Source organism: Microcoleus sp. D3_18_C4 (genome assembly GCF_036702355.1).
Taxonomy (GTDB): Bacteria; Cyanobacteriota; Cyanobacteriia; order Cyanobacteriales; family Microcoleaceae; genus Microcoleus.
Map to the genome: position 1 here is coordinate 1 of NZ_JAUBTF010000003.1, position 57,671 is coordinate 57,671.

Consider the following 57,671-nt stretch of genomic DNA (forward strand, 5'->3'; position numbering starts at 1 on the left):
CAAACCTTTTAAGTGGACATACAAGGGTAAAGTCTTGGCTGTTTAATAGTCTGTGTATTTACGCCGAGCTGTACTAGCCGGTGCAGGTATTTGGTGGCTGACAAGCCGAGGCGGCATCAATGTCGGGGGTTCATCACCCCAAAATCCGACATTTCCCAACTCTCCGACGGGGAATTCGCCGCAATCGGAGCTGGCAATTGAGCAGCGTCTGAGTGCTGGCCAAAAACTGTTACTTCCAGAGCAAGCCACAACAACCAAACAAGCAGCAGTACAGGCGATCGCATCTGGCAACTATAACGCAGCTATTTCCGATTTACAAGCTTCGCTGAAAACCAATCGCAACGATCCAGAAGCCTTAATTTACCTCAACAATGCCCGCATCGGAGCTCAAAAATCCTACACAATTGCCGCTGCGGTTCCCATTGGCGGCGATATCAATGCTGCTCTAGAAATTCTGCGGGGCGTAGCTCAAGCTCAAAATGAAATCAACCAAAGCGGCGGCATTAGCGGTACTCCATTAAAAGTGGTAATTGCTAACGATGACAACAAGCCAGAAATTGCCGCACAAATTGCCAGTGCTTTGGCAAATAACTCAGAAATTTTAGGAGTAATCGGGCATTTTGGTTCGGACACAACGCTAGCAGCCAGCAAGATTTACCAGCAAAAAGAATTAGTAGCAATTTCTCCTACAAGTACCTCTGTGCAGATATCAGGAGTTGCCAACAATATATTTCGCACAGTGCCGAGCGATCGGTTTGCGGCTAATGCTCTTTCCCGCTATATGCTGGGAAAATTGCAAAAGCAAAAAGCTGCTGTATTTTTCAATTCTGCCAGCAGTTACAGCAAATCTTTAAAAGATGAATTCACTACTGCTATTTACGGAGATGGAGGACAAATAGTAGGCGAATTTGACTTTGCTAATGGCAATTTTAATGCTGCAGAGAGCGTTAAAAGCGCGATCGCCCAAGGAGCAGAAGTGATTATGTTAGCATCCAATTCAGCCACGCTCGACCAAGCTTTGCAAGTAGTGCAAGTAAACGCCAAACGGCTGCCGTTACTAGCAGGAGACGATGCTTATACTGCTAAAACACTGCAAATCGGTGGCGCAGCAGCAACAGATATGGTGCTAGCTGTTCCTTGGCACATTCTCGCAGATCCGCAGTCAAATTTTCCCCAAACATCCAAACAACTTTGGAATGCTGAAGTAAGTTGGCGCACAGCTTTAGCCTATGATGCGGCGATCGCGTTAATTGCCGGTTTAGGGCGCAATCCGACTCGTACAGGCATTCAACAAACTTTATCGGCGTCAGATTTTTCGGCAAATGGAGCATCCGGCCCGATTCGATTTTTACCTTCGGGCGATCGTAATCGAGCAGTTCAATTAGTAACTGTTAAACCCGGAAATCGCACGAGTTACGGTTACGATTTTGTGCCGATATCAGGTTTGTAAACTATTGGCGATCGCCCAATTTAGGTTATACTATTCATTGGTAAGTTCTAGGGCGGGTCAAGCAAAAATGCTTACAAGATGAGTAATTATATCAAATCCGGTTGCATCGGAATTAATATTACCCCCAATCAGGACACGGCAGTGCCGTTTCCCTACAATTAATCGCGTGAGAATTACATCTCTCATTAAGTGTTCTTGATTATTTGGGTGTAGGAAAACGGCATTGCCAATTGGTGTCAACTTAAGCTTTTAGTCCATCAATCCTCCCGCCTACCCGGCAGTCCGCCAGGGGTTGAAACCCCTGTCTAATAGCTAAAGTCCTCGCTATGAGGACTGATATCAATTCCGGTTACACTCCTTATGATGGGGAGCGGGGAGTGGGGGAATGTGGAATTGCGCGACCTTGACTTTATCATTCCCACCCAACCGGAAACGATATTACAATAAAAATTTTTAAACTCATTAGTCCTGTTTAGAGGACTTTAACTTTGAGGCAGGGAATGAATTCCCTGTCGGACTGTCGGACAGTCGGACTACTAAATTCTCCCATACTTACTTCTGTTTAATTACTACCAAAGTAATGTCATCAAATACTTTTTGCTCCCCGATGTATCGCCGCACGTCGTCAATAATAGCTTGCTTGATTTCTGCTGTTGACTTTTCCCTGTTAAGGGCAACAAGTTCAATCAATGGCTCAATACCGTATTCCTTTTGATTCATATCAAAAGCTTCGGTAATTCCATCTGTGTAGAGTACGACAACATCCCCGGAATTTAACTGTATTTCAGTAGTAGCAATGAAATCGGCAATATCTGGTTCCAAGGCGATGGGAAAGCCTAACTCCATCGTATCAATCCGCTCTACTTCGCCACTGGAACGCACGACAATCACCTCTTCGTGCTGTCCGCTCAAACGCAGGATGTTGTCCCCCCGATATTCCAGCAAAGAAAGGCTCATACTTTTACCGCAATTGATGCGCTCTACGTTGTCAAAAAGCGTTTGGTTGACTGTCTGCAATAATTTAACTGGGTCGGTTTCATTGTGAACCAACAAAGTGCGAATTGCTGTTTGCGCCATAATCATTAACACGCCGCTTTCTAAACCGTGTCCTGTCACATCGCCGATGCCAATTGTGGCTTTACCGCCGTAATTTAGTACGTCGTAGTAGTCGCCGCCAACTTCATCAGCGGGTTCCATGAATGCAGCAATTTCTAGCCCTGCAATTGACTCTAATTCCTGCTGTTGAGGCAAAATCATTTGTTGCAGGCGGCGGGTTACGTCTAGTTCGGCACTCATGCGAAGGTTTTCTACTTTGAGCCGATCGTTCAAAACCAATATTTCTGCATTAGCTTGGGCTAATTGTGCGGTGCGATCTTCTACTTTTTGCTCTAAAGTTCGGTTGTAATCTTCTAATTTTTCGTAGAGAGTTGCATTTTCAATCGAGATCGCAGCTTGAGCCGCAATGATTTTTAAAGTTTCCACTCTTTCCGAGGTAAATGCGCCGATCGCCAAATTATTTTCTAAGTAGAGAATACCACCGAGTTTGCCTTGATTGAGTAGGGGAGTGCAGAGGATCGATTTGGGCCCAGTAGCGGTAATGTAAGAATCCCCAGTAAATAGTCCTTCATCGGTGGCGTTATTTAATACTACATTTTCGTGGCTGCGAGCGACGTAGTTAACTATGGCGGTTGACAGCAGGGGAATTCCAGTTGCAGGATCTACAGACTCTACGGGAATGGATTGCATAATGGTAATGAGCTCGCATTCTACGGCTGCTTCGGCTTCAATTGCCCAATTCCCGCCTTTATCCAGAATCAGAAAACCTTTTTGAGCGCCTGCGTTTTCAATTACAGTTTTCATCACCTGGTTTAACAATTGTTCTAGAACGATTTCACCAGAAATAGCTTGGGATGCTTTCATTACTGCGGCAAAATCCAGTGCTTCGCCGGAATTGCTACCAGTTGTGGTGATTGGATTGATGATATTATTTTCAGTATCTGTTCGGGTTGAACCAAGCGACTGAATAGCTAAAAACTGCGGGTATCGCCCTTCTAAATCTTTTACCTTAGCTATAGCCCCCCAGCGCTGATAAGCATAGTGGGCATCTTGCAAGTAGTGACGGGCAACATGATTTTGATTTCTGGCTAAATAAAACCTGCCTGCTAGTTCGTAGGCGAGGGCTTCTTCGTTGAGATATTCGTTTTCGCGGGCTACGATGATGGCTTTATCGTAATATTCTCTGGCATCTTTATCGTTGCCTAATACGCGATCGCGTTCCGCTTCCACTAGATAGAATTTGTGCAGGTAATTCATGGGAGCCTGCTTTGCCCATGTTTCCATTTTTTCTTGTTTAGTAGCCACCTTTGTCAGGATTTCTGCTCTTTCTGTTTCTGAGGAATTAGGATATAGCGCTAGTCGGGCTAACATATCATACAAATAGACAACAGGGAGAATAAAAAAGGAGCCTGCATTAGCTGAGTATTCTTCAAAGCGGTCTGCATTCTCCACAGCTTGCTGAAATTCCTCGAAAAGATAACAGAGGATAACTTTATGGGAATAAACGTGCATGAGTGCAGTGCGATCGCCACTTTCTTGATGAACTGCTATCATCTTTTGTTCGTCGTATACTTCACCAATCAAACAGCACGGATTTTCTACTTGTTCCGCCAAGTTCAGGATCGCCTGCATAAAGATTTGACACCAATGAATGTATGCTTCCTGTTTAGTTTGATAAGTAACTTCCAGGGCTTTCGCCATTTCTTTCTTGGCATCAATCAGCTCTACACCGCTGAGGTACAAAGCGTAAGCATAGCCCTGCCTAACACTAGCAGTATATTCAAGATCTCCAGTTTCTATCGCACTTTGATAAGCTTCCATGCACAAAGAAGATGTGTCTCTGAGAGGTTCATTCCAATGCTTGATAAATCCCATATATATTACATAAATTCTTGCTTTGAATGTTTTATCTTTGAATCGTTCTAGTAAGTTCAAAGCAAGTTTTCCAAACTGATAGCCAGCGTCAAGCTCTCCTGACGAGCAAAGGATCAGCCCATAACCTATATACGCATAAGCAGAGCTAGCAGAATTACCATACTGAATCGATAAATTCACCTGTCGGCACCAAGTTAACAAGCTCAGTTGATTAATTGCTACGAACGCAGGACTCAACAAGCAGTTTATCACCCGTATAGCTGCTAGTTTATACGGGTCTGTCATTGGCGGTAAGTCGATTAGATCCTGGGCTTGCCTGCCTGCTAAGGCAGATTTTATCTGCTCCATCTCTTGTGTCAGATCGGATTGATTCGGTCGTTGCGGTAATTCTACGCCAAGTAATTTCAGAACTTCTAGCCCAATGTCGATCGCCTCTAGGAATTTAGTTTGGGCGCAATAAGCTTGCATCTTGACTTCATAGACTTTTACTTTTTCTAACAGCGTTTGGGCTTTTTGCAAAACTACCCCAGCTAAGCGCTCCATTTCATCGTAGTTAGCAATTGTATAAGCTGTTTCTGCTGCTTCTAAATACAAATCTAAGGTAAGGTTGTACTGCTGCGACCAACTCTTTTTATTTAACAAACTTAAGCCGATCTGAAGGTAATTGAAAGCTGGTTGGCTAGCTGCTGAAGATTTGGCTTTTTTACCTGCCTGTAAGTTGAATTGGGCTAACTCGTAGCGCTCTATTTGTTGATCTATCAGCGCTCGGCCTTTGTTCAACTGATTGACAATATCAAACAGCTTCTGTGCCACTTCTTCAGATGGTGTATTTTCCAGTAACAACCTGCCCACGCGCAGATGTACTGACTGTCTATCAGGTTCGGAGATGAGAGAGTAAACTGCTTGTTGAATGCGATCGTGGGCAAATTTGTATTCTGCAACCAACCGCTCGGACAAACCTGCTACATCAAGTTCCGCCAACTGATAGGCATGGCTGAGGGGTATAATTAGACCGGATTGAAGTGCTGACAGTAAATCTGTTGCTGTTTCTTGGAGGGATTTTTCATAGATAATCGCCAGCGTTCTCAAGTCAAACTGATTCCCCACGCAAGCTGCTAATTTTAATACTGCCTGAGTTGCTGTGGGGAGTTTTTTGACATTTTTGCTCGTCAGATCTAAAACGTTATCTGTAATTGGTTGCGCTTTGATTTGTTCTAAGTCCCACTGCCATTTCTGAGATTGGTAGTTAAAATCCAACCATGCTTCAGAATGCAGTGAGTTTAAGAATTCATTGATAAAAAACGGATTACCACCAGTTTTTTGCTGGAGCAATTTGGCAAGTGGCTTAGCATTTTTTGATTCCGTAAAAAGCGTATCAACTAAAAGTTGCGTAATATCGGTTAAGGCTAAAGGTGTCAAAAATATTTTATTAATTGTTGTTACTTTTGCTGTGGCAATATTTTCCAAAATTTGAATTAGCGGATGTGCTTCGCTTACTTCATTATCCCGATATGCACCCATTAGAAATAGATATTTATTATCGGCTACTGTCATCAACATTTGAATTAATTCTAGCGAGGCTCTATCTGCCCACTGTAAGTCGTCTAAGAAAATTACTAAGGGATGTTCGAGTTGTGTGAATATATTAATAAATTTTTGCAAAACCCGATTAAAGCGATTTCTCTGTTCTGCTGGCGCGAGATCTGGTAGGGGTGGTTGGGAACCAATAATTAGTTCTACTTCAGGAATAACTTCAACGATTACCGCACTAGCTTCCCCTAATTCTGCTTGGAGTTTCTCTCGCCACTTGCTAATTTCTGCATCACTTTCTGTTAGTAACTGCCGTACTAACGAACGAAATGCCTGAATTAAGGATGCGTAAGGAGTATCTCGTTGAAACTGGTCAAACTTACCAGCAATAAAATAACCGCGTTGACGAGTCAGCGGCTTATATATTTCTTGTATTAATACAGTTTTTCCAATCCCAGAATATCCAGAAACCAGCATCATTTCACTGGCTCCTTGACTGACTCGATCAAATGCGGCTAATAGGACAGAAATTTCCCGCTCTCGCCCGTACAGTTTTTGCGGAATTTGAAATTGATCGGAAATATTGTGCCGATCAATCGGGAAAGGATCGATTTGCTCTTTGCTCTGCCACTGTCTGAGACATTCTTGTAAATCGGCCTTTAGCTGATATGCTGATAAATAGCGTTCCTCAGCATTTTTTGCCATTAATTTCAATACGATCGCCGAAATAATAGGTGGAACTTCTGGTTTAATTTCGTGCGGTGGGATAGGTTGTTTAGCAATATGACAATGCACTAATTCCAAAACATCATTGGTGGGGAAAGGTAACTGTCCGGTTAGTAATTCATAAAAGGTTATCCCCAAAGAGTAAAAATCAGTGCGGTAATCGATTGTTCGATTCATGCGACCTGTTTGTTCTGGCGAGATATAAGCTAGCGTTCCTTCTAATACGTTCGGGTTAAGAAAACTTGGGTTTTCTCGCGACAGTGTTGTAGAAATTCCAAAATCAATTAGCTTCAGCTTACCTGTCTGCTGATTTAAAACAATATTTGATGGGTTAATATCTTTGTGGATAATATACTGCTGGTGAACCTGACCGAGAATGTCAACAATTTCAATTGCCAGATTGAGAAATTCAGCAATTGTAAATTGCTTCTTAGCGATTATCTGATTGAGGGATTCGCCACCAAAATCTTCTAACTCAATTACCCACTGATTTTCTAGGTTTTCCAAACTATAAACATCGATTACGCCTGGTAAGTTAATGTTTTGAGTGATTTCATACTCTCGCTTAAACCAGGCAATTTTTTCAGGTGAAGGATAGAATTCTTTGAGCATTTTTAGGATAACAGGCAGATTGTCTGCTTGCCGATATCCGCGATAGACTAACGAGTTACTGCTCTCATGCAGTTTTTCAGTAATTTGGTAATTTTGCATACTTATGTTGTGAGGATAAAAAACCGCAAAAAGTGCGGTTTGAGCTTATAAAATATCAATCTACTTTCCCAAGTGTAGAAAATTCTTAGTGGTTTGACTTCAATACCACATCCTAGTTAGAGTCGGGTTCGGGATCTGACGGTGGAGAAGGAGGAAAAGGGTCTGGATCTGGCAAGGGGTCGGGCCCTGGATCGCTAGTGGTAATGGCAAGTGAAATTAGTTCGTCTGCAAAGAACGCTGCAATTTTAGCGGAGTCTTTGCTGGCGATCGCAGTTTGCTCAGCTTCAGATAAACCTACCTCGTTCATTAAGGAACTGGGGTTATTGATGAAAACACTTTGTTTCTTGGGGTCAAGTGCTAGATCTGTTAATAGATGAAATAGTTGGCTCATGATCTATCCTCGTAATATTTAAGGTAGTGAATAATGAAGAATGTCAGGGTTTACATAGTGTTTGCCTGTAGCTTGCCTCCCTGATAAAAGCTATCTAAATTTACCTTTTTAAGCAAAACCTCGTATGCTGTAAGCCTTTCTTTAATTGAGCAAGCAATGCTGTCCGCGATCGCTCGATTTCGCTTGCTGCTTTGTCCACTCCCTGCCAACGCGCCTTAGATACTGCGATACAGTATAAAGCTGTCGTGTCATCAGCAATTTGTTGCAACCTCTGTTCGCAACAGGCGATCGCCTCAGAATATTGGCCATCATAGCAAAGCAGTAACCCTTTCTCAATTTGCCAATTTTTCCCCCGCAATATGTTTTCGTCAAGGGCGATCGCTCGATCGAAGTCAATCAGGGATTGCTTGTAGCACTTCATCAGCTCATAGATGCGGCTGCGATACGCGATCGCCCAAACGTAATCCGGCTGACGCTCAATTGCTCGATCCAAGTCACCCAGCGCCTTTGGGTAATATGCTTCTCCCAGAAAGCGGTAAGTTACGCCTCGGTGCGCGATCGCCCAAGTATAATCAGGCTGCAACTCGATTGCTCGGTGAAAATCTGCAAAAGCCTCCTGATAGCGTTTCATCAGATAAAAACCCAGATTGCCGATCGTCGCAATCTGCCACAAAATTAAAGCACTGGTGGGGTCAAATTTACGCCGCCGAATCAGAAAATCTGTCGCTTCAAAACTTTGACATCCGTTGCGTCCTGGGTCAAGACCCAGGTCAGCAAACAAGCAATCTTCCGCTGAAATTCCTGCTAACATTTGCGCCCTAAAACCTTCACGACGCGCCTGTTTAATCGCTTCATGGGTAGGGTAAGCGAAAACGCCAGGATGACCGTAAAAAACAGCACAAACATTCAACCCCTGACGAACTTCAGCCAAAATGCGATCGACCATTTCTCGATAAGTTTCTGTGCGCCGCTGATTGTTGGTATTGTAAGGTAAGGCTTCTGCGGTGACATTGAGTGTCTGTAGCCATTTAGCAGTAACAGGATCGGCTACGGCGAACAGAACTTTGTCAGCTTGCTCGATCGACGCCTTTGCTGCTAAGGTCAGATGACCAACTAATTGAATTCCCGTCCCGACAACAGTTAAAGATCCCGTTTTCAAATGTAACATCCTCCAAGCGATCGCAAAATGTGTTTCCGTTATGGTACTAACGCAAATTGCTAGTTATATAATTAAAGCTGCTAAGAGGTAAGTTGTTACGCTCTTTTAGCTGTTATTGCAGCTCGGATAAAAGCAAAGCAAGCAAAACAACGTAGCACGAGACAAATGACAACTTAGTGTTGCTCGGTCTTCCTGAAAAATCTGATCGACTGCTACTTCAAACGATCGCCAAAATACTGCCTATAAAACTCGCAACTCACCGTCGCCAGATTGCCTTGTAAATTTACCAACCCCATACTTTCCCACTTAAATGCCTCCACTACATCCTATTCTACAGGTGTGCTGCTTTTTACAACTCCCACGAATGATGCCAGCAACTATGGCTCCAATAGGGTTCAGTTAAGCTCGATCTCCCTGGCGCCCCCCTTAAAAAGGGGAGTAGGGGGTGGGACAAGAACTTACTCTTGCGTCCCCCAACAATCAGGGGGATGCTGCAAGGGATCTCCGATGAATAAATATTTTTAACCCAAGCGTATTGTCTTATAACTTATTCTGAAAATATTCATTAACTCTCCTCTTTTTACTTTTTGCGAAGCTAATAAATATGAGGCAATGTGATCTTTGACGTACCTGATGATGTCGGCTTTGGCGATGAATTCGCTGTAGAAATTTAGACGAAAGAGGATTTATTTCCCTGATCAACATCATAGGAAATTCTAATTCACTCATAATTTTGCCTGGAATATCCTTCTACTATGTATTTGTGTAATTAATTCTGTCTAACTACTTATTATGCAACGCCTAAATTATTGCTCGCAAAGCTAGTTTGCGACTAGCCGAGAAGGGATTAACAGACTGCTATCAAAATATTTAATTGGCCAACTAAAACGTCCAGATGTTCCGATGTTTATCGTCTAGTTGGTGAACCCTCCTGTGCGGGAGGGCGGTTTCATTCTCACCAAAATCGCGATTGTGACTCTGTAGGGGTAGTGCCCCCGTGCCTACCCCCACGTGCCTACCCCCCCACAGACGATTTCACTGGCGTTTCAGACATGGGGGCAGCCCCTAAAAGAGAATGAAACAGCCATCTCCTGTGCGGTGTACTCGCACAGGAGAGGTTGTGACCAGGGGTTTAGTCCTGACCAACTTTATTGCTAAATTCTCACTGCAAAAGATGCTGCTAATTCCCGTTCTGGTTCCATACCAACTGTAGGCGGCATGGAACGATTTGCTACTTGCTCAATTAGTTGTAAATGTTGCGGCAGCATTTTAGCCAAACTGTAGCGTTCTAGGGCGGTTTGACGGGCTTTGATGCGAATTTCGGCCATGCGGGTAGGATGGTCTAAAACTTCATCAATGCGATCGGCTACTTGTTTCGGTGAGAAGTAATCGACTAGCAAACCGTTTTCTCCGTCGCGGATAACTTCTCTGACTGGCCCTGTGTCGGAACCAATTACTAAACATCCCGTTGATAGAGATTCAATCATCGACCAAGATAGTACAAAAGGTCTGGTCAAATAAACGTGTACGTCGGATGCTTGAATTACTTTTAAATACAGTCCGTAAGGTAGGGGCCCGACAAAGTGAACTCGCGACAAGTCTAGGGGAACTTTTTTGAGCATATAGTCTTTGTAAGACTCGCCGTTGGGTAAAGAACGACCATAACAAACTCTTTCTGAACCAACGATTACGACGTGACAGTTGGGGCGGCGTTCTTGTACATAGGCGATCGACTCAATGAATTCGGGAAAGCCCCGGTAAGGTTCCATTCCCCGCGATACGTAGGTGACAATTTCATCAACGCCAGACAAGTCTAAGTTAGGCAAAACCAGTTTAGCACCGGGGTCTGGTTTGAAGTAATCGGTATCTACGCCGTCGTGGAGTGTGGATAATTTTTGTTGTAATTCTGGCGGAAATTGCGATCGCTGCCAATAAGTGGGCGACAAACCCCAATCGCAAGAATATAAATCGATCAGAATCGGCGCATTTTTGATTCTAATTCTGGCCATATCGTCAACTGTTAAAGGTTCCGCTGGGTCGAAATCTGCGTCGGAACCAATAGCATGATAAAACCACTCGAAATAGCACAAAAGCGGCGTATTTGGAAAAGCTTCTTTGACAAATAATGTCGGGCCCCAACCGGAATGTCCGCAGATAATATCGGGTACGAAACCGTCGGCTTTGAGTTGTTCTGCCATTCTAAATACGGCTTGTCCGTAGATGACGGCACTTTCTAAAGGGCGGACGTATTGGTGAGTCTGCGCGTGGGGTTCCCGGCTGGGGGTAAATGCTGCTTTGCGAACGCCGGGAATGTTCCACTCTGGGCGCTCGTTTTTAGTGCCGAAGACAATTTGATTTTTGGGATCTGCGCCTAAAGCCGTGATAATGTGGCGGTATTGGGCGGGGAAGTTGGGATGGAGAAATAATGCTTTCATTGTCAGTTGTCTGTTGACTGTTGACTGTTGACTGTTGACTGTTGACTGTTGTCTGTTGACTGTTGACTGTTGTCTGTTGACTGTTGACTGTTGACTGTTGTCTGTTGACTGTTGGCTGTTGACTGTTGACTGTTGTTAGTTGGAATAAAATATTTTGAAGCGGCTAAAAAGCTTGTATTTTATTCATTGGGGGTTGGTGCTTTGCAGATCCAGACACAATCTCGCGGTACTGAAGATGTATTTTTCAGGATGATTTCATAGTTTAAATGATGGAAAAACTTTTCCATAATTGTATCAGTCATAACTGAAAATGCTGTGCCGTCTCTGTGTCCTAGCAAGTTTTTGTCCCACTCGCTGGCGAATTTTTGCCACCCTAATTCGCTAAAAATATTTGTGTGGTGAAACACGCAAATTCGATCGCCCCGCAGCAGTTTGGGAATTCGAGTCAGGTAGTTGAATATATCTACGGGCTCTACGTGTACCATTGTATCGTAACAAAAGCAGACATCGGCTGAACCTGGGGCGATGCCGTCTAATGTTAAACCGTCGAGTTTGACGTAAGAAACACGATCTGTTCCCAAGCGCGAGCGCGCCGCTTGCAACATTTGACTGGAAATGTCGGCACAAATTAGTCGATCGCAATATTTCAGCAGCAGCGAACCGGTTTTTCCGCCGCCGATACCAATTTCTAAAACCGTATGTTCTTTTTTGATGTAAGGTGCAATAAATTGCTGTTCTATTAGCGCTTCGTATTCGGCTAAGGAGTTGGCGGCACCGGCAGCTTTACCTATCCATTCATCGCCAATATGGGCAAGTTCGGCATTAGTTTTTTGCCACTGTTGGGCGTAACTGTCCCAGGCCCTTTCATAATCTACTCTTGGGCGATCGGTCATTTTATCATCGTTCATTTTTGATTATTTTATAGTATTGATGGCTCAATGTTCAATATGTTCCGCAATTCTTGGCAAATTATATTAAATCCTGCCAAAAGTCTACGAGGTGACTTACTGCCCTTCACTGGGGCGGAGGCTGGCACTGTAAGATGACTAATGACGGCTGAAATATGCTTCGCAGAAAATCTCTGCATAAGCTTGAGTCATTTCCTCAAAAGTATTAAGTGAAGCCAAGACATATTTAGCGTTTTCAGCTAACTGCTGCCGCAAAGATTTATCCTCCAATAAACTTATCAAAGCTGCCACTAATTCGTCCGGGCGATCGGGCGTATAAAACAAACCATTAATTCCAGGCCTCACTTGTTCTCTAATTCCAAAAACAGGCGTTGTAATAATTGGCAAGTCGCAAGCCATTGCCTCCAAAATCACTCGTGGAAAACTTTCGACGCGAGAAGTGCAAACAAAAATATCAGCCGCTTTGTAATATTTTCCCGTCTCCCCAGTTTCCGGGACTACTGTCACCCTTTGCCGCAACTCTGCTGGCAATTCCCCCACCAACTCGGCTAATTTATTGCTGTAAATACTCGGGCGATCGCCCACAAGAAAACACCTAATTGTATTGTGCCATTTCTCAGGCAAAAGTGAAAGTGCCTTAACTAAATCCTGCTGTCCTTTGCGTTCGCATACCGTTCCCAGCAGCAAAATTACCACATCTTCCGCTGCAACACCTAAAGTTTTTCTAGCCAATTCAGAATTCTCCGAATTTTCCAGTTTGCTCAAATCTAAGCCGTTGTGAATCACTGTAAAATTGTGGTGGCTGTTGAGAGGCAAATACCTATCCCGCGTGGCATCTGCCACAAAAATCACTTTGTAAGGAAAGCGAAAACACTCTAAAGCTCTCGCCGCAATCTCCGAACCAAACCTGTTAAAATAAGTTTGCCAAGGTTCGCTTTCGTGCACGTTCCACACTGTAGGAGTTCCGAGTTGCCGCGCGGCATCAACTACAAAAAAGTTTTCTAAAGTATTGGCATAAATTGCATCTACTTTTAAACTGGCAATTTCTGTGCTAAAACTGCGGATGGCTTCATCATAAGCATCGCGCTGATAGATGTGTTCGAGAGGATTGTCGCGCACAATTACTTCAATTCCCTGCTGTTCGTAAGCTTGACGCAGGGGCCCGTCTGTTACGCAAAGTACGATCGGCTTAATCACACCCTCAGCCGCCAATTTCACCGCAATTTCGTACTGATGCAGCGGCGCCCCCGTAAAATCCAGCGAATTGCTGCACATCAAAACTTTGATAGGATGGATAGAACTGTTTGCTACTGATAACAAACCACACTCAGCACCTTCTAATTCTTCCTTATTTCTGACATCCGTTACATCCGTTACATCCGTTACAAAATCCGTTGCCGAACCTTCTTCCTTCATAAAAACCCGTCGAGGTTGAATATGAAAATACTCATCTTCTAAAGACAAGTGCGGACTATAAAAACTGTCATTTTTCCCCGCATACTTACGCCTAAAAGCCGCCACTTCTTGAGGATTGTCGGTAAAACCCCTAGAAGTTCCCTCTTTGTGCAACAACTCCGCATCGGGACAATATACGCACCGATAACCGCGTTCTAACAATCGGTATCCGTAATCTGCATCATTGTAAGCAACAGCAAAATTCTCCTCATCAAAACCGCCCAATTCTAAGAACAATTGACGCGGAGTAATCGTGCAAGCGGCTGTTACCGCAGAGTAATTTCGCGTTACCATCGCTTGAGAAAGATAGCCTCGATTATTCTTGTCCATCAGCTTAAAAGCATGACCAGCCAAACCGTGATGCAGCCCGTGAATTACGCCCGCGTGCTGAATTCTGCCGTCGGGATATAAAAGCCTCGCGCCGACTGCACCCACGCCCGCGATTTGAGCGTATCCCACCATTTGACTCAGCCAGCGCGGGTTAATTACTTCAGTATCGTTGTTCAAAAACAACACATATTCGCTGTCAACTTGTTCCGCAGCGCGGTTGTTAATTGCTGCAAAACTAAACTTGCCGCCAGGATTTTTTATCCGCAAAACTTGGCAACTTAATTCCTTTAAGTATTCCAGAGTTTTCGGGTCGTCGCTTTCGTTGTCGATGACGGCAACTTGATAATTTTTGTATGTTGTAGTTTGTAGAGAATCCAGACAGGCTTTCAGCAATTTGAGCTGATTTTTAGTAGGAATAATTACCGTTACTGATGGGCCGTTATCCGGGAAATCCTGGGCAAATATCCCCAAATTTTCTTTAATCGCCCATTCGTGCTGAGCGACATTGCCGTTAATTTGGCGGCGGTTTAGTGCGTCTTGAATGGCTTTTTGACCTGCGGAAAAACTGGCGGGTTTCGCGGCCCCAGATATGGCTGTAGAACCGGGTGCGGTTCGCCAGTGATACAGCACTAGCGGCAGGTGGGCGACGTGGCGAGAAACTTCGGTGGCTCTCAAGGCAAAATCGTAATCTTGCGAGCCTTCAAAACCTATCCGTAAACCGCCTATTTCTTCAAAAATGTGTCTTCTCACGGCGCACAAATGACCTAGATACATATAGGAAATCAGCAGTTCCGGCGACCATTCCGGTTTGAATTGCGGGGCGAATCGGCGACCTTTAGTGTCGATTTTGTCGTCGTCGGAATAGAGAAAATCGGTGGCTGGATGGGTGGCAAAATATAGGGCGACTTCGCCTAATGCGTCGGGAGTTAGTTCGTCGTCGTTGTCTAAAAACAGGATGATGTCGCCTGTTGCGAGGGCGGCGGCGCTGTTGGTTGCTGCGCTGATGTTGCCGTTTTCTGTGCGAAATGTGATGCGGATACGATCGTCCTTTTGAACCCAGCTTTTCAAAGTGTCAGCAACAGTGAAATCGGTGCTGCAATCGTCGGCAATGCAGAGTTCCCAGTTGGCATAAACTTGATTGATTACACTGTCGATCGCACTTTCGAGAAAATCTATCTGCGGATTGTAAACTGGCATTACTACCGAAATTTTTGGCAGGGGTTCCCGGCAGGATTTTAACCTAGAAATCAAGTAATCGCGTGCGCGATCGTTCCACTGATTCACCTCCAGCCATGCGTCATATCTATCAATGGGTTGAGGCACCACAAAACCCGCCGGTGGCAGTAAATCTCCCGGCGCACTAAACTGTTTTTGCTGCCGATAAATCTTCCCCAACTGGCGGAGCACTTTCACAATTTCCCAGGGCAATGGCACAATTCTACCAAGACGCTGTTTTCTTTCCCTCGCCCGCTGCTGAATTGCGGCTGTAAACCTTGATAACTCCTCAAATTTATCCGCACTTCGCTGCCAGATATGGTAGCGCCGCACCGTCAACTTTTTAGGCGCTTGAAAAGACAAAATTTCCCCGGTTTCTAACTCAGCTTGCAGAGAAACGTGCCATTCGCCCGGAGGCAAATCGACAAGGGCCTCAAAACCGCTTTCCGAACTGTTAACCCAGTCCGGGAACACTTCGCCGACATCTTTCCGTCGTAAACCGTAGGCGCATTCTACAGAAGTATCGCCACACAACAAGCTTAATTTAGCAATTTTGCGATCGTGGTGGCAGCACCAACCTGCAAACAAAATTTCGCCCTGACGCTGTTCCCACACCACCGGTACATCTAACGATGCTTGAATCGTTGAAACTAACAACGGATAAGCTGCCAAAAGATGCCATTTACCTCGATCGTCTTGGGCTTCCAGTAGCACTTCGTGTCGTCCGGCAGGCGCGTCCAATTGAATTGTAAAACCAGATTTCTTCGCAGCGGGAATATTAGAGTGTGCTAGCGCTATATCACTTCTCTCTATGCCGTAAACGCCTACGAAACTCTGGTTTTTAATTCTGACGCGGACTGCTGTAGTCTCTCTTTTTTGGTTAAAAACCCAGCCAACAATTAGCAGGTTGGAATCACAAACTTGCCAAGTAGTGGGTTGATCTAACGAAAAAATAAATTTAGGGAACAAGTCGCGGATTTTTCGCTGAACTTCCCACAACTTTTCTCTCACTTGCCACCATATTGAAGACTTGATTATAGCAAGTTCTGCCCGAAAAATTTCATTTTCCTGGCGGGAGTTTTCTAATCTTTCCTGAGTTTGACTTTGTGCTGTTTCTAGCTGAATTAACTCAGCTAACTTTTGCTGCAATATAAATTCAGTCTCTTCAAATTGTACCTGAGTTTCCCCTAATTCTGCTTCTAATTTTAAGACTTTCGCTAAAGCTATTTGAAATTGCGATTCTTTGCCGGCAAGCTGTACCTGAGTTTGTCCTAATTCTGTTTCTAATCCGAGGAGTTTCGCTAACGCTTCTTGAAATTGCGATTCTTTGCCGGCAAGCTGTACCTGAGTTTGCCCTAATTCTGCTTCTAATTTTAAGACTTTTGTTAAAGCTTCTTGAAATTGTGATTCTTTGCCGGCAAGCTGTACCTGAGTTTGTCCTAATTCTGTTTCTAATCCGAGGAGTTTTGCTAAAGCTTCTTGAAAATTTGATTCTTTGCCTGCAAGCTGTACTTGAGTTGCTCCTAATTCTGTCTCTAATCCCAACACTTTCGCCTGGGCCTGGTGAAATTGTTCTTGCCACTGTTTGAGTTCGGAAGAGCTAGTTTTTTGCTGTTTTTCCAGCAAGCGGATTTTTAGCCAATCTTCAAATGGCCAGATTGGAGATGCTGGGAAATGAATAACTTGATCGATCGCACCTTTCGACTCACTGCTGAGATTGCCAGCTTGGGTTTCCAAAAGTTCATAGAGTTCTAATGCTTCGGGAAAATATTTTTCTATTAAACTCGGTCTGTGACTTTTGACAATATCGTTGACTAATAAAGATTCTTCAAAATTGTCTCCCGGTATCGCACCTAAGTTAACGTTAAATTTTTCGTTGACTCGATCGAGGAAAAGTTCAGGAGTGTTGCCGATGGGGTAAACGTTGGCTAGGAGACAGCGATGGGGGAAACGTTCGTAAAGTTCTAAAACTTTTTGATTGTAGTGAATCCACATTTTTACTGCCATTTCGGGATTTTGCAGCAAGCTGACATCGGTTCCCCGGCGGTAAAGGGAATCGACTACTTCCCAGGGCGATCGATAAACACAGATAAAATTAGCTTCCGGGAGTAAAGTCAGCCAAAAATCCCAAAAAAGGGCTGTTCGCGGGTCTTTCCAACCCCAATGTTTGTGAGTTTGTTGATTTTGGTCGATCGCCCTTTTGGCGATTTCCACGTATTCTGCTGCTACCGGAATCGTTTTTTCAAACGTACATCCGAGTTCATCAATACCGTGCGATCGCAAAACACTTTTGTGAAACTCCACAAAATCAACATTCTCGAAATGACCTTTCACATTTCCGTCGGCCGGGCCCACTAACTTTTTGCCAATATCAACCCCGACTTTCTGAAACAAAGAAGCTGTTAAAGACGTACCGGAACGGTGCATTCCGGTAACAATAAAAACCGACGGTTTGCTGTCATTTGTACTCACAATTTATCTCCCTCGCCCTAATTCCCACACCAAATTTACTCCCTACTCTCCCGCTAAGCCCAGGGATTGCCTGACTTGAAACCACGCGCTTCTCAGCTTCCAGAACTTGCTGCTTTCCATTGCCAAAACCCGACACTTCGCTTGCTCTAGTTCTTGCTTAAGATTAATTAGCTGATTTTCTGTTTTCTCCAACTGCGTTTGCACAGATACTAACTGATTTTGAGTTTGCTCCAATTGCATTTGAGCTGAAACTAATTGATTTTGAGTTTCTTGCAAAATTGTTTGAGATTCTTCCAACTTTGTGTGAGTGATCATTAACTTACTTTGATTTTGATCCGATTCTATCCTAGCTGACTCTAACTGAGTCTCAAGTAATTTGAGTTTTGTCTGAGTAGAACCCAACAAAGACTGCGATTGTCTTTGGTTAACCAGCGATTTAACAGTGCAAGTTTCCAGAATCCATTCCCAACCATAGTTATTGATTGCTTTGACTATTAACACATCCTGCAACCCTACAGTGTTTTTGGGTAAATAACAGCTCCACCCCGACTGCAAAGCCCCATTAGTTTCAAAATATCCAGCCACATCCGGGCGATCGTAAAAAGGCTCGCACCTCTGTACCACCTCACCGTTTACCAGGACTTGCAGTTCCTCAATTCGACCGTCGAGATTCACATCAGCTACCCATCCTTCCAGATACAAATTCTCCTTATTCGTAAAAGCAGCAACATCAATATATCCTTCCGGGTGATGATTGAATTTCAACTCCGAAAAATCTCTAACTAGCTCATTTGTGACCACATACAAATCCTGAAATCTGCAGATGCCTTTTTTGATACGGTGAACAAAAGCTTTGCCTCCGCTAACTCGCTCGACACATTCTCTCACAAACTTTTCAGTTACATAAGTTGTGCCGTATTCCTCCTTATCTAAAGACTGGCTTTCGCTTTGAGGACTAAACAAAATACCATTAGCCGGCATTTCTATATTGGCTAGGCGCAAACACTCATCGTGAACGCTGAACATTAAAATGCCGTTAGGAGTCAACAAATCGTACAAATTTTGCAACCAACTTGTAAAAGTTCTTTCCGGCATATGGCTGAAAAAAGAATTAGCCAGAATGCAGTCAAACTTGCGGTCAATTAAATAATTTTCTGGTTTCCCAGTTGAGACAATACCGTTGACGCCCAAGTATTCAGTTTGAAACTTAACCGCATTAGCATAAATATCAGAAACCCAAATTTGTTCCGGCGGTATTTCCTGAATCAAAAACCTGGTAAATCGACCGTAACCGCAGGCAAAATCTAGAAAAGAAGGTACATTTTCAAAACTGCCAAAATGCCATTCCACAACTTGTTTAACCGTATCCAAGATGCGACGCCCGATCGAATAATAGCGCACCAAAGCCCGATCGCGATCGTCTTTGACGTTGTTCAAGCTGAACAAATACATTTCATCGTCTTCGCAGATATTCAGTTTAAATTTTTCGGGAAACTTAGCTTGATCTTGAATAAATGCTTTGATTACGGAATTTTCTACTAAATCTAAATTGATATCGCTCATTGTTTTTACAGAATTTTAGATAACCTCTGTTGACTGCTCTTTCACTAGAGAATCAGCATTAACAACAGTTAAACACGGTTCGATCAGCAAGTCAACGATGCCGTTACCGCAGGACTCAGTACAAGACTGAACTCTAAACATCGCCACATCAACGCAGCGATCCAGATAAGTTAAATCTCCATCTACCGTTCCCACAACCCCAGCATTCAGAAAATAAACACCCGGATTCAGCAAACATTTAAAATGAAACTTCACTACAATTGTCGTTCCCGCTTCCACATACCTAACTGACTGAGTAGAAGCCTTCAAAGAAGCACCCGCCAACTCAAAACCACTAATTGTTTTAATCAACATTCCAAACCTAACTTTGGAAGTTGACCGGGAGAAAGTGACAGAGTAAGTATAAATATAATCTTGACGACCGAGCAAGTGATTTACCACATTTCCCTTCAGCGTCTCGATGTGGGGGTTGATAATTTCCGCTCCGCGAGACGGATACCTTACCGTATTCGACGGTATCATCCCCGGATCGTAAAATTCATCATAATATTCCTTGGGTTTAGAGAGATGGTGCTCCGGTTTAACTTCCCTCTTGGTGCTGTCTAAATTAGCCTCCTGAAGCTGGTCTTGACTTTCCTGTTTTGTCAGTTGGTTCAGAGCTCGAATATCTGACTTCAACCCTAGAACCTGATCCGGATCGGCATAAATCAGCTTTTGATACTTAGAAATTACCACCTTCGGCGTGTGAGCGAGCAGCAATTCACCGCTATCCATTAAAATCGCCGACGTACAAAGTTGCACCACAGAAGTAGCAGCATGAGAAACAAATAAAATTGTTCCGCCACCTTCCTGAATGCTTTGCAAGCGGGCAAAACACTTGCGTTGAAAAGCTTCGTCGCCCACCGAAAGCGCCTCGTCAACCACCAAAATATCTGGCTCGACGCTAGTCGCAACGGCAAAAGCTAGCCTGACAAACATACCACTAGAATAAGTCTTGACTGGCTGTTCAATGAAATCGCCAATATCAGCAAAAGCAGCTATATCGTCAAACTTTTCTTCAGTTTCTTTTTGATTGAATCCCAGTAACTGAGCGTTAAAAAACACATTTTGTCGCCCAGTAAATTCCGGGTTAAACCCGCTTCCGAGTTCTAACAAAGCGGATACTCGGCCTTTAACATCGACGCTTCCTGTTGTAGGAGTCAGCGTCCCTACAATTATTTGCAGGAGAGTGCTTTTTCCCGAACCATTGCGACCGACGATTCCCAGAGTTTGTCCTTGAGGAATTTCCAGATTGATGTCGTGTAGGGCCCAAAATTCGTCAGCCAGTTTTTTGCTGGGGTAAATAATTTCCTTTAAGCGGTCTCCTGGACGATCGTACCGCTTAAAGCATTTGGAAACATTTTTTAGTGAAATTACATTTTCTGTCATTGGCGGCAGTCAATCGATTTTAGATTTTAGGTTTTAGATTTTAGATTGACTTGAAATCTCAAACATATTTACAGCACAATCGATTTTAGATTTTAGATTTTAGATTTTAGATTGACTTGAAATCTCAAACAAATTTACAGCACGTCAGCAAAAGCGGGACGCAAACGCCGGTAAACCGCCAAACCTCCACAAAATATAGCAGCAGAAATTAGCGTGGCGACACCCCATTCGCCCCAATGCTTAACTTCTCCAAGCAGTATGAGGTCTCGATAAACCTCCGAGATGGCGGCCATTGGATTCAGCCAGAATATCCACACTCGCCACTCTTGGGGGATGATTGATGCTGGGTAGACGATCGGCGTCAAATAAAACCAAAAATTTAGAATAACACCTAATGTCTGAGGAATGTCTCGCAAAAATACAGTCAAGCCCGCTGTCAAATATCCCAAACCAGCAGTTATCAGCAACTGAGGCACCCACACCAGCGGCAGCAAGCATAAAGTAGCGTTGAGCTTTTGCGACGACACTGCTACTATCACGATCAAAGCTGCTAAACCCAGAGAACTTTCAAGAAAAGCTGTAAAAATCGGCACTAGGGGCAGCAAACCGAGAGGAAATACCACTTTTTTCACTAAATTCGGCTGCCCCACCACGGATACTCCCGACTTGATCAAACCGCTGGTGAAGGCAGTCCAAGGCAGCAAACCTGCAAACAACCAGACTCCAAATGTAATGTCGCTGTTTTCTGGGAAGCCTGCAAGGCTGAGCTTTACCTTGAGGACGATCGAAAATACGTATGTGTAAATCACCAATTGCGATAGCTGATTCAGCAGCGGCCACAAATTGCCCAGAATCGAGCCTTTGTATTGAGCTTCCAAGTCCCGGCGCACCAATGTTGCCAGCAGATTCAGCTTCGCCCACCGCCGGGGCGTATTTGCCGGCCGCCGGCCGCCCAGCCTTCGGACCTTTTGGGCAACTCCTTTCACAGTTCTCTGCAATTTTTTCGCCCTCGTTCACTAGCTTCACACCTAAATCAACTCAAGCTACAATTGTGCAGCTTTTGTTAAACCGCAATTATTCCACAGCCCCGTCGTTTTGATCAAGCATCTGCCACCCTGGCTGGGGCTTCTTCCTTCTTTCTTCTTTCCCCTTCCTTCGGAGGTTATTTTAGCCGATCGCCGATCGAACTGCCGAACCGATCGCTAGTTTTTGCTCGTCGTCGTAGCCCCACCGCCGGAAAAATTTTTCATACTCGCCGTTGGCACTCTGCAAACTTTCTAGCATTTGCGACGCTATAGTTTGACAGGCTGGCATTTGCAGGATTTGAATTAAATTGCGCGATCGCTCCTGCACTCTAGCAGAATCGGCCGCCATTTCCTTCTTTTGCTGGCGCGAATGATGTACAACCATTGCCGCCGACATCGCCAAATTTTTCACCAGCAGTTCTGCTACGATCTCAGGAGCCGATCGCAGCGCCTCGACTACTCCGGGTGACGGGTGATCTGCCTCCTGTCCATCGTCCGTTAGATAGGTGACAAAAAAACCCCTAGCACCGTTCTGTGTTTTCACCAGAGATGTAACAGCTTGCTGGATGTCGGCTTGTAAAAGTCGATTAGCCTCAATGAACGACAGTAAAGATTGAGTCAGCTCGATCGCCCCCTCAAAAGTTATGCTTTCCGATGCTAATAAAGAAGATGGAATACTCATAACGAACTCAATAATTGTCAAGATTCTGCCAATAATTGTAAACAATTCCCGCTGCCCGATCGCAGATAAATATGGCTATTATCTCCTCCAAACAACAGCCCTCCGACCAAAATCTACCCGAAGACATAGCACCAGCCAAGGTTCCCCGCAAAAAAGCCGTCAAACCCCAGCCGGAATCATTGCTAGAATCGCAAGAACTACCCGACGAAATCAACAGCAAACAAGACGACAAAATCCGACCTCAGCGTTTAGCTGAATACATCGGGCAAAAAGACTTAAGAGAAGTTTTGGCGATCGCAATTGCAGCAGCCAAATCTCGCGGCGAACCGATGGATCACCTATTACTCTACGGGCCTCCAGGGTTGGGAAAAACCACAATGTCGCTAATTTTAGCAGCAGAAATGGAAGTTGAATGCAAAATCACCACCGCTCCAGCTTTAGAAAAACCGCGAGATATTGTCGGATTGCTGATCAACCTCAAAGCAGGCGACGTGCTGTTTATCGACGAAATTCACCGTCTATCTAAAGTTACAGAAGAAATCCTCTATCCGGCGATGGAAGACTGTCGGTTAGATATTACGATCGGTCAAGGCAAAAGCGCCAAAATTCGCAGCATTCCCCTGAAACCATTTACCTTAGTAGGAGCAACCACAAAAGTCGGCTCGCTGACATCTCCATTGCGCGATCGCTTCGGCTTGATCCAAAGATTGCGCTACTACGAAATAGACGAACTCAGTCTAATTGTTCAAAGAACTGCCCAAGTTCTAGACACTCAAATCACCCCAGAAGGAGCCACTGAAATTGCTCGCCGAGCTCGCGGAACTCCCCGGATCGCTAACCGCTTGCTGCGACGAGTTAGAGACTACAGCCAAGTCAAGAATTTAAAGCCAATTGATGCCGAAGTTGCCTCACTTGCCCTGGAATTATTCAACGTCGATCCGCTAGGTTTGGATTGGACAGATAGGCGGATCTTGACAGCAATGATTGAGAACTTTAACGGCGGCCCAGTGGGCTTAGAAACCCTCGCAGCTTCTACAGGAGAAGACACTCAAACCATTGAGGATGTATACGAACCTTACTTAATGCAAATCGGATTTTTGCAGCGGACAAGTCGGGGCAGAATGGTAACTATTGCTGCGAGAAAACATTTGGGTTTCATGGAATAAAAGGAGTAAAAAATGGTACAAATACAAACACAAACTTTGTCAGAGTTTCTAAAACTGCCAGAAACAGAACCAGCTAGCGAATATATTAACGGTCAAATCATCCAAAAACCTATACCAAAAGGAAAACATAGCAGGATTCAAGGTGAATTAGTCCCAGCGATCAATGTCGTAGTTAAAAAGCCGAAAATTGCCTTAGCTTTTCCCGAATTGCGGTGTACTTTTGACGGCAGATCGATCGTGCCAGATGTCACAGTATTTACTTGGGACAGAATACCAGTTGATGAAAATGGGGATGTTGCTAATGTATTTGAAACTTACCCAGATTGGACAATTGAAATTCTCTCTCCAGGCCAGAGTCAAACTAAAGTAACTGGGAATATTTTACACTGTTTGAAAAACGGCACTAAAATGGGTTGGCTGATCGATCCGATGGTGCGCTCGATCTTAATTTATCCCCCTGGCAAGCAACCGGAAATTTTAGCAAAACCCGAAGAATTGTTGCCGGTTCCAGATTGGGCAGCAGAATTGCGGCTGACGGTAGGAGATTTGTTTGGATGGTTGAAACTATAGCAGAAGTCAATCGATTTTAGATTTTAGATTTTAGATTTTAGATTTTAGAATCGACCCCACGGATGAATCCGGGGGCCCAGACCTAATTACTTTCGGTCAGTTGACAGTTGTTATTTGTGATTGGATACCAATAATTTTCCCGGCTGTGCCTCCAATTACCAATTACTAATTCCAATTACAATTACACATTACCAATTACTAATTCTAATTACGCATTACCAATTCCCAATTCTCCATCCCCCATGTTAATATCCCTCAGAATAGAAAACTTTGCCTTAATTGACTGTCTGGATCTAGAATTTGGCCCGAGTTTGAACGTATTTACAGGGGAAACCGGCGCTGGTAAATCGATTATCCTAGATGCGATCGATGCAGTTTTGGGCGGGAAAGTCGATCGCCGATCGATTCGCACCGGAGCAACGCGGGCAATACTGGAAGCTACCTTTGAATTGGACAAAGCCGCAGCTTTGTGGCTGGGCGAGCAAGAAATCGAACCCATAGACGGAAATTTAGCCGTTTGCAGCCGGGAAATTAACGCATCAAGCGGTGCTCTACGCACCAGATCCCGGTTGAACGGAATTCTCGTCAACCGCCAGTTAATGGACCAACTGCGCGATCGGCTTGTCGAAATTACCGCCCAAGGCCAAACCGTCCACCTCGGACAAGAAACCCTCCAGCGAGAATGGCTCGATTTATACGGCGGCAAAAAGCTCACTGAAGCGCGATCGATCATCACCTCCGCGTGGCTGGCAGCCAGCAGCGCCAAAACCGCCCTCAAACGTAGGCGTCAGTCGGAACAGCAGCGACTGCAAAGACTTGATTTGTTAGAATACCAAGTCCGAGAACTCGGCGAAGCCCACATCGAAGACGCCGACGAACTCGAACAGCTAGAACACGAATCAATCCGGCTAGGCCACGTCGTCGAATTGCAGCAGCAGAGTTACCAAGTCCACCAAGCCCTGTACCAAAACGAGGGCGACAGCGCATCAGCCGCCGACTTGTTGAGCAAAGCCGAAGGAATTTTAAGCGACATGGCCGTTTACGATGTGCAGTTGCAACCAATCCTAGAAATGGTGAGCGATGCTTTAGCTCAAGCCACAGAAGCCAGCAGGCAAATTAGCAGCTACGGCGAACAATTAGAAGCAGATCCCGAAAGACTCGAAGAAGTAGAAGATCGGATTCGCGAACTCAAACAAATTTGTCGCAAATACGGGCCGCTCAAAGAAGCGATCGCCTACTACCAAAGCATTCAAAACGAACTAAATGAACTTTTAGAAGGAGGCGAGTCAATGGAAGCCTTAGAACTCGCATATCAGAACGCTTTAGAGCAATTAAAAGACGCTTGCAACCACCTCACCAACCTGCGACGCGAAGCAGCCCTCAAACTAGAAACGCACCTCGTAGGAGAACTTAAGCCGTTAGCAATGGAAAAAGTGCAATTTCAAGTCGAGATCTCGCCTTCTACCCCAACCGCTACCGGTGCCGACCAAATCGCCTTTTGTTTCAGCCCCAATCCGGGCGAACCTTTGCAACCCCTGGGCGCGATCGCCTCCGGGGGAGAAATGAGCCGCTTTCTACTCGCCATCAAAGCCTGTTTTTCCCAAATAGAAAGCGCCGGTACGCTAATTTTTGACGAAATCGACGCCGGAGTCTCCGGGAGAGTCGCCGGGGCGATCGCCAAAAAACTCTACCAACTTTCAGACAAACATCAAGTTCTCTGTGTCACCCACCAGCCACTGATCGCCGCCATGGCTGATTTTCATTTTCGCGTCAACAAACAGACGATCGAAGCAGAACCAAGTATCGAGGAACCTGCAGCCAACTCCGAACCAGTCGAACGTACAGTAGTCAGAGTTGCCGCCCTCAACAGTGAGCAGCGGCGGGAAGAACTCGCCCAACTCGCCAGTGGCCGCTCAGCAACAGAAGCCATCGCCTTCGCCGAATCCCTGCTTGTCGAAGCCGCCGGATTGCGCCAAACTCAGTCGGCCCAACCCTGATCAGACCCTCAAGCCGATCGGGGGGGTCAAAAGGCGGAGTTTTTTCAGAGTCGGAGGTTACACTAAAAATATCAACCGCAAATTTTACAAAAATAAAGCTGAAAACCCCGTGAATTTAGTGGGATGAAAGCTAACAGCAGCAAAATAGAGAGAAATTCTAGTTAAAAACCACAATTGTGTAGAGAAGGGCACACATCACTAGCAACTGGTAGTGTCACAATTGCGGCTAGTCCCACCAGGCTACCCCTCTTTCAGCAGTCCTTCCGCCAGTACGCATTCTTCTGCGGGCGATCGGCTCAAAGATCGGCAGAACTTACTTAAATCAGGCACGCACAATGTCAAAATCAGTTAATCAACCATTTAAACAAGATTCGCATTCTCTAAAAAGATTGCAGCACTCCCACAGCCTCGTTACTCTCCCACCCTCCGTTGAGCAGCAAGGCCAACTGAATTTCCCTTGCCTTGTGGCCGGAGTTCTGTAAACTGGGAAATACTTTCACACATACTTGAGTCTTGTGCGACAGGTGACTCACTAATCAACTTCCCCGCTCTCTTCGCTTAGAGACTAACCCTTACACTTAAGCTTCTGTAAAGGTCTATGAAATCTGCATCTTCCACCAATTACTCTTCTCTGGACAACGTGATTGATGTCGCTGTTGTCGGCGGTGAAAATCATCATCAGGAACATTATTCTCCCCCGGAAATTAGGAGCAGTGCAATTATCCCGCGCCAAGGAAACCTCTCTGGCATTCTCGACCTTCTAAATAAGCAAAGTTTCACAGTAGTAGTTAAGGAAGTAGAAGACAAACTTAAGGTTGTCAATCAAACCCTGGGAATGCTCGACAATATCCTGGAGAGCGAGGGATTTGATGCCATCCTCAACGAGATGTTGCAGTCGATTACCCTCAAAACAGGGGAATTGCTGAATGCCGATCGCACCACGATATTTTTATTAGACGACGAAAAAAATGAACTCTGGGCGATCGTTGCTAAAGACGAAAATGGCAAAAACCTAGAAATCAGAGTTCCCGCCCATGTAGGCATTGCCGGAGAAGTAGCCACCTTCCAAAAAGTGGTTAATATCCCTTACGATTTTTACAACGACGAACGATCGGCTAACGCCAAAAAATTTGACGAAAAAACGGGCTACCGCACTTATACAATGCTGGCAATGCCCCTGATTAATGAAGACACAAAAGAGTTAGTAGCAGTTGTTCAACTGATTAATAAATTAAGACCAAACCACGAAAAATACCCAACTTTAGACGAACAAATCGACAGGCACGGATTTACTAAAGAAGACGAACAAGTTTTTAAAGAATTTGCTCCCTCGATTCGGCTAATTCTAGAATCTTCCAAATCTTTCTACGCAGCAACTCAGAGACAACGAGCAGCAACGGCGCTGATGAATGCCGTCAACGCTCTTTCTCAGAGCAGTTTAGACTTAGAAGATACCCTAAAAAGGGTGATGGATCAGGCCCAAGAACTCATGAACGCCGATCGCAGCACCCTGTGGCTGATCGACGAAGAGAAAGACGAACTGTGGACGAAAATCCCGATGGGCGGCAACTTGAAAGAAATTCGCATACCCAGAACCGCCGGTTTTGCAGGCATCGTCGCTCAATCTAGCGAACCGCTGCTGATTCCCTTTGACGTGTACGACGACCCCCGCGCCGCCACTTCCAAAGAAGTAGATCAAAAGTCGGGCTACCGCACTTGCAGTATGCTTTGTATGCCAGTATTTAACTCGGACAAAAAATTGATTGGCGTCACCCAATTAGTTAATAAAAAAAGACAAGGAGAATTCCCCCCCTACAACCCGGAAGATTGGCCTCACGCCCCGGAACAGTGGAAAGCGAGTTTCAATCGCAACGACATGGAATTTATGAAGGCGTTTAACATCCAAGCAGGAGTGGCGCTGCAAAACGCCAAACTGTTTGCAGAAGTCAAACAGCAAGAACAAAGACAAAAAGATATGCTGCACGCCTTGACTAACGGCGTGATTTCTACAGATAAAAAAGGCAATATAGTAGCAACCAATCCCAGTGCGAAAAAATTACTGGGTGTCAGCGATGCAGAATTAGGCGAAGGTCAATCTTTGCGCGAGTTAATTAAGTTAGAAAAAGGCGATTTTGCCAAATGGTTTGATGCGTCTTTGTCTCCCGAAGACGATAAGGACCGCCAGCAGTATTACCCGGATCAAGTTTTGCTTACCTTGGAAGGAGAGGGGCAGAGTATCAATCTCTCGATTAATTCAATGACCGACGCTACCGACCCCAACAAGGTCAACGGCGCGTTAGTCGTCATGGAAGATATTAGCAGCGCCAAGCAAATCAAAAACTTGATGTACCGTTACATGACTCCAGAAGTAGCCGAAGCTTTGTTAGCTTCAGGCGATACTGGATTGGGCGGTAAGCGCAAAAACGTTTCGGTGCTGTTCTCAGACATTCGCAGCTATACCACACTTACGGAAAAATTGCAAGCCGAAGAAGTGGTAGTGATGCTGAATAAATATTTTGAAGTGATGGTAGATGTCGTATTCGAGTACGGTGGGACTCTCGACAAATACATCGGTGACGCTCTGATGGCAGTTTTTGGCTCTCCAGCGCCCCTAGAGGATCATGCTTGGTGCGCCATGCAAACGGCGGTGAAAATGCGGGAAAAACTGGCTGAGTTCAATCGAGAGCGTATGGTACATGGCGAATTGCCGATCGGCATCGGTATGGGCGTACATTCCGATGAAGTTGTCAGCGGCAACATCGGTAGTAGCAAACGCATGGAATTGACTTCTATAGGAGACGGCGTAAACCTCGCCTCTCGCTTAGAAGGCGCTAGCAAGCAGTACGGCACCGACTTGATCATCAGCGACAATACTTACAGAGATTATGCCGATCGGCTGTACGTGCGAGAACTCGACTTTATTACTGTCAAAGGCAAAAGCGAACCCGTAATCGTTTACGAACTCGTCGGCATCCGCGAGGGATACTCGCCAGTTGGCAAGTCACTAACCGAAACACAGCAACAAATTATAGAACATTACACCAAGGGGCGCGAACATTACAAAACTCCAGTCCACCAAAGACTCTCTGAGAGTGAGGTGAAAAACATCTTAAAGGATGTCGCCGAAATGCCGGAGGCAGAGATTAAGAAACTGTCCTACAATCTAGAGCAACAGTTGGAACACGAACTCAAAAACCTGTTATATCAACTGAAAAAGCTGTCAGAGTACGACCCGAAAAACCTGTCCGAAGCAGACAAACTCATCGTACTGTTGCAGCCAGAAATCCAACTGCTGAAATTGGAAGGCATCAAAAACCTCTCGGAAGACGAAGCCAAAATGCTGCTGCAAGCAAAAATCAAGCCCCTATCAGCAGACGATATTAAATACCTGCAAGAAGGCGAAGTCAAAAAGCTGTTGGAAGCAGACATCTTAGAACCATCAAATCCCCAAATCAAGCGGCTGAAACCGGCAGAGATCAGGCAGCTATTGCAGGCGAAAATTAAAAGTCGGGCTGGCGAGACAGTTGCAGAAATGTTAGATGAGGAATTTGAAAACCTGGGACTCGATCGAGTGAAAAAACTGCTGAGCGAGTTTAAGAAAGCCTTAGAACCAAAAGCCAAACAAGCCTTTAAAGACGCTGAACGCGAATTTAACGCCGTTCTGGAAGTTGACCCGAAAAACAAGGCAGCTAAATTGCACGTCGATCGCTGTATGTTATTTCAACATCGGTTTTCAGACGTACTCAACTGGGATGGTGTGTGGAATCTCACAGAAAAATAGCAGTAGCCCACAGCAAATGCTGGCGGTGGCGTCAGGGTTCGGGGCGGGGGCGATCGCGATCGGGGGTGCGCCTCCCATCCCACCACCAATTAACCTTAATATCCTATTGAGGTAATTGTAAATAAGCTCCAACAGGTAGTATGGTTATATAACCGGATTTGAACTTGCAAGCGAGATGCCGGGGTTTCGCCCTACGTGTTTCGTTCGCACTACCTACCGCAACAAACTTAGCACTTCTATTATTTGAAGCGCTTAAAAAGAGTTATGACTGGCGGCAGCGTTACCCGGTTTCTGAGAAAAATTGTGGAGAAAGGCGACGAAATATCCGATCAAAAACCGGGTTTCTCACCCAGCCCGCGTAAGTCTTAATAGCGTTAGCGGCTCATAAAAAGAGCTTCCTTCGCAGATAGTCAATGTTCTAGTCTTAGATATAGAAAACCACTAGCGTCAGTTATGAATAATTGGAATTCGCAATCGGGAGATGTTGAGTGGGTAGATCAGGTTTACCAACTATTGCTGGAGATTGCTCGGAGCTCCCTGTCAGATATCCCCAGAATCCCGGAAAACATCACTGTTAAGGCTATCCCTCTGATCCAGAAGGTACAAAGCATTCAGCAAAGACCTGACGGGCAAGTGTTCAAATCAGGTTCCTTTTCAGTAAACGATCACGAATGGGTCGATCGAGTCTGCCAACTATTGGTAGAACTAACCAGCGCATCTTTGTCCGAACAGCCCAAAATGCCGGAAAACCTTGCAGGCAGATCTTTAGCCCTCGCAGATCGAGCACAAAAAATTAAAGAAGACATCGAAGAAAATGCAGCCCAAACCCCAGCCGATGAAGATGACAATTCTTTACAGTCTCCAGACGCGCTGCTTTCCCTTTTGCACCATAGTTTGAAAGCTCAGCGCGCCAAAAGCTACAACCCCGATGCCCCCGAATGGCAGCAAGTCTTGAGCCTGCTCGACGTAGTGCAGTCAATTTATAAGCAAATCCAAAATTAAATTCAAGCTTAACTCAGGCGCGTCTTGATTGTGCGAGAACGCTGGCTATTAAAGGCAGTTGCTCTTTGACAGAAATTTTTTTTGCCGTAGCCCGAACATTTCCGATTATTGCACTTTTGTCAATTACACTAGGTTTAATCGGTTCTAGGGCAAGAGAACATGAGCGGAGAAAACATCGGCGATTTGTCAAAAGAAATATTAGCCGATCGCTATCAGTGCGATCGGCGGCTCGGCAAGCAAGCAGGAAGGCAAACCTTACTCGCCCGCGACTTAAAAACCCAAAAGCAAGTAGTAGTCAAACTCCTGTCATTCAGCAGCGACTTTAACTGGGAAGACTTAAAACTGTTCCAGCGAGAAGTCGAAACCTTAAAATCCCTATCCCATCCCGCAATTCCCCGATATCTAGACTCCTTTGAAATCGACACGCCCAAGCGCAAAGGATTCGCCCTAGTTCAGACTTACATCGAAGCCAAATCCCTACAAGAATATCTCTCAGACGGCCGCACCTTCAGCGAAAGAGAAGTCAAACAATTAGCCACAGCATTATTAGACATCCTCGCCTACCTGCACCAGCGACAGCCCCCCGTCATTCACCGCGACATTAAACCCAGCAATATTTTACTCAAGAATCGATCGGGAAACAGCGTCGGCGAAGTCTACCTAGTCGATTTCGGCGCCGTTCAAACCCTAGCAACCCAACAGGGAAAAACCGTCACCGTTGCCGGAACTTATGGCTATATGCCGCCCGAACAATTTGGCGGGAGAGCAGTTCCAGCTTCCGACTTGTACAGCTTGGGAGCAACATTAATCGCCTTAATTACCAAGCAGCATCCTGCCGACTTGCCGCAGCAAGATTTGCAGATCGAGTTCGAGCAATTCACCCAACTGAGTCCCGGTTTTACCAATTGGCTGAAGTGGATGACGCATCCGAGTTTAGAATGCCGTCCCGCCTCAGTCCAAATAGCAAAAGAAGTTCTAGAAAAACCACAGGAAATAAATAAATATTCCCAGACATTGAGACTGGGAAAAACGCTAGATACCTCTAGGTTGTTCAAGAATGCGATCGGGCGCAGCACTTGGATGGGAACTCTAGGCGTAGGATCTTGTGCAGCAATTTACGGAACCTTTATTTTTCCGGTAGTGGCGACAATTTTAGGAGGATTTATCGGTCTTTTTCTCGGCTTGCTGCTGGGGTTGGGGAACGGAATAATCGTAGGAATTGTGACCCGCTTGTGGTTTTTTCCCCTAACTAATCCCAAACTTCACCGACAGGTTTTAACTGCAATTAGTATTGTACTCTGTACCTCGATAAGCATCGTCTACTTTCGGATAATGGGTTGGAATAAGCTAAACGATTTGAGTTTTGAGATTATTTTCGTGCTAGCACCGTCGCTAATTGCAGGACTGTCAATGGGGGCAAGTAGCAAGTCTATTGCCCGGTGGTATCAAAAAGAAAGTGGACTGTAATCTAAAATTTACAGTTCTGGACGCACTCCGAGCAAATAAACCGGGTTTTTACGAAAAGACGCATTACAACCGCCAGACTCGCTAAACAACCCGGTTTCTGAACCCCGACGCTCCCCTCACACTCAAATTCATGTAAAAAAATATGACCAGCAAAATATTAGCAGAACGCTACGAAGTGCAGCGACAACTAGGAAAACAAACTGGTCGCCAAACGCTGCTGGCTCGTGACTTACAAACTCAAGAATTAGTTGTTATCAAACAACTATTCCTCGGCAGCGATTTTGAATGGCAAGACCTCAAGCTATTTGAACGGGAAGCGGAAACTTTAAAAGCACTTTCTCACCCAGCAATTCCGCGCTACCTCGATTACCTGGAAATTGACGAACTAAACAGTAAAAGCTTTGCCCTGGTACAGACTTATGTAGAGGGAAAAACTTTGCAAGAGCATTTGCGATCGGGGCGTACTTTTAGCGAAAGCGAGGTGAAAGAATTAGCTAAATCGCTGTTAGCAATTTTGAATTATTTGCACGAGCAAAATCCGCCTGTTATTCACCGCGATATTAAACCTAGCAATATTTTACTGCATAGCAGATCAGGTAACTCGGTTGGACAAGTTTATTTAGTTGATTTCGGTTCGGTGCAGAACCAAGCTGCAAAATTTGGCGGCACAATTACAGTAGTGGGAACTTACGGGTATATGGCACCCGAACAATTTGGCGGGCGCTCGGTTCCGGCTTCTGACCTCTACGGTTTAGGTGCAACTTTAATTTATTTGGTAACGGGTTTGCATCCCACCGAACTGTCGCAGCAGGATTTGAAAATTCAATTTGCCGATCGGGTACCGCAGGTCAATCCTAATTTAATAGATTGGCTGGAGTGGATGACAGAACCAAGTTTGTCCAAACGGTTATCTTCGGCTAGGGAAGCATGGCGAGGGCTTAAAAATCCCCACCTTATCAACAAAAGTCCTATGGTGGTGCGGCAGCCACAAGGCAGCGATATTAAACTTACAAAAAATTCGGAGTTTATAGAAATTGTAATTCCGCCACCAGGCATCGGTTTTGGTTTAATTGCCACGCTTTCGGCTGTGGTATCTGCGAGTCCTGTCTCATTTATAGCAAGGGATATGTTGAGCGATGCGTTAAAGATAAATCCCCAATTTTTTATAATAATATCAGGAAGTTTGTTATGTATGGCAGGACTAAAGTTGATATTTGCACTATTTAGGGAAAGGCGCCTCAGAATTGATCGGCTGCAAATCTCGCATACAAGTAATCTGCTGGGGTTGAGATGGAATCATTCCAAGCCAGCTCCCAGGAAGGAGATTTGCCAGTTGGAAATTCAACAACGTGAATATAGAAACAGCGGTATTGGTGTAAAAGTTATAAAAGTTATGATTTTTGCTTTTTCAATCCCTAGAGAGTTATATCAAGCGGCATCATTACTTATGCAGGAGAGCCACTCGGAAGTGAGATTAGGGAAAGTCTATCAGATGATAGTTCAAGCAGGCAAGCACAAATATCAGTTAGGAGAGAAGGAGGGACTAAGTGAATCAGAAATCAAGTGGTTAGCAACAGAACTGAGCCAGTGGTTGAGATTGAAAATTCAAAGAACTTTGACAGACGGTCAAAAGAAGAGATCGATGTGAAAATATCTCCCTCGCCCAAACCAAGCATTCCCCTCTCAAACTGTGGGATGGGCGCCCCGCCCGTCGGCTCTCTCTTGTGTGGGATGGGCATCTCGCTCGTCCAGTGTACTATCCCAGCCGGCGACACACTCGTCCGCTTTCGGTCAATCTCATGCAGCCGAAAGGCCCGATCGCCCGTAAAATGCTATCAAAGGGGTTTGGCAAATAGCCGTCATCCCCGATCATCTGTTAACTTGGAGATATTGTTGTGGACTTATCGCTAATTCCGGCACAGCCGAAACCAGGACTGCTCAACGTCCTGATCGAAATTACCGCCGGTAGCAAAAACAAGTACGAATTTGATAAAGACTTACAAGCCTTTGCTCTCGATCGGGTGCTTTCTTCCTCAGTCCAATATCCTTGCGACTACGGCTTCATACCCAATACCTTAGCCGATGACGGCGACCCCCTCGACGGCATGGTAATGATGGATGAGCCCACCTTTCCAGGGTGCATAATCGCAGCCCGTCCGATCGGAATGCTGGAAATGATCGACGGAGGCGACAGGGACGAAAAACTGCTTTGCGTTCCCGACAAAGACCCCCGCTACGCTCACTATAAGTCCCTCAAAGACGTAGCCCCCCACCGCTTGGACGAAATAGCCGAATTTTTTAGAACCTACAAAAATTTGGAGAAAAAAGTCACGGAAATTCTGGGTTGGCAAGATGTCGATCAAGTCATGCCCTTAGTGGAAAAGTGCATCGCAGCCGATCGCAAATAAGCCCCTAGCCCGCACTCCTCGACTGCAACCTGACTAAAAACTCAGGGGGCCGAACTTAAGGCGATGCTGCACGTGAGGCGATGCAGTCGAGGAACGGGTAGCTAGAAGGTCAAATCGTCGTGAATGCCGACTCACCGGAACAGCATTCCTGAAAACCCCGCCCCAGCCACAATCTTGAAAAAAATACTACTCCTAGAGTAAGATGAAGCGCAAATTCTACCCCTGGGAAATGCGTTCTACGTTGGAGGAAATTTTACCCTAACACTTAGATTGATCGGCGCTATCTTAATGTCAGAACACAGAACACGCCGGGCAGCCCGCATGATGCAAAAAATCATCTCTCAAGCGTGACATTTCCTAAACGAATCGGTAAGGTTGAGGATTCTAACAGCCCAAGTATTAGGCACTCGAATAGTTTCCCGATCAAGGGCTTTATTATAGTACAGATTGCTAAAAACTAAAAAGTAAAAACTAAGATTTCAACTCCCAAGTTCCAGCCCCCAAAACTAAAAAAAATGCCAGATTCCGCACCCTCTCTACCCAATCCACAGCCTTCCGATCACAAAGCCACTATGGAAAATAGTCCTTTGACCGAGTTTGTCGTTCAGTTTTGGGGCGTGCGGGGCAGCATCGCCACCCCCGGCACCAAAACACTGCGCTACGGAGGCAACACCTCCTGTGTAGAAATGCGCTTGGGCAAAAAACGCCTGATTTTTGACGGCGGTACCGGTCTGCGAGTTCTGGGTCTAAACTTGCTGCGGCAAATGCCAGTGGAAGCCCATATGTTTTTCAGTCATACTCACTGGGATCACATTCAAGGCTTTCCGTTCTTTACTCCCGCCTTTATCCCAGGGAACTGCTTTCACATTTACGGCGCGATCGCCCCCAACGGCACTACAATCAAACACCGTCTTGCCGACCAAATGGTGCACCCCAATTTTCCCGTCCCCATCCAGGTGATGCAGTCAGACCTCAAATTCAACGATTTGACGCCTGGGGATATTATCGAACTCGACGATGTGAAAATAGAAACGGCGCTGCTGAACCATCCCAATACCGCGATCGGATATCGAGTCACCTGGGAGGGACACACAGCCGTCTACTGCACCGATACAGAACACTTTCCCGATCGCCTGGACGACAACGTGTTACACCTAGCTCGCAACGCCGACGTGCTGATTTACGACGCCAACTACACCAACGAAGAGTATTACGACTTCAAAACCCCAAAAGTCGGCTGGGGACACTCGACTTGGCAAGCAGGAGTAGAAATAGCCAAAGCTGCTGGAGTCAAAAAAATCGTGATGTTTCACCATGATCCGGGTCACGACGACAATTTTCTTGATCGTACAGAAGCAGAGGTGCAGGCAGCGTTCGCCAATAGCTGCTTAGCCCGCGAAGGCATGAGCATACCAGTAATTTAACCAAAAATAAATTCAGAATTATGAAACAGGAAAAACCCCGCAAACGTCGCAGAGTAGGCTTGCGGGGGCTTTACTCAACGTTGCTAGTGTTGATAATTATCTGCTGTACCTGCGGCGGATGGGTTGCAGCTCAGACTGCCTATTCTCGCACTCCCGCGCGACTTGCTCAGGTTTCTTCGATCGAGCATAGTGGTACGGTCGATCGCATCCCCGAACGCTACCAACTCGGACAGCAACTATACCTAGAAAACTGCGCCACCTGTCACATCGCTTTACCGCCGCAAGTATTACCTACAGAAACTTGGCGCAGATTGCTGCAAGATTCCCAACACTACGGACAAACCATCAAACTGCTAGTAGACCCGCCCCGCCTGCTAGTCTGGAACTACCTGCAAACTTTTTCCCGTCCCCAAGCCAAAGACGAAGAACTCGCGTACCGAGTCGCCAGTTCTCGCTATTTCAAAGCACTGCACCCCAAGGTCAAAATGTCACAACCCGCAAATATCAGCAGTTGCGTTACTTGTCACCCCGGTGCATCTAAATACAATTTCCGCAATCTTACCGCCGAGTGGCAAAACTCTCCGTAGCGAAGATTAAGTTAGTAATTATATCCGAGTGCGATCGTCTCGCTCGCACTAACCAGAAAACGGCGATCGCACTCTGAACTAGAGACTTAAGTGTGGGTGCGATCCTTCAATTCATGCTTACTGGGCATCGCACCTTACAAATAACCTCTCGCTTTACCATCCTCAATAACTCTGACGGCTAAGGGTGAAGTTCTGCGACTGCCGATAACATCTGCTGCCAAACCGACCAAACTTGCTAGTCGGTTCCAACTGAGATGTTGCACCATTGTCAATAAGCCTTTTATGAACGGGCTCTGGCGCCCGTTCCACAAGAAAATCTACTCTTTGTGGAACAGGCCGGAAAGCCTGTTAAGCGAGAATGGTGCAAGATGTGAGTTCCAACCGAGTGGTTAGCTGTGGCTTGAGTGGCATAGAAGTAAAAAATCTGTGCTTTTAACTACTTTTTGACAAATTGTTATGATATCTTAACTTTAGCGGAGGCTAGTTCAGACAATTTAAGAAGCCTGGTTATCAAGTAACCTGATTTATGATTGACCGTAAAAAAATTCAACTGAAATGGGAAAGTTATTGGTTTAAAACCTTTGGGAGATGGCGATCGTGTCCATTGAGCTGCCCCGTAGACAGACCCCATCCTCGGCATATTTTTTGGAGTTTGATTGGCAGTTTTTTGGCAATTACTGCAACGTCCTATCTTGCTCTAAAAACTAATTCTCCTTTACTAATGGCTCCGTTTGGCGCTACAAGCGTTCTGATCTTTGGCGTCCCTGACAGCCCTTTGGCTCAACCCCGGAATGTCATTGGGGGCAATTTCTTCGCTGCTCTCACCAGTTTAATGATTCTGCATTTTCTCGGTTCTTCTCCCTGGGCGATGGGAATGGCTGTTTCTAGTGCGATCGGAATTATGCAGATTACCAGAACTCTACATCCGCCTTCGGGAGCAGTTGCCTTAGTCGTCATGATGACCCAACCAGACTGGAAATTTTTGCTAACACCTGCTTTTGAGGGCTCAATAATCTTGGTCTTGTGCGCCGTCATCTTTAATAATTTAGCGGCAGAAAGGACGTATCCCAACCACTGGTTATAGCATTGTCTCTAATTCTCTCATCCTTCCCTTGGGAGCACTACCCAAAATCTGGATGCTCCCTCGATTCCTTCTTCCTTTTTCGTTCTTTCTGCCATCCGTTACATCCCGATTGACTGCGAGTTGCCGAACTTCCTTCTGCTAGATCAATCAAAAAACACTGATTTGTCCGGCGTTGGTCGAAATCCCTGTTGAAAGCGTTCCCAGGACTCCTTTAACTGAGCCGGCGCTGGATATTCGCGATCGTAAACCACCAGCACATTCGTCAAATTCCGTCCCGGCGGCAATAAAATCTCCCCTTGATGAGCCAAACCCACCGAAGCGCCCCCGTCCAAATTCATCGCTTCAAAACAGCCGATAGCTTGCATAACTTTAGCTTCTGCTTCCAAAGACAAACTATCAAGAAAAGTCACCAACAATAACTTATCTCTGGAAGCCGGAAAGCCGATCGCCGTTCTCGATCCCACGCCCAAAACATGAGAATCTTTAAAACCTTCCGATAAAGGAGACAGCCAAACTTTCCCCCCTTTAACCAATCTCGGCCCGCAAGTCAGAGAAAACCAATGTTGACTCCAATCCGGCTTACCTTCGATTCTAGCCGTCACCATTTCCAATTGATTTCCCGCTTTAATTCCCAAAGTCGTGCCGTAATTTTCCCATCGGCTGTATTTCAGAAACTTACCCGCCGCCACCATATTTCCCAGCACAGATTTCTGCTCGTCTTTACCAAAAAAAGTCCCGTTAGCAACAACAGCAGCCCGGTAACGCGCCACCATATTTTCAAAAGGTTCATCGCCCCGCGTGACTTTAGAAGTATTTGCAAAATCTGCATTATTAGCTAACCCAATTGTGAGATAAATTTCGGGGTCTGCGAGGTCAATAGTTGTGAGATAAAAACTTGCGCCAGCTACATTTTGGCTGCTGGCTTGTACAGGTTCTGCTTGCTTAGCAGAACGTTTGATAATTTGAGGTTGAGACGGCTGCACAGCCGGAGAATTTTCTGGCGATTTTACAATAGGACTCCTCGGCAGAGGTTGATTGGTTTTTGCCGATTTTACAATGGGATTGCTGGGCAGAGGTTGAGGAGTTTGATTGGATTGTATACTTGATAAAAAAGCGAGTGACTTGTGCCACAGTTGAGCCGCCAGAGTCAAGAAACTATCTCGGTTTTGGGCGATCGCAAAATAGTCAGCCGCAACCCGCGCCAAAGCTATGCCCGTTAAAAATAAAAAAGTGCGCCGCAGCATCGGGCGACAACCTTCAGACTGTTTGCGTTTAGACATAAAAAAATCTCAGCTAGGATAGCGAACAGTTTCCTCTGGCTGTGACTACAATGGGCGATCGCCTGAATTCTGAAACTACCAGTAGCAAGGTGCTCCATCGCGCACCTCACCACTACTTCAAAACTCAAAACTCTTTCCCTAGCCGGTATTCCGCATCCCCGCAGCAATTCCATTAATCGTCAGCAGAGCTCCCCGCAACAATTCACCTTTGCTGTAACGCGAGTGAATCACCCCCGGAATCCCGCCACTACCGTGCTGCCGCAAACGTTTCAGCAGCGAAACCTGCAACAAACCCAAAGGCACAATCGTCGCATTTCGCAACTGCACCGATCGCTGGAGCGATGGATCTTCGTCCAACAAACGTTGGTGTCCGGTAATGGTTAAAACCAAATCGCGAATCAAGTGAAATTCGGCAGCAATTTGATCGAATAAAGCCTTAAAACGCTCCTTATCAGCAGGCAAAGCTAACTCCTGCACGTAGTGTTCTGCAATCTGCAAATCCACCTTAGATAAAGTCATTTCCACCTTAGAAATTACCATTCTAAAAAACGGCCATTTCAAGTAGAAATACTGCAAAAGTTTCATGTGCTCTTCCGGTTCCTCCAGCAAAAACTCTTGCAAAGCTGTGCCGACACCGTACCAAGAAGGCAGCAAAAAGCGGCTTTGAGTCCAGCTAAACACCCACGGAATTGCTCGCAAACCGCTGATGTCTTTTTTGCCACCGCGCCGGGCGGGACGAGAACTAATTTGCAACTGGCTGATTTCTTGAATCGGGGTAACTTGGTGGAAGAAATCAACTAAATCCGGCTGTTCGTAGATTAAATGGCGGTAGTGCGATCGCGATTTCGCCGACAACTCCTCCATAATCTCATTCCAAGGGTCGATGCCATCAAAACCAGTGTGCAGCAAACTAGCTTGAATTACCGCCGCCGCCACAGTTTCCAAATTGTAAAGCGCCAACTCCGGCAAAGAATATTTAGAAGCCAAAACCTCGCCTTGTTCGGTAATCTTAATTCGCCCGCTAATACTCTTTCCAGGCTGAGCCAAAATTGCCTTGTAAGCAGGCCCGCCGCCTCGCCCTACAGAACCGCCTCGGCCGTGAAAAATTCGCAACTCTACATTGTATTTTTCCGCAACCATTTGCAAAGCCTTTTGAGCTTTGTGGATTTCCCAATTGCTGCTGAGGAAACCCGAATCTTTATTGCTGTCGGAATATCCCAGCATCACCTCTTGCAATTTAAGAATTTCGATTGGGTATTTGAGATTTTCTGCGTTTTTTACCGCTAGTTCCTGGGCGTATCCTCCTGCTAGCAAAGCTCGATAAAGTGGCAAATCAAATATTTGCTGCATAACTTCCGGCGCTTTTTTCAAATCTTCCACAGTTTCAAACAGGGGAACTACTTGAATGCTGCTAATTCCTGTCGCCGGATCGTAAAGCCCTGATTCTTTTGCTAACAGCAAAACCGCCAGCAAATCGCTGACATCGTGGCTCATGCTGATGACGTAAGTTTCGCAAATTTCCGGGCCAAACTCCTGCTGCATTTGCCGCAATATTCGGAAGGTATTGATCGTCTCGCAAGTTTTGGGAGAAAAGGGCAATTCTGCTGGAATTAAAGGGCGGCGAGTTTGCAGTTCCGTTGCCAGCCAAATAATTCGATCGCATTCCGACATTTGATTGTAAGGCTTGGGCAAAATTTGCAAGTATTCAGCAATTTCGCTCAAAGCGTCGGAGTGTACTGTTGACTCTTGGCGGATATCTAGGTAAGCCAAATTAAATCCGTAAATTTCTACTTGGCACAGCAGATTTTCCAAGTCCCGACAGCTCAAACCTGTTTCCACTAAATTGCGCTCGATGAGCTGCAACTCGGTCAAAAACTCAGTACCAGATCGATAAAGCCCCGACATTCCGGGATGTTCTGACAAAGCTTCGCGTTCCCGCTGCAACTCGTCTCCTTTGTAGAGCCGCCAATTACGATCGCGCGTATTTTCCAGTCGCTGCTGCACGTAGGCCAGCTTCAACCGATAAGGTTCTTGCCGATAGCGGATTGCCCACTGCTCGTAAACATCCGGAAATTCCGATTTGTCGCGATCGAGAGATTCGAGCAATTCCGGCAGCACGTCGCTCCAGTGCAGCGACAAACTCAAAAGTTCGTTCAGCCGCTTCACGGCGTTGATGTACTTACACAGCACCAAATGGCGCTGATAGCAAGCGGTTTGCCAAGTAACTTTCGGAGTCACAGAAGGATTGCCGTCTCTGTCGGAACCTACCCAAGAACCGAATTTGCAAAAATTGTAACTCGGCGGTTTCAGGTAAGGATAAGAAGCGTGCAGCGCTTGCTTGAGTCGGTGGTAGAGTTCTGGAATTGCATCAAACAACACTTCATCAAAGTAGTGCAGAGTGTACTCCACCTCGTCAAGCACAGTTGGCTTGAACTGGTGCAGTTCGTCAGTGCGCCACCATAGGCGAATTTCTTCCATCAGTTGCTCTTGGAGAGCGGCTGCTTCCCAGCAAGACACCGGGTAGGGGCTGGGAGAGTCTGCCCCGATCACCTGAAATTTCTCGTCAACTTGGTCTAGCTGTTGGAGAATCTTCGCCATTCGTCGCTGTTTGGTGCGGATCGTGTGGCGGACAATTTCCGTCGGGTGAGCGGTGAATACTAAGCGGATGTCTAACTGATCGATCAAGCGCTGAATTTGCTGGCTCGGCACGTTCAAGCGCAGCAGCATCGGGAACAGTTGGTGAAAAGTGCCGGCATCTCGGGCGATCGTCTCGTTGCTGTCTGCCTTGCTCAAAGCCATTTGGGCTGGGACTGGGCCTTCCCGGTGGCGCGGGCGATCGGGGGCATCAGTTGCTTGTCCGGGCAGCTTAGAAAACATCCGCCCACCAGCATCGTTGCTGCTAACGTAAGCTAGCTGTTGGTCTCGCTGTTCGTAGTGCTGTTCGACAATGTTGATCAACTGAAAATACAGTGCAAAAGCCCTAGCGGCGCGGATGGCGGCGTTGAGGTCGAGCTTTTCGATTAGCTGTACGACATTCGACTCGCGAAAGTGAGTGGCCTGTCCCTCGGCGGAATTGACCGATCGCATTTGTTGGAGCAAATCCACCAATTCCTGCCCGCACTCCTGTCGCAGCACCGATTCCCACAAGTCCTCTACAACTTTGAGGCGATTTCGCAGAAACAGGTCTGATTTTGAGTAAGCGGGAGAATGGGAAATAGATGTTGTATCAATAGCCTGTTCTGAAGACTGGAGGACTGAACTCATCGGGCTGTTCCTCAATAGCTGCGGGTGTCAAGAAAATTGTATGGTTTAGTTTCGCCTAAAACACTTTTGTTTGCAGTCAAATTTGAGACAACTTATTGCAACGTAGAAAGTAGAAGGCACTTATGTACAAAGTATAAGGAAAGATTAATTTTTAAACCACAGATTGTACCTATTGTCAAGCTTTTATATCAGTTGACTGGCGATTTTAGATTTTAGACGCTCGGCCTGAGACGTTCGGCGAGCGGTCAGTTGAGTCGCGCTAAGTCGAACAATTTGAGATTTACTCCCAAGATGAATATGGGAAGTTGAAATTGGGTCGAAATTTTTTCTCTCTCCCCGACCAAAGTCGGGGACTGGTATCCGTTTTTGGGCGGGGTCAAAAAAATTAACTTCTAGCTGCAGCATCCTTCCTTGGGCTTTCTAATCCTGTGATTGAGGAAAGTTGAGTACGGGAAGGCGCGAACCCCGAAAGACTTCTTCGCTTTCAACGCCGATCGACGCAACAAACTCAGCAGCAGCTTTAGCCGCCACCAACCCGCCCAGCATGGGTAAAGCGACCAAGCTCAACAAAATATCTGAGGGAACTGGCAACTTTGGACTCTCAGGTGTTTGATTTTTGAGCAAGTCTTGGTTTTCCGACGGCATAAATTCCTCCTGTGTCAATCCATAATCCTCAGTTTACAAGCCAAATAATGATCTTGACCGCTGCTTTCTGACTAATAACTTCTGAGATCAAATCCGGTGACATCCGACGAAAGATATCCTGCAAGCGATCGTCCCCGCGTAGCCAAGTCTATAAATATTTTCTCGCGAGATATTAAGCTCGCACTCGGAAAAAACGCTTTGTATAAAATCGGGATACTCCCCGAATGCGATCGATCGTGCGACTCTCTCCGCGGAGCATGACGAAACCACAGCACTACAGTCGGAAAATAATAGACATTTCCAGAAAAGCCAGTCTTGAACAGGCATCCTGCCTGTTCCACAAGAATTATGAGAGAGGTCTAATTATTATTCGGATGCAAACGGAAACGATATGACTAATGACGAATAACTTGTTGATTGGCTTAATTTGGACCTATCTGTGCCAAAATGTCGAGGTATTATCAAAAAAATATTCCCCAACGGCTCGAAGCCGAGGGAATACAAGGCAAGACACTAAGTCCAGCATGGCTTAAACCAGACAAAACGGTTAGGCTCGGCAAATCAAATAATTGTCTGTAAAATCTGTAACTGTGCTATTTCTAGAAAACAAAACCAGCTTTGGCAAAATTTAGAGTTTCATGTTGAATGCGAACGGGAGCATATTGGCAGACAATCGATCGAGCGCGTCGCAGTGGGCCGGGGAAGCTTTAGGGCTTCCCGAAGTTCAAGTACAAGCGCGTTTGCGGGGAAATCACCTGCACATTTTGTGCGAAGCAGCGCAGTGCCCGTCTCAAGAATTGGTGACGGCGAGATTTACCAACGCCCTCGAACACACTGATTTAACGCAACTGCTGCCCGATCGACCTAAAATTTACCAGTTGTTTCTGTGCGGCCGCAAAATCGGTTCCAGACAAAATGACTGGACAGTCCGGCTCGATTGCAGCAGTCCCAAGCGACAGCAACAGCAACAGCCACAGCAACCGGAACCAAAAGTTGCCGAAGTGCCGCCGCCAGCGAGTTCCCCCGACGAACCGCCAGCAAGCCCTAAAAGAGGCGGATTTTTCGGCAAATTTAAGAATGACAACCAGAAACTCAAACAGACACCAAAACCGGTAGAAACAGCAGCCCACCCGCCGCAAGTACGGGAAGAACTAGATTTTGACGCCGAAAGTCTGCCCATCGCCTCCCGCATTCAATACCCAGAAGCTTTTGAAACTTCCCCCGTGACGATCGACACTTCCGCTGCTGCGAGGAGGGAAGTTGTCGGTTCCGCCGTTCCCCCGCAGCAGAAAACGAACCGTGGCGCGGTGGCTTTGATTCAATCCCCCCAAGCTGACTCAGGCGAGGGCGATCCTGATGGAACATTAACGGTTTCGCCGGAAACGTTGGCGCGCCGGGGCTATCCAGATGCGATCGCCAGCTATCTCAGCGAAATCCTCGGCCCGATGGGAGTTTCGGTGAAAGTCAGCATTCGCGAAAAAGAACTCAAAACCAGCCGAGAAACCCTGCCGGTGAATGGGCCGGAAAATATCCAGCCCAAAGAACGCCGACTGCTGGTGCTGTGCGAGTCAGCCTACAGCCCCGACCCCTCATTGCTGGCCGAACCCATCGCCGGCCGGCTGCGGAAACTGCAACTAGAGGATTTCCGGGAAGCAGTGATAGCCAGCCAAGTCAGCGGCGAAGCGAAGCCGGACTGGCTGCTGCGAGTGGATTTGACTTCGCCGGACAAAATTCTCAAGGAATGGGCCAGGTGGGGAGACGTACAGTCGATCGCCAAACTGCTAAATCAACACTTGGCTGCATCAAGAGTCGAAGTGCGGGCAACCCTCAAAGAAGCAACCCTCCACCTGTTTTGCAGCAAAACTACCAAAAAAGGACAAAAGCCTAAACGGCAAGAATACCCCGACAAGCAGCAAACCACCGACGCGATCGCCCCTTTGTTAGCCTCCTTTGCGCCCCAAGGCATCCGCGCAGCTACTATCTACGGCGTAGAACCAGCCCAGGACTCTCAGGCCGCGCCGGAGTCCCCCGTGTGGATAGACTGGGTGGACTTGCCTGCCGCCCACCACCCCGACTTGGCTGCAAACGCTAGAACGCTGGCAGTCGAGGGCGACCAATTGGCTTTGACTTTTTTATTGAACAGGTTGCTCAACCCCAATCTCAGACGCAAGCTGGAAACAGGAGGGATTCGGGCTGTCGTGCTGCAAAAAGCCAACGTGCTCCACGTCATGACTGAAGCTCTGACTTGCCCTTCTCAGTCGAAGGTCGGCCCGCCGGTGGTCAAATTTTTGCGGCACTTACAAATTCCGGGAGTGGCAGGGGTGCGAGTCTACGGACGCCGCGCCGGCCAGAAACTGCCCCTGTGGCGCTACGCAATCGACCTCAGAACGGTTGTTGACGAGGAATCAGCGGCACCTGCACCGGTTCCCTCGCAAGTGGCTGTGTTGGAAAAGGAACCGGTGCCGGAGTTTGCGCCGGCGGAGGATGGGAGTTTTTCGGGTTTGGGCGACAATTTGGTGTTCGATGCTCCCACGCCCAACTCGTGGCGGCCCCGCTTCAAAATCAGACTCCCCGGATACAATCTGGGCGAGCAATTAGTTCAAGCTGCGGTGCAACCGCTTGTCGCTTCGGGTTTGTTTGTTCCCAACGATGGTTTGTCAACGAATGCTGCTGCGCCCGGTGGCGTGAGAGCCGATCGCGCGGCGCGAATGGCTTTGATTTGGGCGATCGCCGGCTGTCTGCTGGCTTTCAATACCGATTGGCTCCTCGGTCAATTTCTGCAATCTGCGACGGTCAGTCAAGCTCCTAGCGCTTCCGAAGTTTGCAGCGGCCCAAATTGTCAAAATTCATCCCCCAAGGCTGTGGAAGACGTTACAGCCAAACTTCCGAAGGCAACCCCGAAACCAGTTCCCGCTGCTGAGGAGGTGAATTTGCCTCAAACTCCGTTGCAGCCGTCGCCAGAAGCCAACCGGGAAGAAGCTTTTAATGGCTCTGGGTTTACGAAACCGGGCAATACTAGCGTTCCTGTAGCTGATGTTTCTGCTCCTCCGGTGTTCCCCACTTTGAGGAGCGAGCAGCTTGACGACCAAATAGCGCGCTATCAAGAGTATATCCACCTGCACAAAAAACCGCCGGATATTTTAATTGTCGGTAGTTCGAGGGCGCTGCGCGGTATCGACCCGGCGGTTTTGGAAACCGCTTTGGCAGCTTCGGGCTATCCGGGGCTGAGGGCTTACAATTTTGGGGTTAATGGAGCTACTCTCCAAGTTGTAGATTCGCTCATCCGCCGGATTTTGCCGCCGCAACAACTGCCGAAATTGCTGGTGTTGGCTGACGGGGCGAGGGCTCTCAACAGCGGGCGACCGGATTTGACTTTTAGTGCGATCGCTTCTTCGGAAGGTTACAGGCAATTGAGCCGGGGTAGTTTTCTGATCCGCACCAATCAATTAGAATCCGAAACATCGAAGGAAAGCGCCAACAATCCGGTGGCGACTGCGACTGAATTGGTGAACAATTTGGGAGAAGCTCAAGCTAATGTTCAGCAATTGGTGAGTCAAAAGTTGGTTGAGGGTTCTGCAACTTACAAAAAGCGCGATCAACTTAAAGGGTTTTTGCGATCGATCGTTAATCCCTCAGCCCCTGTTGCAACCGACAGCCCCCAAACCGCAGCCCTGGGTGAACAAACAAGGGAAAATAATGCCCAGCCAACTGCTGTGAGTAAACCAGTCAGCGAGTATCAACCAAATGGCTTTTTGCCGATCGATATACGCTTCAATCCCGAAACTTACTTTCAGAAGCACCCGAAAGTATCTGGTTATTACGACTCCGACTATCAAAATTTTAAATTGGTAGGCGAACAAGCTCTAGCACTCAAAAATCTGATCGAATTTACCAAAGTTCGCAACATCAATCTCGTGTTTGTGAATATGCCTCTGACTGAAGATTATTTAGACCCTGTGCGGACAGGTTACGAACAAGAATTCCGGCAATATATGCAAGAATTAGCAGCTCAAAGCGGACTAATTTTTCTAGATAAGAGTTTATTGTGGCCCCAGGCGCGGGAATCTTTTTCCGACCCCAGCCACCTCAACCGTTACGGTGCTGTTGCAGTTTCTAAACGGTTGGCTCAAGATCCCATGATTCCCTGGCCGGCGAAACAGTAGTTTTGACTTTAAAGTTGTGAGTTATTTTAGAAGTTAAATGAACCCAGCGTGTCGAGTGCTGCGCGACTATCTCAAAACTATTCTTTCCGGCGGCTAAATAGTAGTGAAAATGAAAAGATTGATATTTCCAGAAAATAGCAAAAATCAACAGATCAAAAGTCCAAGAAAAAATTGGCCTTTGATATTTTTTATATTATCTTTAGCATTTTTCTGTTTCAGTTTGTATAAAGGTTTCTTTTTACCTTTAGCTTTATCATCTGGGCCGCCCAGCAACGAACACAGTAGCGAACAGCCAACTCTGGCCCCCTTTGAAGAGGTTGTCAAAGACGCGCAAAAGTTAGAGGGATTATTTACTCTTTACCGCAATCAAGCAACTGATAAAGTATATCTGGAAATTAAACCGCAACAACTAAACAAAAAGTTCCTGTGCTTTGTGACATTGGCTTCGGGTTTGGGGGAGTCGGGCATTTTGAGCGGAATGCCGATCGGCGATTTCTTGTTTCAACTGCGGCGCGTCCAAAATAACGTGCAGTTTGTGATCCCAAATATAAATTTTCGCACAAGTCCGGGCGACCCGCAAGCAGGTTCCGTAGCGCGGGGATTTAGCGACTCGATTCTCTATTCTTTGCCTCTCAAAAGCATTCATCCGCAAAGACAAACTCTGCTGATCGATTTAGGCGATTTGCTGATGAGCGAAAAACGCGATTTACCAGGGGTAAAAGCGATTTTGCCGATGCTTTTGGGTTCTTCTTACTCGATCGATGCAGACAAGTCTTCTTTTAAAGATGTTAAAGCGTTTCCGCTGAATGTGGAGATTGCTTCTGTCTATGGTTTTTCTAGCGATAATGACAGTGAAGTTAACTATTTACCTTCGGTTCCTGACAGTCGGGCTTTTAACCTCCGCATTCACTACAGCTTCTCGGAAGTGCCGCTAAATAACGGCTATCGGCCCCGACTTGCGGACGAGCGAGTAGGCTATTTTCTCACAGCATATAAGGACTTTTCTGACAAGAGCAGCCGGGAGCCTTTTGTGCGCTATATCAATCGCTGGCATTTGCAAAAGCAAATCCCGACGGCGCCGATGTCGCCTCCGGTACAGCCGATCGTCTTTTGGATTGAAAATAATGTGCCTCCCGAATACCGAAACGCAATTCGCGAGGGGGTTTTGGAGTGGAACAAAGCTTTTGAAAAGGCAGGTTTTACTGAGGCAATTCAGGTCAAACAAATGCCGGACAATGCTAAATGGGACCCGGCTGACGTTCGCTACAATACTATCCGCTGGTCGAGTTCTTTTGAGCCTCAGTTTGCCGGCATCGGGCCGTCTCGCACTAACCCGCTGACGGGGGAAATTTTGGATGCTGACATTCTGTTGGATGCTAATGTTGTCCGGGAAATCAAACAGGGTTATCGGGCTTTGGTGGAACAAAATAGATCGCTATCTAAGAGTTTTCAAGGCCGAAACGGTTCTAATACCAATCCCTGTCAGTTTGGGATGTATTCTCGCTATTTAAATGTGCTAGAAAATGGGGATTTAGGAAAAAGTGGCGGGGAAAATGATCGAGGTGGAATGGCTGATGATTTGCCGACTTTGGTAGAAAGATACCAAGAGCAAAAGCGCTCGCCTTTATCGCGGTTGATGTCGAGTTCGGATATGTGTTTTGGGTTGGAATCGAGCCGCCAATTTGCGATGGGGGCAATGTCGATGGATCTGTTGGACAATGCAACGCCTAGCACTGGGACGATTGACAATTATGTTAATGAATATATCCGATTTTTGACTGCCCACGAAGTAGGTCACACTCTTGGTTTGAGGCACAATTTTCACGGGAGTACGATGCTGCAACCGGAGGATTTGAACAATACTCAGGTAACTCGCACGCAAGGTTTGGTGGCGTCGGTGATGGATTATGTGCCGATTAATTTGGCACCGCAGGGAACTGTGCAGGGCGACTATTTTTCAACGATTGTAGGGCCTTACGACGATTGGGCGATCGAGTACGGTTACAAGGTGATTGGCGGCCCAAACCCGAACAGCGACTTACCAGCGCTGCAACAAATTGCCAGCCGCGCTGCGGAACAGCAATTAGCTTACGCGCCGGATGAAGATTCTTTTGATACTCTCGATCCCGCTGCAAATACTTTCGATCTCAGCGCTAATATGCTGAGGTATTCGCAATGGCAATTGGATAATGCTAGGGCGATGTGGAAGCGTTTAGAAAAGCGAATTCCGGCTGGGGAAGACGGTTATAACGAACTGCGGGTGATGTTTGATTCGGTGTTCGGGTATTATGTTCAGCAGGTGATGAATGCTACTTTGTACGTCGGCGGGCAGTCGTTTAACCGGGTTCGCCCTGGAGATGCTAATGCGAAGTTGCCGTTTGTGCCGATCGAGCTTTCTCAGCAGCGAGAAGCATTAGCAACATTAGAAAAGTACGTTTTTGCCCCGGATGCGTTTAGTTTTGCGCCGGAATTGCTGAATAAATTGGCGCCTTCCCGCTGGGAACACTGGGGAAGTCCGGCTTTGGTGTTTCCTCTAGATTACCCGATCGGCGATCGAATTACTTTTTTGCAGCGGTTTGTGTTGCGGGTTTTGCTATCTCCGATGCGTTTGGCGAGACTGCGGGATGCGGAGTTGAAATCATCACCGGAAACTGCTTTGAGGTTGCCGGAAGTGTTGGATACTGTGCAAAAGGATATCTGGCAAGAGGTTTTGCAGTCGGAAAAGAAGATACAAATTTCCACTTTTCGGCGTTCTTTGCAGCGGGAACATTTAGCAATTTTGATCGGAATGGTGCTGCGAAAAACCAGTGTTCCAGAGGATGCGCGGAGTTTGGCTTGGTACGAGTTGCGGCAGTTGCGGGAGGGTTTGAGCAAGAGTATTCGGAATTTGGATCGGAATGCTGATGCTTATACGCGGGCTCATTTGGAGGAAACGCGCGATCGAATTTCTAAGGTTTTGAATTCGCAAATTCAGTCGAATTAAGTCAATAAAGCTTTCATGGCGGGTTCTTCCGCCCACCCCACAAAAAACTTTATGTGTTGTGGGGTGGGCCGGAGAACCCCTTCTTGTGATAAAAAACCCGGTTTCTGTGGTGGGAGTGCATAATTTCTGATTTATTAATTAGATGATTATTGATAAAATCAAAAATTATGACTACAGATAGTTCCAAAAAACATCACCTGCGATTGGCGCTATTTTGGGCCTTACTGGGCACTCTGGCAGCGTTGGCATTATTTCCTTATGCGCTGTCTCTGAATCCAGCAGTCGCGCAACTGCCTACACCGTTACCTGTTATAGCTATTGCGTCCGCCCTTCAAACTGGACTTCTTTTGATTCTCCTGAATTGGATTGGACTACGCCTAGGCAACTCAATGGGACTCGATACCCCCCTCATTCGTGGGCTGGTGTATCGACAGCCTGTTCCAACTCTTTCTAAATCTGCCCTTAACACGGCGCTAATTGTAGGCTGCATCGGTGGCATTGTCCTGATAGGATTGAGTTTAGCTTTCCAACCTTGGATGCCACCAACGGCAACTCCAACAACGCTCGAAATTGACCTCTGGAAACGCCTCTTAGCTTCTTTTTACGGAGGCATTACCGAAGAACTGTTGCTGAGGCTATTCGCTATGACATTGATGGCGTGGCTACTTTGGAAGATTTTTGAGCGAGACAAACTGCAACCCTCTACATGGATTTTTTGGCTGGCAATTGTGGCGGCGGCAATATTGTTTGGCGTGGGTCATTTGCCTGCCGCTGCCAATCTCTGGGGGCTAACCCCAATCGTCATTTTCCGCACCCTTACACTCAATGCCCTCTTAGGAATTCCCTTTGGTTTTCTTTACTGGCGTTGGGGATTAGAATACGCTATGTTATCTCATTTTTGGGCCGATTTGGTACTGCACGGAATTGGAGGAAGTTAGCAGGAGATGCAAACAATGCAATGGTACAACGAACCTTTACAATGGCATGAGGATAACGACGTTATCCATATTACCGCCGGGGCAAAGACTGACTTTTGGCGGCAAACTCATTACGGATTCATTCGCGATAACGGCAACTTTTACTACCGTCAAGTTTCAGGCGACTTTACAGCAGAAGTCAAAATTACTGGTTGCTATCAATCGCTCTACGATCAAGCAGGATTGATGATTCGAGAAAGCGAAAATATCTGGCTCAAGTGCGGCATTGAGTTTGTTGAGGGAGTGCAAAACGTGAGCGCGGTTGTGACACGAGACTATTCCGATTGGTCTGTTATGCCGCTTGAAGTGCCACCAGTTTCCCTGTGGCTGCGGGTAAAGCGCCGAGCTGAAACGGTGGAAGTGCAATACTCTTTGAATGGGTCAGACTATTCAATGATGCGATTGGCATATCTAACTGACTCACCAATCGTTCAAGTTGGGTTAATGTGTGCGGCTCCCCAAGGTGAAGGATTTGCAGTCAAATTTGAAGGGTTTAAGCATAGTAAGCTGATATAATGTGGATGGTAAAAAAACCGATTTCTGCGCCAATCCATATATAAAATTAAAATTAGGGGTGAGTGCTTTTCACTTACCCCTGCCATTGATTTTTTGGGCGGTTTTGAACCTACTTAATACAATTTGTAGCACTAAATCGCCACAAAAACGATGCTATTTATCCTAAAAATACTTGTCGATGTTGAGGGTCAAAATCGTGAATGCTCCGAGCAAATGACCTGCGCTCATGCAAGCCAGAAATGCCGGTACGCTAACATTGTTGAACAAAGAGGGAAAGGGTAAAGGCATTTTCGGTCCGACGTGGGGATACCAAATTCGGCGGCTGAGAACTAGCAATGCTAAGATATTGCAAACAAACATCACCAGAGGCTTTTGCCAATTTCCTGATGCTGTGTCAGTCACAGTCGATGCTACTACTGCCAGTAAATTTGAGTTAATCATCGTTGTTGATGCTCCTATTTTTCATAAATTATCAGAAATGCTCGATGAGATTTCTTGCCAAAAATACAGCAGGGGCGATCGCCCTTACGCCATAAATATCTGTTGCTGTCAATATTCACTGCGTCGGCGACAGCGCCCCCACCCGTAATCATGGAATCACAGCAAGAAGTCTTTTAATGCCATTCAAAAGTAACGAAAGATACAAAGGGACAAAACCATACTCGCTGCCATTTGTAACTTTTAGCCTGTCTGGCAGTGGCGGCATTTAGTCACGCTGCCAGACAGGAAATACCGCTACTCATTACTGAGCAATGTAGGTAGGCAGAAAGTGAAGTATGTCACGGAGAACGCTATATCCAGCGGCATCCCAAAGCAAATAAGCTAAGAAACCGATCATCGCTAAGCGACCGTTCCAAAGTTCTGCTTGCGGGTTGAAGCCAAACAAAAAGGCATTCCGATCTTTGCCGTTGTAAGCATTCGCTGTAGGAGGCAAGTTAGTAGGACGAGTTTCCATGTTTTTACATTCCTTAACAATGTTTCGCTTCTCATGGTAGCGGCCTAATTTCTGCTTTGCTATCTGCCTGTAGGCTCAAGATAAACACAAGTCTAAAGGAGGATTTTGAAACCGAAAATAAAGTGTTAAGTTTTGTTGAGGGAGATTTTTTAAGCGATCGCCTGTATCTGTAGATACTAAATACAACTGCAAGTTGATATGCCCGCTGTGAAAGGCTCCATCGCCCCCTAGCGACAAACAACGGCGCTGGTGACTCGACAATACCGAATCCGCGAGCTCCTAGACGCAAGAAAATTTAGTAAATTTCAACTCAAAAGCCGAACACATCGCGCGGGAGTTAATTAAAATAGGAGATAAACAGAGCGATCGGGAGAAACAGTTATCGAAACCATCTACGGCCATCTTCAAGGTTTAAAGTCCAGCCAGCTCAAGCAACTCGAAAAGCTGTACCACCAACGACTACCGGGCGATCGCATCACCACTGCAGAATTCGCCCAGCGCGTCGCCGCCATCAGCACGGAAATAGACAAACCAATCTGCACCTACATCAACCGCCGCGGACAAGTAATTCGCGTCGGCGTGGGTTCACCCCGGCAAACGCAGATTGCGCCCCTAGAATTGCCCCGCTACGGGGGAGGTCGCCTCAGCGGCATTCGCTGCATCGCCACCCACCTGAAGCCAGAAACCCCAAGCGAAGCAGCCCTCACAGCAATGGCAATTCAGCGCCTGGACGCCCTCGTTTGGCTGACACTGACCGGGGGAGGATTTCAGCGCCGCGGCGGCGGTGCGACTGGTTACATCCAAGAAACTTATCTCGCTCACCTGATACCCCAGGGAGATCAGCCAAATTTTGAGTTCTCTGTTTTGAGCGCTCAGTTAGAACCAGATGCAACTGATGAAATAGAAGAGCCTTCTATTCCAAAGTCACTAATTCAAACTCCACACTTTCCCTGGAAAATATCAGAACCGCTGAATTTGGACGAACTCGCTGACCAAGACTTTCTGGATTTGGTGGAAGGACTCGAAGCAGAGTTTCAAGCAGAGTTTGTCGCTAAGCAGGTCGATGCAGACCAAGACAAAGTGCTGTTGGTAGGTGTCATGACTCAGCACATGACTCAGTTGGAGTTTGAGGACGGGCTCGCAGAAATCACGCGGCTGGTTGAAAGCGCCGGGGGTCAGGTTCTGCAAACAGTGCGCCAAAAACGATCGCGCCCCCATCCGCAAACAGTCGTCGGCGAAGGCAAAGTTCAGGAAATTTCCCTCACCGCTCAGACGATTAGTGCTAATCTCGTGGTATTCGATCGCGACCTGGCCCCCGCACAAATACGGAACTTGGAAACTCAGATAGGTCTTCGCGTTGTCGATCGAACAGAGGTAATTCTCGACATCTTTGCCCAAAGAGCTCGATCGAGCGAGGGTAAATTGCAAGTCGAACTCGCTCAGCTAGAGTACGCCCTGCCCCGGCTCAGAGGTCGCGGTCAGGCAATGTCGAGACAGGGTGGCGGCATCGGTACTAGAGGCCCTGGGGAAACCAAGCTAGAAACCGAACGGCGGACGATCGCCAAACGCATTTCTCGATTGCAGCAAGAAGTAAATCAACTGCTGGCGCACCGCTTCCGGCTGCGGCAGAACCGCCATCATCACGATGTACCCTCAGTGGCGATCGTTGGCTACACCAACGCAGGTAAATCGACTCTGCTCAACCTGCTCACAAATTCCGAGGTCTACGCCGCCGACCAGTTATTTGCCACCCTCGACCCCACAACTCGACGGTTGACCATTCCCGGCACTGTCACCAGGGAACCCCTGTCGATCGTCCTTACAGATACAGTGGGCTTTATTCGCGAACTGCCCCCCGCCTTGATCGACGCTTTCCGGGCTACCCTCGAAGAAGTCACTGATGCCGATGCTTTGCTGCATCTCGTCGATCTCTCCCATCCCGCGTGGCAGAGCCAAATTCGATCTGTCATGAATATTTTGACCGATATGCCCGTAACGCCAGGGCCAGCCCTTGTAGTTTTTAACAAAATCGATGCCGTAGATGGAGATACTCTCGCTCTCGCCCGAGAAGAATTTCCTCAAGCAGTATTTATTTCGGCCGCCAAAGGTCTTGGGATGGAAACTCTCCGCGACAGACTTGCTCAGCTCATTCAATACGTCCTCTACCCTCGGTAAATACTTAAATATTCCTTTTGAATAGTTGACATCGGGGAATATACGTACATATACTGAGGACAGATCTAGTCGAACTATGAGATTATAAAAGAGTAGTCAGATTGTGCATTGCAAAGTACAATACAGCATCTCTATTTTGCGCTCGGTTAAATAAATAATTGCCCGAGACCGCGGTCAAGGTAAAAAGACTCTTTGTTAATGGCTGTAAGGGCTGTTGCTTCAGAGGTTGCAAAAAGAGGTTGCTTCACTCTGGCCCAACCACGGTACGGAATGTCAAGGTGAAAGAGAATAATATTATTAAAGTGTTTGGGCACTCATCTCAAGCGCTATACTATCTTTTACAGGCGTCCGCGAGAGAATACATCCATCTATTGTAAGAACTCTAAAATCCTTGCCCGTCGTACAGCGCTAATCTCTAGGACTATTTCTATTTTTCGATTTTACCACTGTTTAACTAAATAGTTATGTGTACGCCACTGGCAAAACTAGCAATTGGACTCTCTGCCACAATGGCAACAGCGTTTTACTATCTAGCTGCCGCCCCTCCGGCAGCAGCAGTAGATGTCTGCGGTCCGGGAAATTATTCTACTGCCTGTGCCTCCAGCCAGACATCAACAGCAACGACATCCGACCCGCAATTGGCGACCGAGGGGAGTTTGTCCCAAATATACATCACACCTTCGAGAAGCTCAACTTCTATTCCTGAACCGGGTACTGCGATCGCAGTCCTACTGACAGGTGCAGGAATGATCTGTTCGTGCAGAAAGCGAAACAAGCAGGTTGGTCCGCAGCGCTAGGCAGGCTGATGACCAACCTGTTTGCCTTTACCATGTCTCCGTTTTTTTAAGCATGGGTATTTGTTTACTTAAATTTATATAAAAAATAAAAAATTGTATAAAAAATAACTTGACACCTCGCTTCGGTTGTGCGCTGCAAATAGAGCCGGATGTTGAAGGAAGAAAGCGATAGCGACTTCAGTCAGGGTAAAAAAAAGGAAGAAGGCAAATGCAATTGCTGGCAAGGGTTTCAGCAATGAATAACCTCCGGTACAAAAGATAAGGTTGCTATATGTTGCTATATATAAAAATTAAAATATAAAAATTAAAATAAGATTGGTTAAGATAAATCCTTCGGACAGTTTTTTATAGGCAACCGTAGAATAAGGGTTTCAAGGTTCCAAGGCAAGTTGGCTACCAAGGAAAAATCGAGGGTTTCAGCCGAGGAACTAAAAACAGTCCGCACTATGGTTAAGATTACAATTAAAAAATATTGTTATTGTTTGAGCGTCCCATGACCCCTAAAGTAGAAATTTACACTTGGAGAACCTGCCCGTTTTGCATTCGTGCCAAAGCACTGCTGAAACGAAAAGGGGTTGATTTTACAGAGTACGCGATCGACGGAGATGAAGCAGCACGGGATCAAATGAGCGATCGAGCCAACGGAGGCCGCACCCTGCCCCAGATATTCATTAACGACCAACACATAGGCGGCTGCGACGACATCCACAAACTGGATGCTCTAGGCCAGCTAGACCCGCTGCTAGCGGCAAAATGAGGCATTCCCTGTCGAATTTTGCGTTAGCCCAAATTTGCCTGCGACCAATTCTTAATTTTAATTGACAATGAAATTTGCATTCATCATCGATCCCCTCGCGCGACTAATTCCAGGACACGATACCAGCGTAGCGCTGATGGAGGCAGCTCAAGAGTTGGGTCACGAAGTCTGGGCGGCTCAAGCCAACGAACTAAGCGTCATCGGCGGCAAAACCTGGGCAATGCTCAGTCGGGTAGCCCTCACCCCAGTAAAAGTGGTAGATGGACGCTGGGAGGCTGCTGAGGCTTGGTACCAGGTAGAACATCCTACTTTGCAGCCTCTGGAAGCAATGGATGCAGTATTTATGCGGACAGATCCCCCAGTCAACATTCCTTACCTCTACGCTACTTACCTTCTAGATGGCATCGATCCCGCTAAAACTTTGGTAGTTAACAGTCCCAAAGGATTGCGGGCGGCGAATGAAAAGATGTATGCTTTGCAATTTGAGGGAGCGATCCCCGAAACCATTGTTTCTCAAAACAAACAGGTAATTCGGCAATTTGTTGAGAAAAAAGGAGCGGCAGTTCTTAAACCCTTGGGCGGCAAAGCTGGCGAGGGGATTTTGTTCTTGGAAGCGGGCGATCGCAATCTCAACTCCCTGGTGGAAATTAGCACTCAACAAGGGCAAATTCCAGTGATGGTTCAGACTTACCTGCCGGAAGCCAAAGAGGGAGATAAACGGATTATATTGTTGAACGGCAAGCCCATCGGTGCTATCAACCGCATTCCCACCGGCAATGAATTTCGTGGCAACATGGCCGTCGGCGGCCGAGTCGCAAAAACAGAAATTACCGATCGCGAACTGCAAATTTGTGCTCAGTTAGAACCAGTGCTGCAACGGGACGGACTGTACTTTGTCGGCATTGATATTATTGGCGGCTATCTCACAGAAGTTAATGTCACCAGCCCTACAGGGATCAGAGAAATTGACTTGTTTGATGGCGTTAGTTTGGGCAAACAAGTAATTGAATGGGTGGTTAGTCAGTAGTCATTAGTCATTAGTCAGTAGTCATTAGTTATTAGTTATTGGTCATTAGTTATTGGTTGCAGCTAACAACTAACAACTAACAACTAACAACTGCCAACTGCCAACTGCCAACTAACAACTGCCAACAGTGAACAGTCAACAGTTAACAATTCCCAATTATTAAATTATGTCAAAAATAGGCGTAGCAGTAGTCGGTACAGGTTTCGGTCAAAAAGTTCACCTTCCCGGATTCCAG

40 protein-coding genes (1 of these 40 running past the window's edge) are annotated in these 57,671 nt (G+C 46.4%); 21 read left to right on the plus strand and 19 right to left on the minus strand.

Features of this window, described 5'->3' with window-relative positions; all coding sequences use genetic code 11:
• Positions 1 to 52: 52 nt before the first annotated feature.
• The gene (locus tag QUA90_RS01860; protein ID WP_333443596.1) at positions 53 to 1,450 is read left to right on the plus strand and encodes an ABC transporter substrate-binding protein; all 1,398 of its coding nucleotides are present in this window, start codon (positions 53 to 55) and stop codon (positions 1,448 to 1,450) included.
• A gap of 552 nt (positions 1,451 to 2,002) precedes the next feature.
• Here the strand turns inward: QUA90_RS01860 and QUA90_RS01865 are convergent.
• From QUA90_RS01865 to QUA90_RS01915, 11 genes are all read right to left on the minus strand, one after another.
• Complete coding sequence (locus QUA90_RS01865; RefSeq protein ID WP_333443598.1) at positions 2,003 to 7,348, minus strand: AAA family ATPase; 5,346 nt, start codon at positions 7,346 to 7,348, stop codon at positions 2,003 to 2,005.
• A gap of 112 nt (positions 7,349 to 7,460) precedes the next feature.
• Positions 7,461 to 7,739: a hypothetical protein gene (locus tag QUA90_RS01870; RefSeq protein WP_333443600.1), complete on the minus strand. Its 279-nt coding sequence runs from the start codon at positions 7,737 to 7,739 to the stop codon at positions 7,461 to 7,463.
• A gap of 100 nt (positions 7,740 to 7,839) precedes the next feature.
• Complete coding sequence (locus tag QUA90_RS01875) at positions 7,840 to 8,898, minus strand: SAM-dependent methyltransferase (protein WP_333443602.1); 1,059 nt, start codon at positions 8,896 to 8,898, stop codon at positions 7,840 to 7,842.
• Positions 8,899 to 9,110: 212 nt separating this feature from the next.
• Positions 9,111 to 9,218 carry an AAA-like domain-containing protein gene (locus QUA90_RS30390; RefSeq protein ID WP_445300085.1) on the minus strand — a complete coding sequence of 36 codons (108 nt, stop codon included), beginning with the start codon at positions 9,216 to 9,218 and terminating at the stop codon, positions 9,111 to 9,113.
• 834 nt (positions 9,219 to 10,052) lie between these two features.
• On the minus strand, positions 10,053 to 11,333 hold the full coding sequence (locus QUA90_RS01885) for a glycosyltransferase family 4 protein (protein WP_333073645.1): 1,281 nt from the start codon (positions 11,331 to 11,333) through the stop codon (positions 10,053 to 10,055).
• Positions 11,334 to 11,512: 179 nt separating this feature from the next.
• A complete protein-coding gene (locus QUA90_RS01890; RefSeq protein ID WP_333443604.1) occupies positions 11,513 to 12,241 on the minus strand; it encodes a class I SAM-dependent methyltransferase in 729 nt (242 codons plus the stop codon).
• Between the two features lie 138 nt (positions 12,242 to 12,379).
• Positions 12,380 to 17,713 carry a glycosyltransferase gene (locus QUA90_RS01895; RefSeq protein ID WP_333443606.1) on the minus strand — a complete coding sequence of 1,778 codons (5,334 nt, stop codon included), beginning with the start codon at positions 17,711 to 17,713 and terminating at the stop codon, positions 12,380 to 12,382.
• A gap of 42 nt (positions 17,714 to 17,755) precedes the next feature.
• Complete coding sequence (locus tag QUA90_RS01900) at positions 17,756 to 19,276, minus strand: methyltransferase (RefSeq protein WP_333443608.1); 1,521 nt, start codon at positions 19,274 to 19,276, stop codon at positions 17,756 to 17,758.
• A 15-nt stretch (positions 19,277 to 19,291) separates the two neighbouring features.
• Positions 19,292 to 20,704 (minus strand): ABC transporter ATP-binding protein, encoded by a 1,413-nt coding sequence (locus tag QUA90_RS01905; RefSeq protein ID WP_333443610.1) that lies wholly within the window; start codon positions 20,702 to 20,704, stop codon positions 19,292 to 19,294.
• Positions 20,705 to 20,838: 134 nt separating this feature from the next.
• Entirely contained in the window at positions 20,839 to 21,690 is an 852-nt protein-coding gene (locus QUA90_RS01910; RefSeq protein ID WP_333443749.1) for an ABC transporter permease, read from the minus strand.
• Positions 21,691 to 21,871: 181 nt separating this feature from the next.
• A complete protein-coding gene (locus QUA90_RS01915; RefSeq protein ID WP_333443612.1) occupies positions 21,872 to 22,411 on the minus strand; it encodes a hypothetical protein in 540 nt (179 codons plus the stop codon).
• Between the two features lie 71 nt (positions 22,412 to 22,482).
• Here QUA90_RS01915 and ruvB point away from each other — a divergent pair, with 71 nt between their 5' ends.
• From ruvB to QUA90_RS01965, 10 genes are all read left to right on the plus strand, one after another.
• Positions 22,483 to 23,577: a Holliday junction branch migration DNA helicase RuvB gene (gene ruvB, locus QUA90_RS01920; RefSeq protein WP_333443614.1), complete on the plus strand. Its 1,095-nt coding sequence runs from the start codon at positions 22,483 to 22,485 to the stop codon at positions 23,575 to 23,577.
• A 12-nt stretch (positions 23,578 to 23,589) separates the two neighbouring features.
• The gene (locus tag QUA90_RS01925; RefSeq protein WP_333443616.1) at positions 23,590 to 24,147 is read left to right on the plus strand and encodes a Uma2 family endonuclease; all 558 of its coding nucleotides are present in this window, start codon (positions 23,590 to 23,592) and stop codon (positions 24,145 to 24,147) included.
• A gap of 242 nt (positions 24,148 to 24,389) precedes the next feature.
• On the plus strand, positions 24,390 to 26,144 hold the full coding sequence (gene recN / locus QUA90_RS01930; RefSeq protein ID WP_333443618.1) for a DNA repair protein RecN: 1,755 nt from the start codon (positions 24,390 to 24,392) through the stop codon (positions 26,142 to 26,144).
• A 598-nt stretch (positions 26,145 to 26,742) separates the two neighbouring features.
• Entirely contained in the window at positions 26,743 to 29,925 is a 3,183-nt protein-coding gene (locus tag QUA90_RS01935; RefSeq protein WP_333443620.1) for a GAF domain-containing protein, read from the plus strand.
• 453 nt (positions 29,926 to 30,378) lie between these two features.
• A complete protein-coding gene (locus QUA90_RS01940) occupies positions 30,379 to 30,927 on the plus strand; it encodes an inorganic pyrophosphatase (RefSeq protein WP_333396774.1) in 549 nt (182 codons plus the stop codon).
• Positions 30,928 to 31,086: 159 nt separating this feature from the next.
• Entirely contained in the window at positions 31,087 to 32,394 is a 1,308-nt protein-coding gene (locus QUA90_RS01945; protein WP_333443623.1) for a serine/threonine-protein kinase, read from the plus strand.
• A 142-nt stretch (positions 32,395 to 32,536) separates the two neighbouring features.
• Positions 32,537 to 34,042 (plus strand): serine/threonine-protein kinase, encoded by a 1,506-nt coding sequence (locus QUA90_RS01950; protein ID WP_333443626.1) that lies wholly within the window; start codon positions 32,537 to 32,539, stop codon positions 34,040 to 34,042.
• Between the two features lie 247 nt (positions 34,043 to 34,289).
• Positions 34,290 to 34,802 (plus strand): inorganic diphosphatase, encoded by a 513-nt coding sequence (locus QUA90_RS01955; RefSeq protein WP_006634582.1) that lies wholly within the window; start codon positions 34,290 to 34,292, stop codon positions 34,800 to 34,802.
• Between the two features lie 515 nt (positions 34,803 to 35,317).
• A complete protein-coding gene (locus QUA90_RS01960; RefSeq protein WP_333443628.1) occupies positions 35,318 to 36,226 on the plus strand; it encodes an MBL fold metallo-hydrolase in 909 nt (302 codons plus the stop codon).
• Between the two features lie 20 nt (positions 36,227 to 36,246).
• Positions 36,247 to 36,813, plus strand: coding sequence for a diheme cytochrome C (locus tag QUA90_RS01965; protein WP_333443630.1), 567 nt, complete (start codon positions 36,247 to 36,249; stop codon positions 36,811 to 36,813).
• Positions 36,814 to 36,947: 134 nt separating this feature from the next.
• Here QUA90_RS01965 and QUA90_RS01970 read toward each other — a convergent pair whose 3' ends face one another.
• Positions 36,948 to 37,079: a hypothetical protein gene (locus tag QUA90_RS01970; protein ID WP_333443632.1), complete on the minus strand. Its 132-nt coding sequence runs from the start codon at positions 37,077 to 37,079 to the stop codon at positions 36,948 to 36,950.
• A gap of 260 nt (positions 37,080 to 37,339) precedes the next feature.
• Between QUA90_RS01970 and QUA90_RS01975 the strand changes: the two genes are divergently transcribed.
• Complete coding sequence (locus QUA90_RS01975) at positions 37,340 to 37,897, plus strand: HPP family protein (RefSeq protein ID WP_333372354.1); 558 nt, start codon at positions 37,340 to 37,342, stop codon at positions 37,895 to 37,897.
• Positions 37,898 to 38,040: 143 nt separating this feature from the next.
• Here QUA90_RS01975 and QUA90_RS01980 read toward each other — a convergent pair whose 3' ends face one another.
• The 3 genes from QUA90_RS01980 to QUA90_RS01990 form a co-directional block, all read right to left on the minus strand.
• Positions 38,041 to 39,177 (minus strand): phosphodiester glycosidase family protein, encoded by a 1,137-nt coding sequence (locus QUA90_RS01980; protein WP_333443634.1) that lies wholly within the window; start codon positions 39,175 to 39,177, stop codon positions 38,041 to 38,043.
• A gap of 138 nt (positions 39,178 to 39,315) precedes the next feature.
• Complete coding sequence (gene ppc / locus QUA90_RS01985; RefSeq protein ID WP_333443636.1) at positions 39,316 to 42,441, minus strand: phosphoenolpyruvate carboxylase; 3,126 nt, start codon at positions 42,439 to 42,441, stop codon at positions 39,316 to 39,318.
• A 420-nt stretch (positions 42,442 to 42,861) separates the two neighbouring features.
• Positions 42,862 to 43,104, minus strand: a complete 243-nt coding sequence (locus tag QUA90_RS01990; protein WP_333082250.1) for a hypothetical protein — start codon at positions 43,102 to 43,104, stop codon at positions 42,862 to 42,864.
• A 78-nt stretch (positions 43,105 to 43,182) separates the two neighbouring features.
• Here QUA90_RS01990 and QUA90_RS01995 point away from each other — a divergent pair, with 78 nt between their 5' ends.
• The 5 genes from QUA90_RS01995 (at position 43,183) to QUA90_RS02015 (ending at position 51,725) form a co-directional block, all read left to right on the plus strand.
• The gene (locus tag QUA90_RS01995; RefSeq protein WP_333443638.1) at positions 43,183 to 43,347 is read left to right on the plus strand and encodes a hypothetical protein; all 165 of its coding nucleotides are present in this window, start codon (positions 43,183 to 43,185) and stop codon (positions 43,345 to 43,347) included.
• A gap of 377 nt (positions 43,348 to 43,724) precedes the next feature.
• Positions 43,725 to 47,249: a hypothetical protein gene (locus QUA90_RS02000; RefSeq protein ID WP_333443640.1), complete on the plus strand. Its 3,525-nt coding sequence runs from the start codon at positions 43,725 to 43,727 to the stop codon at positions 47,247 to 47,249.
• Positions 47,250 to 47,358: 109 nt separating this feature from the next.
• Positions 47,359 to 50,232 carry a zinc-dependent metalloprotease gene (locus QUA90_RS02005; protein ID WP_445300086.1) on the plus strand — a complete coding sequence of 958 codons (2,874 nt, stop codon included), beginning with the start codon at positions 47,359 to 47,361 and terminating at the stop codon, positions 50,230 to 50,232.
• A gap of 167 nt (positions 50,233 to 50,399) precedes the next feature.
• Complete coding sequence (locus tag QUA90_RS02010) at positions 50,400 to 51,170, plus strand: CPBP family intramembrane glutamic endopeptidase (protein WP_333443644.1); 771 nt, start codon at positions 50,400 to 50,402, stop codon at positions 51,168 to 51,170.
• A 6-nt stretch (positions 51,171 to 51,176) separates the two neighbouring features.
• Positions 51,177 to 51,725 (plus strand): DUF1349 domain-containing protein, encoded by a 549-nt coding sequence (locus tag QUA90_RS02015; protein WP_333386217.1) that lies wholly within the window; start codon positions 51,177 to 51,179, stop codon positions 51,723 to 51,725.
• A gap of 162 nt (positions 51,726 to 51,887) precedes the next feature.
• Here the strand turns inward: QUA90_RS02015 and QUA90_RS02020 are convergent, their stop codons facing one another.
• From QUA90_RS02020 to QUA90_RS02030, 3 genes are all read right to left on the minus strand, one after another.
• Positions 51,888 to 52,166, minus strand: coding sequence for a Photosystem I reaction center subunit PsaK (locus QUA90_RS02020; RefSeq protein ID WP_333386214.1), 279 nt, complete (start codon positions 52,164 to 52,166; stop codon positions 51,888 to 51,890).
• A gap of 301 nt (positions 52,167 to 52,467) precedes the next feature.
• Positions 52,468 to 52,680 carry a chlorophyll a/b-binding protein gene (locus QUA90_RS02025; RefSeq protein WP_333041855.1) on the minus strand — a complete coding sequence of 71 codons (213 nt, stop codon included), beginning with the start codon at positions 52,678 to 52,680 and terminating at the stop codon, positions 52,468 to 52,470.
• Between the two features lie 404 nt (positions 52,681 to 53,084).
• Positions 53,085 to 53,210, minus strand: coding sequence for a hypothetical protein (locus tag QUA90_RS02030; protein WP_263053573.1), 126 nt, complete (start codon positions 53,208 to 53,210; stop codon positions 53,085 to 53,087).
• A gap of 49 nt (positions 53,211 to 53,259) precedes the next feature.
• On the opposite strand from QUA90_RS02030, the gene hflX reads away from it, so the two are divergent.
• Positions 53,260 to 54,855, plus strand: coding sequence for a GTPase HflX (gene hflX, locus QUA90_RS02035; RefSeq protein ID WP_333386209.1), 1,596 nt, complete (start codon positions 53,260 to 53,262; stop codon positions 54,853 to 54,855).
• Between the two features lie 580 nt (positions 54,856 to 55,435).
• Here hflX and QUA90_RS02040 read toward each other — a convergent pair.
• Positions 55,436 to 55,630 carry a hypothetical protein gene (locus tag QUA90_RS02040; RefSeq protein WP_333227966.1) on the minus strand — a complete coding sequence of 65 codons (195 nt, stop codon included), beginning with the start codon at positions 55,628 to 55,630 and terminating at the stop codon, positions 55,436 to 55,438.
• A 515-nt stretch (positions 55,631 to 56,145) separates the two neighbouring features.
• On the opposite strand from QUA90_RS02040, the gene grxC reads away from it, so the two are divergent.
• From grxC to QUA90_RS02055, 3 genes are all read left to right on the plus strand, one after another.
• Complete coding sequence (gene grxC / locus QUA90_RS02045) at positions 56,146 to 56,409, plus strand: glutaredoxin 3 (RefSeq protein ID WP_333326758.1); 264 nt, start codon at positions 56,146 to 56,148, stop codon at positions 56,407 to 56,409.
• 67 nt (positions 56,410 to 56,476) lie between these two features.
• Entirely contained in the window at positions 56,477 to 57,436 is a 960-nt protein-coding gene (gene gshB, locus QUA90_RS02050; protein ID WP_333443647.1) for a glutathione synthase, read from the plus strand.
• Positions 57,437 to 57,602: 166 nt separating this feature from the next.
• Positions 57,603 to 57,671 carry the 5' portion of a Gfo/Idh/MocA family oxidoreductase gene (locus tag QUA90_RS02055; RefSeq protein ID WP_333386197.1) on the plus strand. The gene runs 1,071 nt beyond the window's last position, so 69 of the gene's 1,140 nt are visible here — the first part of the coding sequence; it begins with the start codon at positions 57,603 to 57,605; its stop codon lies off the right edge, out of view.

Bases quoted from the DNA above. Each gene is read 5' to 3' on its own strand.
- QUA90_RS01960 (WP_333443628.1), top strand. From the start codon at position 35,318: ATGCCAGATTCCGCACCCTCTCTACCCAATCCACAGCCTTCCGATCAC.
- QUA90_RS01885 (WP_333073645.1), bottom strand. From the start codon at position 11,333: ATGAAAGCATTATTTCTCCATCCCAACTTCCCCGCCCAATACCGCCAC.
- QUA90_RS02000 (WP_333443640.1), top strand. From the start codon at position 43,725: ATGTTGAATGCGAACGGGAGCATATTGGCAGACAATCGATCGAGCGCG.
- ruvB (WP_333443614.1), top strand. From the start codon at position 22,483: ATGGCTATTATCTCCTCCAAACAACAGCCCTCCGACCAAAATCTACCC.
- gshB (WP_333443647.1), top strand. From the start codon at position 56,477: ATGAAATTTGCATTCATCATCGATCCCCTCGCGCGACTAATTCCAGGA.
- grxC (WP_333326758.1), top strand. From the start codon at position 56,146: ATGACCCCTAAAGTAGAAATTTACACTTGGAGAACCTGCCCGTTTTGC.
- QUA90_RS01970 (WP_333443632.1), bottom strand. From the start codon at position 37,079: ATGGTGCAACATCTCAGTTGGAACCGACTAGCAAGTTTGGTCGGTTTG.
- QUA90_RS02025 (WP_333041855.1), bottom strand. From the start codon at position 52,680: ATGGAAACTCGTCCTACTAACTTGCCTCCTACAGCGAATGCTTACAAC.
- ppc (WP_333443636.1), bottom strand. From the start codon at position 42,441: ATGAGTTCAGTCCTCCAGTCTTCAGAACAGGCTATTGATACAACATCT.
- QUA90_RS02005 (WP_445300086.1), top strand. From the start codon at position 47,359: ATGAAAAGATTGATATTTCCAGAAAATAGCAAAAATCAACAGATCAAA.
- QUA90_RS01975 (WP_333372354.1), top strand. From the start codon at position 37,340: ATGATTGACCGTAAAAAAATTCAACTGAAATGGGAAAGTTATTGGTTT.
- recN (WP_333443618.1), top strand. From the start codon at position 24,390: ATGTTAATATCCCTCAGAATAGAAAACTTTGCCTTAATTGACTGTCTG.
- QUA90_RS01900 (WP_333443608.1), bottom strand. From the start codon at position 19,276: ATGAGCGATATCAATTTAGATTTAGTAGAAAATTCCGTAATCAAAGCA.
- QUA90_RS01980 (WP_333443634.1), bottom strand. From the start codon at position 39,177: ATGTCTAAACGCAAACAGTCTGAAGGTTGTCGCCCGATGCTGCGGCGC.
- QUA90_RS01945 (WP_333443623.1), top strand. From the start codon at position 31,087: ATGAGCGGAGAAAACATCGGCGATTTGTCAAAAGAAATATTAGCCGAT.
- QUA90_RS01965 (WP_333443630.1), top strand. From the start codon at position 36,247: ATGAAACAGGAAAAACCCCGCAAACGTCGCAGAGTAGGCTTGCGGGGG.
- QUA90_RS01905 (WP_333443610.1), bottom strand. From the start codon at position 20,704: ATGACAGAAAATGTAATTTCACTAAAAAATGTTTCCAAATGCTTTAAG.
- QUA90_RS01915 (WP_333443612.1), bottom strand. From the start codon at position 22,411: ATGAGTATTCCATCTTCTTTATTAGCATCGGAAAGCATAACTTTTGAG.
- QUA90_RS01865 (WP_333443598.1), bottom strand. From the start codon at position 7,348: ATGCAAAATTACCAAATTACTGAAAAACTGCATGAGAGCAGTAACTCG.
- QUA90_RS01925 (WP_333443616.1), top strand. From the start codon at position 23,590: ATGGTACAAATACAAACACAAACTTTGTCAGAGTTTCTAAAACTGCCA.
- QUA90_RS01870 (WP_333443600.1), bottom strand. From the start codon at position 7,739: ATGAGCCAACTATTTCATCTATTAACAGATCTAGCACTTGACCCCAAG.
- QUA90_RS01890 (WP_333443604.1), bottom strand. From the start codon at position 12,241: ATGAACGATGATAAAATGACCGATCGCCCAAGAGTAGATTATGAAAGG.
- QUA90_RS01950 (WP_333443626.1), top strand. From the start codon at position 32,537: ATGACCAGCAAAATATTAGCAGAACGCTACGAAGTGCAGCGACAACTA.
- QUA90_RS01940 (WP_333396774.1), top strand. From the start codon at position 30,379: ATGAATAATTGGAATTCGCAATCGGGAGATGTTGAGTGGGTAGATCAG.
- QUA90_RS02015 (WP_333386217.1), top strand. From the start codon at position 51,177: ATGCAAACAATGCAATGGTACAACGAACCTTTACAATGGCATGAGGAT.
- QUA90_RS01935 (WP_333443620.1), top strand. From the start codon at position 26,743: ATGAAATCTGCATCTTCCACCAATTACTCTTCTCTGGACAACGTGATT.
- QUA90_RS02010 (WP_333443644.1), top strand. From the start codon at position 50,400: ATGACTACAGATAGTTCCAAAAAACATCACCTGCGATTGGCGCTATTT.
- QUA90_RS02020 (WP_333386214.1), bottom strand. From the start codon at position 52,166: ATGATTAACTCAAATTTACTGGCAGTAGTAGCATCGACTGTGACTGAC.